This is a genomic window from Paenibacillus sp. DMB5, from assembly GCF_001517085.1.
Taxonomy (GTDB): domain Bacteria; phylum Bacillota; class Bacilli; order Paenibacillales; family Paenibacillaceae; genus Paenibacillus_AQ.
In genome coordinates, this window is sequence record NZ_LRAC01000155.1 from 113,512 (window position 1) to 171,182 (window position 57,671).

Genomic DNA, 57,671 nt, shown 5'->3' on the forward strand with positions numbered 1-57,671 from the left:
GCGGCCTTGAAGCCATGGATGTCGGCTTCACTATAGTGTGAAGGCAAGTAAACCACAATAATGAGGGATGAACATGATTTACACCGTTACACTCAATCCTTCCATTGATTACATCGTGGAAGTGGAGGATATGAAGCTAGGCAGCCTGAACCGGATGTCCCGGGATCTGAAGCTGCCCGGCGGTAAAGGCATCAACGTATCGCGTGTGCTGAACCAGCTTAAGGTAGACAATACGGCGACCGGCTTTCTCGGCGGTTTCACCGGCCGGTTCATTGAGGACTGGCTGCGGGAGGAAGGAACCTCAAGTAGTTTCGTTCCGGTCGGCGGAGACACACGGATTAATATAAAGCTGAAGTCAGAAGAAGAAACTGAAATTAACGGAGCAGGACCGGAAATCACTGCCGCTGAGGCTGAGGCGCTGGTAAGCAAGCTGCGTAATCTGCAGGCCGGAGATATCGTTATTATGTCCGGCAGCATTCCTCCTTCGCTGGGCGGGGATTTCTATAATAGGCTGATCGGGGTGTGCAAGCAGCAGGGGGCACAGTTCGTGATTGATACCACCGGCCAGGCTCTGCAGCAGGCTCTTGAACACGGTCCTCTGCTCGTCAAGCCCAATCACCACGAGCTTGCCGAACTGTTCGGGGTTACCATCAGCACAAGAGAAGAGGTTATCATGTATGGCCGCAAGCTGCTGGAAGCCGGAGCACAGCATGTGCTGGTCTCGATGGCCGGGGAAGGTGCGCTACTGATTACGGAGCAGGGTGTATATGCTGCAAGTGCGCCGGCAGGCCAGGTCAGAAATTCAGTGGGTGCAGGTGATTCGATGATTGCAGGGTTTGTAGGTACCTTATCCCGTGAAGGGGATGTGCTGGAAGCCTTCCGCACAGGCGTAGCCTCAGGGAGTGCAACGGCATTCTCCGATGACCTGGCCGACGGCGGATTTATCAGCCGGCTGCGCCCGCAGATTCAGATTACACAGCTTTAAGCTAAACAATGGTATTTATAGGAACATAGGGAGCTGATCAATATGAGAATTACAGATTTGATGATAAAAGAAGCAATGATCATGAATCTGCAGGCAACTACCAAGGAGGGGGCGATCGACGAGCTGATCGCCAGCCTGGCAGCCAGCGGAAGAATCAACGACAAGGTGCTGTTCAAGGAAAAGATTCTGGCGCGTGAAGCCCAGTCCAGCACCGGTATCGGCGGAGGAATTGCAATGCCTCATGCCAAAACCTCTGCGGTTAACCAGGCGACAGTGGTGTTTGCCAAGAGCAGTGCAGGCGTAGATTATGAGTCGCTGGATGATGAGCCGGCCAAGCTGTTCTTTATGATTGCAGCGCCTGAAGGCGCAGGCAATATGCACATGCGGACACTCGCAGCTCTGTCCAGGCTGCTCATTGAAAGCGAATTCATCGAAGCGTTGATGAATGCCTCCACTCCGGATGAGGTAGCCGCGTTATTCGACGCCAAGCAGGCGGAGCAGGATGCCAAGGCGGAAGCAGAAAAGACCGCTCCTGCAGCTAAAACGGCGCCTGAGAAGATAATCGTCGGAAATCCGGATTCCTCCGGTTTTGTTGTAGCTGTAACAGCTTGCCCTACAGGGATTGCCCACACCTTCATGGCAGAGGATGCACTGAAGAAGAAGGCCCTGGAGATGGGCGTTAATATCCGCGTTGAGACCAATGGCTCTGAAGGTGCACAGAATGTGCTTACCGCAGACGAAATCCGCCGGGCCAGCGGTGTTATTGTGGCGGCTGACAAGAATGTCGAGATGGCCCGCTTCGCCGGCAAGCCGGTACTGCAAAGACCGGTCAGCGACGGAATCCGCAAGCCCGAGGAGCTGATCAGCAAGGCGCTTAAAGGCGATGCTCCGATCTACCAGGGCAGCGGCGGACGCAGCAGCAATGAAGAAGCTCCTGCTAAATCCGGCAGTGTCGGCAGCAAAATCTATAAAGATCTGATGAACGGCATTTCGCACATGCTTCCGTTCGTAGTCGGCGGCGGTATTCTGCTCGCCATTTCCTTCCTGATCGAGCAGGTGGCCAGCGTAGATAATCCGCTGGTGAAGCTGCTGCAGACGATCGGCGGCGGCGACGGTGCCTTCCACTTCCTGATCCCGATCCTCGCCGGTTTTATCGCGATGAGCATCGGCGACCGTCCGGCGCTGATGCCTGGTATGGTCGGCGGGCTCATGGCCCTGAATTCCAACGCCGGCTTCCTCGGAGGTCTGGCCGCCGGTTTCCTGGCCGGTTATGTCATCATCGGCCTGCGCAAAGCCTTTGCCGGCCTGCCGCGCACTCTTGACGGACTGAAGCCGATTCTGCTGTATCCGGTATTCGGCCTGCTGATCACCGGAGCTGCGATGTTCTATGTGTTTGATCCGGTATTTAGCTCAATCAACACAGCGATGATTGATGCCCTTAACAGATTGGGCACCGGAAATATGGTTATCCTTGGTATTGTTCTTGGGGGAATGATGGCCATTGATATGGGCGGTCCTTTCAACAAAGCGGCTTACACCTTTGCAATCGGCGTATTCACTTCAAGCGGTAACACTAACGGCCTGATGATGGCTGCGGTTATGGCAGGCGGTATGGTACCTCCGCTGGCAATCGCACTGGCAACTACATTGTTCAAGAACAAGTTCACAGAAACTGAACGCAAGTCGGGGATTACGAATTATGTACTGGGACTTTCCTTTATTACTGAAGGCGCAATTCCGTTTGCCGCAGCCGATCCGCTGCGCGTGCTGACCACCTGTATCATCGGCTCCGCTGTTGCCGGCGGACTTACACAGCTCTGGCACATTAACGTGCCTGCACCGCACGGCGGGATTTTCGTCGCCGCACTTTCCAGCAACGCGCTGCTGTTCCTGCTGGCCGTACTGATCGGTGCCGCAATCTCCGGTCTGGCGCTCGGACTCTGGAAGAAGCCGCTGCAGGCGAAATAATAAATAACGATCCGCACAGCAAGCTGCGGGGAATCAGATGCCAGTCTGTTCCCCGCAGTTTTTTTCTTTGTTTGATTGCACTGCAATTTTGAGGTGTAATTCTGTATAATTATTAATATACATAAACAGAAGCTAAAGGAGAGAGCGAAATGATTCTGCACAGAGGGGAAGTCTTGTTCCGTCAGGGAGACAGCTGCGATTATCTTTATAAGGTGAAGAGCGGGCTGTTCAAAGTAACAAGGCTGCATGAGAACGGGAATATGGTGCTGTTCAATCTGCTGTATCCCGGTGAGACCGTCCCCCATCATTCCCTCATTTCGCCTAAGGAGGCGCATGGAACGGCTGTTGCCATGATCAAAAGCGAGATCGAGATCATTCCAGCGGCGGAATGGTACCGGGAGCTCCGCGAGAATCCGGACAAAGTGATGGAGATTGCGCTGCTGCTTCAGGAGAAGGTCCGGTTCATGCAGACCCGGCTGGATCACCTAACCGTCGGCTCTCCGGCTGAGCGCATGGAGCTGCTGAACCGCTGGATGAAAGATTATGCTTACGGCGCACAGCTTACGGATCTGTTAACCCAGGAAGAAATTGGACAGCTGATCGGCGTCCGGCGCGAAACGGTCAACCGCCTGCTGCGGAACCAGGGCTAAATGTAAGTTTTACATGAATAAGGCGTAAAATTTACATGAATCGTGATGTTTTTACTGGAAACCTGTTTAGAGACGGCCTGCCGCGTGGTATAATCTATTCAGAAGTTATCAAATTAAAGAAAGGATCAGGATACCATGTGTCCCCGAAGGACGATTCCCCAAAGGACGATTTGGAAACGTTATGATCTGTCTTATACTTAGCTTCCCTGTAGCAGGTGCGAAACGTTGTTAATGACGAAGCCGCCTCTGACGTGGGAAGGGAGTATTGTATGCGAAGGATAAGCTCCTCTGGTGCAACCCGTCGTAGAGGGTCCGGTGACGTCTAAGCCGCCAACTACGATAAGGGGAGACCTGTATGAGGAATCACAACGACGGCATGAAACTGCCGTTACGACTCACCGTTATTTTGTCCGGAACTTTGCTATTAGCGTTTACTTATTATCACATTAATTATCAGAACCATTTGACCGAGGGCGGGTTTGTAGGTTTGGCACTGCTCGGCAAATATGTACTAGGCATTTCACCATCTGTATCGACTCTACTCTTGGACATACCAGTACTTATAATCGCCATGATTTTTAAAGGAAGATCGTTCGTGGTGAACACGTTCATCTCTGTAGCAGCCTTTACGCTGTTCTACGGACTGATGGAGCGCTATTCCGGATGGGTGATTGACTTGCAGGGTAACCTGCCGCTTGCGGCCTTGTTATCCGGCGTACTGACAGGTCTAGGTGCAGGCTTGGTCCTGCGGGGCGGCGGTGCGAGCGGCGGTGACGACATTTTGTCGCTGCTGATCAGTGAGTGGAAGGGCATAAAGGTAGGTACGGTTTTCATCCTCATGGATGTTATTGTTCTGGCATTGTCACTTATCTATATGCCGGTCAAGGAGACGCTGTATACTGTGATGGCTGTAGTAGTAGCCGGTTATGTCATCACCTTGACTACATCACTGGGCAGACCAAAGCTGAACAAAGTACCGAAGCTTCAGCCCAAACTGAGCAAGCCGCATGATGGTTCAGTAGCGTGACCAGCGCAAAGTTAACCCCGCAGCGCGGGGTTCATAATCAAAGGCCAGCTTATGATGCAATGCATCTGAGCCGGCCTTTATTTGTGTCTCCTAGGACTGAAACCCAAGCAGCGGTTAGCGCGTATATATCTCGTTCATAACATCAGGAAATCACAGAGAAGCGGATACTTAAGCATTATTAACCCTTTAGGAGGCTGCAGGTATGAGTGCGCATGAAATTGATTATGTCATTATGGGCGAGGAAATCCAGTGTGTGGAGGTTCAGCTTGATCCCGGGGAGAGTGTGATCGCCGAAGCGGGCAGCTTTATGATGATGGACCCGGAAATTACGATGGAGACGATTTTTGGTGACGGCTCCGGCTCGCGGCAGGGCAGCGGACTGATGGGCAAGCTGATGGGTGCGGGCAAACGGATCCTGACCGGAGAAAGCCTGTTCATGACTGTCTTCACACACAGCGGTCATTATGGGCGGAAGAATGTAACATTTGCTGCGCCGTATCCGGGCAAGATTATCCCGCTTGATCTACAGAAGTATTCCGGCAAAGTCATTTGCCAGAAGGATTCCTTCCTCTGTGCAGCCAAGGGCGTCTCTGTGGGCATCGAATTTCAGCGCAAGCTGGGCGTAGGCTTCTTCGGCGGCGAAGGCTTCATTATGCAAAAGCTGGAGGGGGACGGCCTTGCATTCGTTCACTCCGGGGGACATGTGCTGGAGCGGACGCTGCAGCCGGGCGAGACGATCAAGCTTGATACAGGCTGTCTTGTGGCGATGACCTCATCCGTGGATTACAATATTGAATTCGTCAAAGGCGTCAAAACCGCCCTGTTCGGCGGTGAAGGCCTATTCTTTGCCACCCTGCGCGGACCGGGCAAGGTATGGGTGCAGTCCCTGCCGTTCAGCCGGATGGCCGACCGCATCCTGTCGGCCGCAGGCGGCTCCGGACGTAAGGAGGAAGGCAGCATTCTCGGCGGCCTGGGCAATCTGCTCGACGGCAGATAAGCAGTGCCTGGTACACTATAAAGAACATAACAGCCGTACCGCCGGGTTGACCGGATGGGCGGCTGTTTGTTTGCGCCAGTGTGGTAATAAACATCAAAATGGCAACTAAGCTTTAAACACAGACAGCAGAAGAAACATCGGACGGCGCACTTCCTCATGCCATGCCGGATTCTGCTCCAGCATCTCCGGGGTCGGCTGCAGCTCAGAAATCTTGGTGAGCGTAAATCCGGACTTTAGCAGCACGTTTAAATAGGTGGACAGTGTACGATGGTATTTTACAACGTCCTCTCCAAGAAATCTGGCTGTACGCGCGCCTTCAAGGTGATAATCATCCACCGGCCAGTGCAGCTTCTCGCCGATCTGGCTATAGTGCCAGTCCTGGGCTGCCAATGCCGTGAACACAGGATGCTCGACAGACAGCACAAACTGTCCGCCAGCCTTCAGGCAATGGTTCACACGCCTGCACAGGTCATCGAACCGCTCCACATAATGAATGGCCAGCGAGCTGATTACCGTATCGAACTCACCCGCACCAAACGAGATATCCTCTATCGGCATTTGGATGTACTGGATCTTAGGATCATGGGTCATTTCCCTGGCCCGGTGCAGCATATTAGCGGACAGGTCAATACCGGTGACGGAGGCCGCACCCTGCTCACGCGCATACCGGCAGTGCCAGCCGAAGCCGCAGCCGAGGTCGAGAACCCTTTTGCCGTCCAAAGCGGGCAGCAGGGAGCGGAAGGCCTGCCATTCACCTGCCGCCTCCAGGCCTCCGACGGACCGCGGCATCGCGCTATATTTTTCAAAGAAAACGGCATCATCATATTTATTCTCTTTCATCTGAGGCCTCCTGACCTATAAAATCTCCACTACAGTATATACCATATTTGACTAGCCAGGCGGGACTGTATATATTATGGGCAAACCCCCTGGCACAGGCCAGGGCTGCAACCGGAGGCCTTTTATGTTCAAAATATTCATTATCGAGGATGATCAGGGTCTGGTGACCCTGCTTCAGGATTACTTACATAAGTTCGGCTATGTGACACAGGCTGTACAGGATTTTGAAGCGGTAAGGACCGAATTTGAACAATATGCGCCGCACCTGGTACTGCTGGATGTCAATCTGCCCAAATTCGACGGTTATTACTGGTGCCGGCAGATTCGCGGTATTTCCACCTGTCCGATTCTGTTCATCTCCGCCCGTGAAGGAAAAATGGATCAGGTAATGGCGCTGGAAAACGGAGCGGATGATTATATTACGAAGCCGTTTGACTATGAAATTGCTCTTGCCAAAATCAAAAGCCATCTCCGCCGCGCCTACGGCTCCTATGCTGCCGGAGGCAATGAGCGCAGCCTGAATGTTTCGGGACTGCTGCTTGATGTGGACCGGCTGCTGCTCTCGCGGGGTAGCGCGAGGATTGAGCTTAGCCATACGGAAGCCAAAATCCTCGATGAGCTGATGCAAAAAGCCGGTACGGTCGTCACGCGCGACCGGCTGCTGGAGAAAATCTGGGATGAGCAGGCATTTGTCGATGACAATACACTGAATGTCTATGTGACACGGGTCCGTAAAAAACTGGCCGTCCTGGAAATCCAGGACGGGCTTCAGACTGTGCGCGGCCAGGGCTACCGGTTATCGGGTGACTGGGGGGAAGCACAGTGAAGCTATTTTTACGGGAGCAGACGCCGTTAATTGTAGTGTATCTGTCGCAGCTGCTGATCATTACGCTGGTCTACCGGCTGGACGGCGGAAGCACAGTGGAGGTGAGCCTGTACGCGATGCTGTTGAGCACCTGCCTTCTGCTGGCTTATCTGGCTTTCCGCTACATCACCAACCGTTCCTTCTATGAACGGCTGCAGACACAGCCGGATTCCCTCGATGCATCGGGCGGCCCGGCCCAGAGCTCGCCGCTTGCGGACAGCCTGCGCAAGCTGCTGACCCGGCAGTTCCGGCTCTATCAGAATGATCTGCACAGCTACCGCCACAAGCTGGAGGAGCATATTCATTTCATCAACCAGTGGGTGCACGGGATGAAGACGCCGCTGTCTGTCATTCATTTAATTATTCAGGATAAGGACGGTCCCCCGTTTACGGCGATCGGCGATGAGCTGGACCGGCTGAAGAAAGGGCTGGATACGGTGCTGTATACCGCCCGGCTCGATACGTTCGAGCATGACTTTTATGTAGAGCAGCTGGAGCTGGCTGCTGTAGTGCGCAGTGTCACTTCCGAGCAGAAAAGGCTGTTTATCCGCAAGCGCGTCTTCCCGGCAATTAACGTAGACAGCGGCATCACCATCACCTCCGACGAGAAGTGGCTCGGATTTGTGCTGACCCAGCTGATTACGAATGCGCTGCGGTATACGGTGGAGGAGGGCAGACTTGTACATTTTCACGGCTATACGGAGGAACAGGGGCGGGTCACGCTTGAAGTCCGTGATGAAGGGGTAGGCATTCCGGCAGGTGACCTGCCGCGGGTGTTTGATCCGTATTTCACCGGTGTCAACGGGCGGACCTTTCAGGAATCTACCGGGATGGGCCTGTATCTGGTTAAGCAGATTTGCGGCAAGCTGGGGCATGAGGTGGAGATTTCCTCCGAGGTGGGCAAGGGGACAGCGGTTCGGATTATTTTCTCCGGGAGCGCGGGGGCTGGTAGTGCAGGATCAGAACCACGACGGTAGAGACAACGGCCAGAGACAGCGTGTTCGTAATCAGAAAGGCCAGGCCGCTCCCCTGTACAGCAAGATTCACGGCATAAGCTTCCATCAGCCCGATGCCCAGCAGCATCAGCAGATAAGCTTTCAGATTAAGGTCAGCGACCGATTTCGTTCTTACAATCTGAATAATCTGCGGAATCCACCCCACAGACAGAATAAAGCCGCCAAGCAGCTGCATCAGCGCGAAGAGCATGGGTATACCTCCAGCTTAAGTGTCTAATACGTTGTATGCCGGCACGGCCGGAAGAGTGATTTTCGCCCAACAATATGAAGAACGATGGATGAACCGGCATAAGAATACCCCGCTATCCTGTTTGGGATAGCGGGGTATTTATCGTGCACGCCGTTAAAGGCTGCAGCAGCCTATTGCTGCTGTCCCAGCCGCGCAAGCTGCTCCAGCAGCTGTGCAGCTTCACTGTGCGGAAATGCCTCCGCCAGCACCTCGCTCACTGTTACCCGGGCGCGGTCCACTTTGCCCTGTCCGATCGCTGTCAGCGAGGTATAGATGCTTCTGCGGTCGCTATCGCATGACTTGCGCTCCAGCGCGCCGCAGCCCTTGGCTTCGAACCGGCTGACCAGCCGGGAGACCGCGCTCTGGCTGAGGCCGACCATGGTCTCAAGCTGCTGCAGCCTCAGTTTCTTCTCTGGAGCCTCGGACAGAAAGAGCAGCAGGTAGAATTCCTTGAGGGACAGCTGATACTTCTCCTGGAGCCTTGCTTCCAGTTCATTGGCAACATTCATCTGTATATGAGTCAGAGACAGCCAGCTGGCTATCAGATCATTCTCCGGATTATTCTTCATCTGAAAAGTCCTCTCCCGGTGCATGCCGGCACATGAAATTAGTTAAAATCCATTATACCATTTCCGCCCTGCGGGTTGCGAGCAAAGAAGTCAGCCGGCCGTAATGCTGCATGAGCCATATACCAGAATGCCCCTCCGGTTTACCCCTTAGTTACTGGTCCGGGGAAAACCGAATGCATACTGCTTCGGAACGCCTGCAGCCTTGCCGAGCTGTACGCCGGCTTCCAGCGTCCAGTAAGGGTTGCGCAGCATTCCCCGGCCTACAGCGATCAGATCCGCTTCTTCGTTGCCGATCACGGCGTTAGCAAGCGCCGGTTCATCCAGCCGGCCAACGGCAATGACGGGAACGGCCAGCTCCTGTTTGAATGCCCGGGCCAGCGGCACCTGGTAAGCAGCATGCGTGCCGGGTCTGCCAGCAGCAGCAATAGCACCTTCGCCGCCTGCGCTGATATGGAAGATATCAGCGCCTGCTTCCTTGTAGGCTGCGCCGATATTCAGGCTTTCTTTGAGGCCGTAGCCGCCCTCAACATATTCCTGTGCCGAGATGCGCATAATGAGCGGCATACCCTCAGGCATTTCCTGTCTGGCGGCAGCGATGACTTCCTTGCCGAACAGGGTAAGATCCTGTCCGTACTCATCTGTTCTGCGGTTGGTCAGCGGTGAATGGAACTGGTGGATCAGGTAGCCGTGGGCGCCGTGCAGCTCAATCACATCAAAGCCGGCTTTAACCGCACGTCTCACGCCGGCCTGGAACTTGCCGACCATGTCCTTCACTTCGGCTGTTGTCAGCTCGCGGGGTGTTTTGGATTTATCGTCGAACGGGATCGGGGAGGAGGATACAGGAACGGCTGCGTCTTCGGCCTTGCGTCCGGCATGGGCAATCTGGATGCCCACTTTGCGCCGTAGGCATGGCAGGCGTCGACAATCCGCGCCAGGGCAGGGATGTGCTCGTCTGACCAGATGCCCAGATCATAATCGGTAATGCGGCCGTCCGGCTCCACATCCGTCATTTCTATAATAATCAGCCCGGTGCCGCCAACGGCCCGGCTTACATAATGGTTATAATGCCAGTCAGTAGCAATACCGTCCCTCTCAGTAACGGAATATTGGCACATAGGAGGCAGAACTACACGGTTCTTCAGCTTTAAATCCTTAAGCTCATAAGGGGTAAACAGATCTATCATTCGGTTATCTCTCCTTGGCAGAGTGCCTGAATTTGGCATGCTTTATGTAACAGAGGCATAACTTTATAAATGCATGCTCATGCATATAAATATAGGAGATGCTGCTGCTGCTGTCAACCCCTGCTTGCTTACAATAATGTAAGGTGACTGTAAGTTTCAGAAATAGTGCCTGGTGTTAACACTTTGTATAATAAAAGCAATCTAAGACAGAAGGAGCGGAAGCACTTGCCCCTGTTAGACGTACACAATTTATCCAAAATATACGAGGGCAAGGTGTCGATCCACGCGCTGAACCACATCCGCTTTGCTGTAGAGAAGGGGGAATTCGTCGGTATTATGGGCCCTTCCGGCAGCGGTAAAACGACGCTGCTCAACGTCATTGCCACCATTGATGAGCCTACCTCGGGTGAAGTGATGATCGGAGGCCGCGATCCGAACACGCTGGACCGCAAGGAGAAGGCGCTGTTCCGGCGCAAGGAGCTGGGCTTCGTCTTCCAGCAGTTCAATCTGCTCGATACGCTCACTGTAGAGGAGAACATCGTGCTTCCGCTCACTCTGGCCGGCATACCGGTGGCTGAAATGGAACGCCGGCTGCAGGAAGTGGCGGCGAGGCTGGAAATCGTGCAGCTGCTGGGCAAGCGCACCTACGAGATCTCCGGCGGCCAGATGCAGCGGGTGGCGATTGCCCGGGCGATGATCCACCGCCCGTCACTGATTCTGGCGGATGAGCCTACAGGGAGCCTCGATTCCAAAACGGCCGGCGAAGTCATGGGGCTGCTGGCTGAGGTGAACGAGGCCGAGGGGGCAACCGTGCTGATGGTTACCCATGATGCTGTGGCGGCCAGCTTCTGCCACCGTGTCATCTTTATCAAAGACGGACGTTTCTACAACGAGATGTACAGGGGAAGCAGCAGGGCGGCTTTTTTCCAAAATATCATCGACATGCTGTCGCTGCTGGGAGGAGCTTCCCATGACCTTTCGCCAGTTCGCTTATAGGAATGTTACACGCAACAAACGCAAGTATGCCGCCTATTTCGTCTGCAGCTCCTTTTCGGTGATGATTTTTTTTCTCTGTGCGCTGTTTGTTTTTCATCCGGCCATTAAAGATGACTTGATTCTAAGCACTGCGGCCAATACGATGCTGGCGGCGGAGGGGATCATCTTTGTTTTCTCCTCGCTGTTCGTTCTGGTATCTGTCGGCTCCTTTCTGCAATCACGCAAGCTGGAGTTCGGCATCCTGCTGATGCATGGAATGACCAAAGGTCAGCTCAACAAAATGGTGTTTCTGGAAAATATGATGATCGGCGGCTCGGCCATCCTGAGCGGTACCCTGCTTGGCATGCTGCTGGGCAAGCTGTTTCTGATGATCGGGGCAGGCTTTCTCGGGATCGGTCCGCTGGAGTTTTATTTCTCCTGGCAGGCGCCTGTGCTGACAATCAGCAGCTTCGTCCTGCTGTTCGTCCTGATCTCTCTCGGGACCTTCGTCCTGATCGGGCAGGATTCCCCCCGCGGCCTGTTCCACGGGGGACGGAGGACGGAACAGGCTCCGCGGATATCCCTTCTGTGGGCTGCCGCCTCTGCACTGCTGCTGCTTGGCGGATACGCCCTTGCGGCCTCGGCTTCGGCCTCCTCGGTGGAGCGGGTCATGTTCCCGGTGGTTGCCATTACGGTTATCGGGACCTATCTGTTTTATACACAGCTAAGCCTGTATATTGCAGGTGTGCTGCGCAGCATACGCCGGTTCTACTGGCACAAGACGAATCTGATTATGCTGTCGGGACTGTCTTACCGCTGGAAGGCCAACGGGCGGATGTTTTTTATGGTGACGATTGTGTCGGCGGTATCCTTTACCTCTGTCGGCGTGTTTGCCTCGATTCATACCCTGTCCAGAGAGCTGAAGCTGGATTATCCGGCGGCTGTAGGCTATGTGGCCAAGGGCGATCAGGGCGGAGACAGGGAGAAGCATGATCTGCAGGGGATCCGCAGCGAGCTGGAGCGCCTCGGATTGCCTTATGAAACCTTAACGCTCCCGGTAAAATATGCGGAGGTAGCTTCCCAGACGGGGCCGGACCTGACGCGCCAGTTACCTCTGATCGCTTACAGCGACTACCTGCAGGCTTTGGAGAAGGCGGGATTCGTCTCCGGCGAACAGCCGCTGCAGGGCAGCGAAGGGCTGGTGATGATCGGCTCGCAGCGTGACCGCAGCTTAACCTCCAGCCGGGCCAAGGCGGTATATACCCTGAAGCAGGGAATGGAGATTGTAGAAGCAGGCTATACCGCGCATGTTCCGATTGCCGAATATCTGCTGCCTGAGCTGGATGGCAGGGACGGCGGGGATTTCAGCGGGATCGTGGTCAGTGACAGTCTGTTCCAGGCCGTTATTCCTGCGTATACAGACCGCTATACAGGCTTCTATGTAGAGGATTTTCCGCAAACCTCAGGGATTGCAAGGTCCCTCAGTGACAAGGGGAAAGTGGCCTATGAGAGCGATGCCCCCTATGCGGTAGTTGTCAGCGGCACGCTGTTTGAAATTCAAAAAATCCTTTACAGCACGATGCTGTTCGCCTCCCTGCTGGTAGGAACCGTCTTCTTCATCGCCGCAGGCAGCTTCTTATATTTCAGGCTGTATACAGATCTGGACCATGACCGTCAGCAGTATTCCACCTTGTCCAAAATGGGGCTGACCGAACAGGAGCTGGATCACACTGTTACGCTGCAGCTGGCACTGATGTTTTTTATCCCGGTTGGAATGGCCATACTGCACAGCCTGTTTGCTTTTATCGCCCTGCAGCAGCTGTTTTACCTGTCCATTGCTGTGGAGACCGGAGCGGTGCTGGCCGGTTATCTGGCGGTGCAGGGACTGTATTTCTTCCTGATCCGCGGACGTTATCTGCGTAACCTCAAAAAAAATTGACTTGAATGCGGAGGACTTTACAATGAAAATCTGGATTACTGACTTTATGGAGCAGTTCGGTTATCTCGGCATTATGCTGATGCTGGCATTCGAGAACATTTTTCCGCCGATCCCTTCTGAAATCATCCTGCCGTTCGGCGGATTTATGACGACAACCTCGGATATGACCATTCCCGGTGTGCTGATTGCCGCTACGGTCGGCTCCCTGCTCGGAGCGGTTGTGCTGTACTGGATCGGCCGGCTGCTCGATGTAAGCAGACTGGAGAAGATTGTCGAACGCTGGGGCGGCTGGCTGCGGATCAGCGCCAAGGATATCCGCCGGGCGGATGCCTGGTTTGACAAATACGGCTACTGGACGGTTCTGTTCTGCCGGATGATTCCGCTGGTGCGCAGCCTGATCTCAATTCCGGCCGGGATGTCGGGAATGAAGTTCGGCCAGTTCATGCTGTTCACCACGATTGGTACGCTGGGCTGGAATACGCTGCTCATTCTGCTTGGTGCTGCTCTGGGTGAGTCATGGGAAGACATCGCCCATTATATAGATGCCTACTCGAACGTTGTCTATGTTGTACTTGCAGCCGGGATTCTTGTGCTGGGAGTGCTGTTCTTCCGCAGACGCCAGGCGGCGGGCAAAGCCCGCAGCTAAGCTGCAGCCTGCAATACAGCAGTTCATTAACTCTGCACAGGCAGAGACATTCATAAGGAGGGAAAGACATGGAGCTGCTAACCATTATAAAAGCAATTATTCTCGGTATCGTTGAAGGCCTGACTGAATTTGCTCCGGTTTCCTCCACGGGCCATATGATCATTGTAGATGACATGTGGCTGAAATCCCAGGAGTTCCTGGGAAAATACACAGCTAATACGTTTAAGGTTGTAATCCAGCTGGGATCGATCCTCGCGGTGGTCATTATTTTCTATAAACGGTTTATTGATCTGCTGGGACTTAAGCGGTTCAGCCGTAAAGAAATGACTTCTGTGCCGGACGGTGTGCCGCAGGTGGAGACAGAAGGCCGCCTGAAGCTGGGGCAGGTCCTTGTCGGCCTGATTCCGGCAGGAGTTTTCGGCCTGCTGTTTGAGGATTACATTGATGAACATCTCTTTTCAACCTCAACGGTGCTGATCGGTCTGGTCGTCGGAGCCATCTTTATGATCATTGCAGACCGCTTTGCGCCCAAAAAACCAAAAACAGAAACGGTCGACCAAATTACATACCGTCAGGCGCTGTCGGTTGGCCTGATTCAGTGTGTCTCGCTCTGGCCGGGCTTCTCCCGCTCCGGCTCGACAATTTCCGGAGGCGTGCTGATCGGAATGAGCCACCGGGCTGCCGCGGACTTTACCTTTATTATGGCAGTGCCGATTATGGCCGGTGCCAGTCTGATCTCCCTCATCAAGAACTGGCAGTACTTTACGCTGGACGCACTGCCGTTCTTCATCGCCGGCTTCATCAGCGCCTTTCTGTTCGCGCTGCTGTCGATGCGCTTCTTCCTGAAGCTGATCAACCGGATCAAGCTGCTGCCGTTCGCAATCTACCGGATTGTACTGGCTGCCGTGGTCTATCTGGTCTGGTTCTAGGCGGTCCGATAGATAGCTTCCATAAACCTAATTTATAGCAGGCTGCCGCAAACGGCGGTTCCTCCCGGGAAGGGAAGGGGCCGCCGTTTTTATGCGGTTTTCCGGCAGTTTTCCAGTATCTCTCTGCGGAAAAGGTGAAAAGCGGAAGATGCAAAAAAGAGGATGGAGCTTTTCTGGAAGGCTGTTGCGGTGTCAGCTATAGAGAATGCGTATAGCCGGGAAACGGCAAAGCTATTGCGGACTATCCCTGCGGTTAGTATGATTGCAGCAGATCAGGTGCCCGGCAGCGGCGAAGACCAGGAGAGACGGGCAACGCTTGCGTTATTAATCCCCGGCATCGTATAACAACGCGATAATACAATTCTGTGAACTAGGAGTGAGTCATTATGCCCAGCACTATAACAACAAGTAGCCTCGGTTACCCGAGAATCGGCAAAAACCGGGAATGGAAGAAGCTGCTCGAAGATTTCTGGAGCGGTAAAATCAGCGAGGACCAGCTGAGGGCCGGCATGGCCGGACTGCAGCTTCAGCATCTGAGAACACAGCAGCAGGCAGGAATTGACCTGATTCCGGTTGGCGATTTCACCTTCTATGATCATGTGCTGGACACGGCTGCCATGTTCGGCATCATCCCGCCGCGTTACGGTTATGATGGCGGAGAAATTTCCCTGGAGCTGTATTTCGCAATGGCCCGCGGCAGCGCCGGAGCTACAGCCTGCGAAATGACCAAATGGTTCAATACGAATTACCACTATATTGTGCCGGAGATCGGTGAGCAGACTCCGGTGCTGACAGCCAATAAGCCGCTTGCCGCTTACCGGTTCGCCAAAGAGCAGGCTGGAATCGATGGCAAGCCGGTTGTACTCGGCCTTTACACGTTCCTGAAGCTGTCCAAGGGCTTCCGGGCTGCAGATATTGCAGCAGTAGCTGATCGCTTCCTGCCGGTATACATCCAGCTGCTGCAGGAGCTGCAGCAGGAGGGCGTAGCCTGGGTGCAGATTGACGAGCCAGCGGTTGTCACCGGGCTAGCTGCAGAAGATATCAGGCTTCTGGAGCGTATCTACGAGACCATTTCCTCCGAGGTGCCTGGACTCAAGCTGCTGCTGCAGACTTACTTTGAGGCTGCGGAGCCGCTGGAAGCGCTGCTGAACCTTCCGGTGGCCGGGCTTGGCCTGGATTTTGTCCATGATGACGGAGCGAACCTCGAATCCATCCGGCGGCTGGGCTGGCCGGAAGACAAGTGGCTCGGCGCCGGCATCATTGACGGGCGCAACATCTGGCGCAGCGATGCTGCTGCCAAGCTGGAGCTGATCCGTGAGCTGCGGGCCTTCGTGCCGGACGGGCGGCTCATTCTGCAGCCGTCCTGCAGCCTGCTGCACGTGCCGGTATCAGTGCAGGGCGAGGACCGGCTGAAGAGCACGGTCAGGAACGCCATCGCCTTCGCGGACGAGAAGCTGGCGGAGCTGAGCCTGATCGCTGCAGCGGCAGCGGACGGGCAGGACAGCTATGCCGCCGAGCTGGCTGAGAACCGCGAGGCCTTGTCCCTGTTCCGCGCACTGCCGGAGCGCAGCCGCGGAGATGTGGCTGAGCAGGTTCGCAGCCTGCAGCAGCTTCCGGACAGCCGCAGCCTCCCGTTTGCCGAGCGGCAGAAGGTCCAGCGCGACAAATGGCAGCTGCCGCTGCTGCCGACAACGACGATCGGCAGCTTTCCGCAGACAGCCGAGGTCCGGCAGGCCCGCCTCAAGTGGCGCAAGGGCGTCTGGAGCCAGGAGCGCTATGACGCATTCGTGCGCAAGCAGATCGAGGATGCCATTGCTTTTCAGGAGGAGCTTGGCCTGGATGTGCTGGTACACGGGGAGTTTGAACGGACGGATATGGTGGAATTTTTCGGCGAGAAGCTGGCCGGTTATCTGTTCACCAAAGGCGGCTGGGTGCAGTCCTACGGCTCCCGCTGTGTGAAGCCGCCGGTTATCTATGCTGACGTCGCATTTGTAGAGCCGATGACCGTCAAGGAAAGTGTCTATGCCCAGTCGCTGACCAAGCTGCCGGTCAAAGGAATGCTGACCGGACCGGTGACGATTCTGAACTGGTCATTCGTCCGGGATGATCTGAGCCGTGAAGCGGTGGCGAATCAGATCGCGCTCGCGCTGCGCCAGGAGGTAGAAGCGCTGGAAGCTGCGGGAATTGAGATGATCCAGGTTGACGAGCCGGCTATCCGTGAAGGGCTGCCGCTGAAGGCGGAGGATCATGAGCATTATTTGAACTGGGCAGTGCGGGCTTTCAGGATTGCCACGAATCCGGTCAAGGATACAACGCAAATCCATACACATATGTGCTACAGCGAATTTAACGATATGATTGATTCTATCTCGGCAATGGATGCGGATGTCATCTCTATAGAAACCTCACGCAGCCACGGCGAGCTGATTGTCAGCTTTGAGGAGCAGGAATATGATAAGGGTATCGGGCTTGGCGTATACGATATCCACAGTCCGCGGGTACCGAATACGCGGGAGATGACCGCCAGTATCGAACGTGCCCTTCGCGTCCTTGACGCCGGACAGTTCTGGATCAATCCGGACTGCGGCCTGAAAACCAGAGGCTGGGAAGAGACTGCTGCGGCGCTGCGCAATATGGTTGAGGCAGCAGAGCAGGTGAGGAAGGCAGTCGGAGTTTAGAAGGACGGCGGTCGCGGAAGGCATAAGCGTCCATAATAAACGCCACCACAATAGCTGTGGTGGCGTAATGGCCGTTGTCAGACTGTTATTTTTGCACAATCGCAAAATAGTTGTTCTCATCGTCGGCGAAGTTAAACACCCGGCCTTCCGGCATATCAACCATCTCTCCGACAGTGATGCGCTTTGCCTGGAATTCTGCATACAGCGAGTCAATATCATCGGTGAACAGCAGAATGGATGGCGTACCCAGGTTAAGCTCCGGCTGCATTTGGGCGATGAGCTGCTTGTTGTGAAGCACGAAGGAGGTCTGAGCGCCTTCGGCTGGCGATATTTCAATCCAGCGCAGGCCTTGTCCGTTGTCCGCTTCCGAAACCTTGATAAACCCGAGCTTTTCTGTCCAAAAGCGCAAAGCCTGATCCTGATCATTTACATATAGCATAACCTGGCCAATTTGCTTGATCATCGTTCACCCTCCGGATTGGTTTATTCGTGAAAGCGTAAACCCATTGTACGGTGTTTCAGGAGGGTTTGCAATCAGACCGAATTACCGGAGTCTTTCGCAAAGGTAAAGATTTTTTTCATGAAAAAACACTTGATAATAATTATCATTCTTGATAAAATGAGAAACAGAAAAGAAGGAACCGTGGAGGGTCCCTTCTGAGAGTATTGCTTATTTGCTTTCGAATGTTTTGCAGTCAGTTTCTTCAGAATGCTTAGGTTCCTTGGAGCTGTGATAAGCAACGAAGATGGTTTCAGCGTTACATTTGTTCTCTTCAGCCCAGTAGGTGCAAGAGTTTACGGCACACAGAACGTCTTTTGCCATGAGGGTCACCTCCCCTTATAGTAGATTATCAATATTGTTAGTGCGAATAGCGCCCTGTTCAGCAAGGTGGAGCTTGTCCGAACAGACCTTACCCTTATTCTAATGAATACAGGGTATTTGGTGTATCTTGTCTTTTCAGAGTCGATAGGCATAATAATTGTAGCAAAAAAAGTGAATTTGCGCAAACGGATCGTCCGGCAGTCGGATGGTCCGTTTTTTATATAGAACACAAATCTATATGTCTGAATTGTTAATTATGGAATCCAAGCCAGAAAAGGATGCGATTTTACTATTTTCACTGCAACCTTCCAGCATTTGGAACGTCAAATGGATAGGCGGATCATCTGAAAAAAGACAGAAGATGAACGGCTGGTTGCATTGCACAAAAGAAGCGGGAAATCCACTACACTTTTGGAGGAATGAGTATGCGCAAATGGGGTCTGCATTACTTGACAGGTTTATTGGTTTTGGCAGTGATACTGGCGGGCTGCGGTTCAGGTGATAACAATTCGGCAAGTGACAATGCAGCGGCGAATATGGGAACAGCCAGTGAAGCTTCAACGGAAGCTGCGCCTGTAGCAGAAGAAACGATGAAGTACGACAGCTCAGCAAATTCGGACCTGAATCAGACTGCTGCCAGGGGCGGTGGGGAAGCTGACTCAGGCGGCAATAACCCGGCCGGTAAGGGCGGGAATTCAGGACAGCAGGCATCCGGCAGCTCAGCGGGGACATCCGGGTTCAGCGGTATTGACGTAGCAGCCGGGCTGAACAAGAAGCTGATTTATAAAGCGAATCTAACCATGGAAGTAGAGGATTACGGGATGGCCCAGTCCGAAGTGCGTAACCTGGTTACGCTGGCAGGCGGATATATCATCGGCTTCACTGAGAATATGTCCGACTACGAAAAGGGCGGAAACTTTGTGATGAAGGTGCCGGCTGCGGGCTTCTCCCCGTTTCTTGACAAGCTTGAGGAGATAAAGAACAAGGGGATTCAGCGGAGCATCGAGGGCCAGGATGTGTCGGAGGAATATGTGGATCTCGAATCACGCCTTAAGGCGAAGCAGCTGATGGAGACCCAGTACATCAATTTTATGTCAAAAGCGACCAAATCCTCGGATCTTGTAGCCTTTGCCAATGAGCTTGGGGCGATCCAGGAGTCCATTGAGCAGATCAAAGGCAGAATGCGTTATATCGACCAGAATGTATCCTTTTCTACAGTAGAGCTGCGGCTATATCAGAGCGGCTCGGGCATCGTTGATATTCAGAAAAAAGAGCAGGAGCCGCTGCTGATACGGGCCTCTGATGCGCTGTCGAAAAGTCTGCATGCCTTATCGGTTATGTTCCAGGGGCTGTTTGTCTTCCTGGCGGCAGCATTACCTGTACTGGTCGTATTGGCGGTCATTGTTGCTGCTGTGCTCTTTATCCGGAAGAAGCTCGGCCGGGGGCAGGTGACTAAGCTGGAGCGTATACGTGCCGGCAGGACAACACAGCGCGAATTGCCGGGGCACAGCACCGGAAGCTTGTCTGAGGAAGCCGATCCGCTCAAAGAAGAGGATGAGCATTCGAATAAATAGGACGGGGGAGGCGATATTGGAATTGATGTTTCTTAATAGTCTTCCTGATAAACATGAGTATTATGAGCTTTATCAATCAACCGGCTGGGACCCCGAAGGACGCTGGACCTCAACGCTGCTTCAGGATTCCTTAATAAACAGCTGGTACACATTAAGTGTTATCAGGGACGGAAGGCTTGCAGCATCCGGCAGAATTGTTTCCGACGGTGTAATCCAGTGTGTGATATGCGATGTAATCGTAAGGCCGGATTATCAAGGTCTCGGGATCGGTACAATGGTAATGGAACACTTGATCGGACATTGCAGAGCAAAGGGAATCCGCTGGATTCAACTGTCTGCTGCAAGCGGAAAAGCAGCCTTTTATGAACGGTTTGGTTTTGTGCCGAGAGCGGCCGATGCACCGGGGATGAGCCTGTTTCTGTAAACGTCCAGATTGTTATGCAAAATAAAGCCTCCAACCCGTCAAAAGACGGGCTGGAGGCTTATTGTGTCTGTTCTGCAGTTGTCAGGAACTGAACGGATGCAGTTGCTTATGCATATTCGAAAAGAATCCGGTACTCGCCGTAGCCTTCCTTTTCGAGATCCTCCTTGGGCACGAAGCGCAGGGCAGCCGAGTTGATGCAGTAGCGCAGGCCATTCTCGCCGGGCCGTCGGTGAAGACATGGCCGAGATGTGAATCGGCAATCTTGCTGCGGACCTCGGTGCGGATCATCAGATGGCTGAGGTCTGTTTTTTCCTTAACCGCATAATCGCGGACCGGACGGGTGAAGCTGGGCCAGCCGCAGCCGGAATCGTATTTGTCCCTGGAGCTGAACAGCGGCTCCCCGGAGACGATATCCACATACAGACCGTCGCCGTGATGATCCCAGAACTCATTGCGGAACGGCGATTCGGTCGCATTATTCTGTGTAACCTCATACTGCAGCGGAGTCAGGCGCTCCTTGAGGCTCTGTTTGTCCTCTTTATGCTTCCAGTGGTCCTCTATGAAGGCTTCCCGGCCGGAGCCCTTGCGGTAACGCTTGTAATGGGCGGGATTTTTGCGGTGGTAATCCTGATGGTATTCCTCTGCCGGATAAAAAGGCTTGGCAGGAAGTATGGGTGTTACAATCGGTGCCGAGAAGCGTCCGCTGTCTGCCAGCGCCGCTTTGGAGGCTTCAGCTTCCAGGCGCTGCTCTTCGGAATGATAGAAGATGGCTGTGCCGTAAGAGGTCCCGCGGTCATGGAACTGGCCGCCGGCATCTGTCGGATCAATCTGCTGCCAGAACAGCTCAAGCAGCTTGCTGTATGGGAAAATGTCAGGGTTAAATGTAATTTGCACTGCTTCTACATGCCCGGTCGTTTCCGAGCAGACCTCCTGATAGGTCGGATTAACGGTATGGCCGCCTGTATACCCGGAGATAATTCCGGCTATGCCCGGCAAGTCTTCAAACGGGGATACCATACACCAGAAGCAGCCGCCTGCAAAGGTAGCTTTTTCTGTCTTCGAGCCTATATGTTCAGATTGAATTTCACTCATGAATATCCCTCCATATTATGGAATGCCATTTAATTGATCAAAATTTAATTATATTATAAAACAAATAAGCACAGTCTGCCAACGCCCCGGCCAGCCGGATCAACGTTTTTTGGGCTGATTCAGCGGCCGCATGCGCAGAGACCATCCGGCCACTGCCAGTACTGTCCCATACAGGGCCAATGCTGCAATCACACTCCCTGGGTGACCCGACAGCCCGCCTCCGAGAAACGCATATAAGGCAATGCCCGGAAGCTTGCCGATTCCGGATGCTGCCAGATAGCTCCAGAAGGGCAGCCCTGCGGCTCCGGCATATATGTTCACTGCTGTCTGCGGAACTACCGGAAGCAGTCTGGCCAGCACAATGGAAGCAAACGGGCGGCGCTGAACAGCAGAGGTGAATTTATGGAGTGCGGGCACTGAAGCCAGATAAGTGAAGGCGCGCTGCTGAAACAGATATTTTACGATACCGTACATGGCTGCTGCGGCAATCGTTGTTGCGCTCCAGCAGATTACTGCCGCCCAAAAGCCTCCGTACACATAACCGAACAAGCCGATGACCAGTTTGTAGGGAAGGACAGGAAACAGGGCCAGAAGCACAGCGGCAAACAAAGACAGGACAGGACTATGATCCTCACGCAGCCAGTCCAGCAGATCATATCTGTAGATAAACGCGAGAATTATAACCGAAACATACAGGAGAACCGTCAATCCTTTTCGCATTTCTACTATGCCCCTTCACAAGCTGTTCCTCTCATCATACTGAAAAAAAACCAATTAATGAAGCAAAGATCATTGTCGCAGCGGCATGTCACGGTATAATACATCTATACGACATGTAAAGGAAGATGTACTATGAATACTCCCGTACGTAAAAGAGTCGCGATGATCGGGATCGGCGATATCGCCCGCAAAGTATATCTGCCGCTGCTGACCCGCCACGATCAGGCGGAGGTGGTCGGCGTGCTCAGCCATTCGCCGGCTACTGTTCAGGGAGCGGTCCGTTCCTACCGGTTACCCAAGGGTACAACGGATCTGGATGAGCTGCTCTCCTGGGACCTGGATGCAGTCTTTGTGCACAGTCCCACTACAACCCATTATGAGTATGTTACCAAATGTCTGGAGCACGGATTACCGGTGTATGTGGATAAGCCGTTGTCTTATGACCTGGAGGAATCGCAGCGGATGGCCGAGCTGGCTGAGGAGCGTGGAGTGCTGCTGGCTGTCGGCTTCAACCGCCGGTTTGCACCGATGTATACGGCAGCCAAGGCCTGGCTCGAGAAGGCAGGCGGAATCAGCCAGTGTCATGCGGTCAAGCACCGCACGAGCCTGCAGAACGGCAGCAGCCATGAGACGGTCCATGATGATCTGATCCATATGCTAGATCTGCTGCTGTGGCTGTGCGGCAATGACTATGAGCTGCTGAGAAGCAGCCTTAACTCCGACAGTGAGGGACGGCTGCTGCAGTCTTCCGGCATTCTTGGCTGGAACCGGGGAGTTACCGGAATATACAGCATGGTAAGAGATGCCGGAGCTGATATAGAGAAGCTGGAGCTGCACGGAAGCGGGAGATCAGTAGAGGTAACGGATATGGAGCGGGCGGTATTATATGAAAAGGGATCTATGCCGCGCAACCAAAGCTTCGGCAGCTGGGATACCGTTCTGGAGCGCAGAGGCTTCAGCGGAGCGGTCAAGCATTTTTTAAGTACAATTGATACACCTGAGCAGTGCAGCATCTCTGCTTCCGCCGTATTGCCTGGTCACAGGCTGGCGTCAGAGCTGACTGCCGGATAAACAGAGAGGAGCAGGAACGTGGACGATTACCGCAAATCAATGGAGGAGCAAATCATCGAGAGCTACAAGCGGGATGAAGAAATGATGATTCTTGTGTTTGCCCAGTGGTGTGTAAACAACAAGCTGGACCCGCATGCCCTGTATTTGCAGGCCTATCCGCAGCAGGAAGGAAATGCCGCCCTTAGCCGGGCGCTTGCCCTGACTGTACCGGAAGAGGAAGCCGGGGACATATCCGATGATACGGTTCTCGGGGTGCTGTCACTGTACGGCAATGATGATCTGGCTTATGTAGTAACGGAGGCCATCACCCGTCGCAAGCCGCGTGCAGGCACAGGGGATTGACACTGCGGATATAATAAGGTAGGCTATGAACTTTTTTTAGGAAAACGATGTTCATTATGCTATAAATATGTTAAAATTATATATACTAACTAATAGTTAGCTTCACAACGAGAGGTGAGAACAATGGAAGAGCATCAGCTGACGATGTGCCCAAGATTCGAAACGGCCTTCTCTTTCTTAGGCAAACGCTGGAATGGACTTATTATCCAGACATTGATGAGCGGCCCGAAACGCTTCAAGGATATTTCCGGCCTGATCCCGTCAATGAGCGATAAAATGCTGTCGGAACGAATGAAGGATCTGGAATGCGAAGGCATTCTGGTAAGACATGTGTATCCTGAAACTCCGGTACGCATCGAGTATGAATTAACAACAAAGGGCCGCGCGCTTGAGCCGGTCATGCAGCAGATCCAGTCCTGGGCCGAGAGCTGGGTCGAATAGTCCCGCTACTGCAGTCCTGTTGATAGCCCCTTTTTCCGCTAATGGAAAGAGGGGCTTTTTCATCTGTTAATCAGGTGTATATAAATTTTTAATAAATAAAACTTGCACAACTGACGCGGAAATGTAATATAATAGGAAAAACTGGCGTGGCCAGCCTGTCTAGCCGCTGATTATGATGTCGCAGAGAATCCGAGTGAAAGCGTAACCAAAGTGTAAAGTCCGTTCTGCACAACATTTAGGAGGCGAGGAAGATGAAAACCACCTTGTTTTCCCGGGAAATAACCTATGGAAAAGAGGATGTTGCCGAACTGGAGACTGCTTCGATCAAAGTCCAGCTTATTTATGATAAGGCGTTGTTCATGCTGCACGGCTATCTTCCCGGCTCCTTGTGGGACTCGTGGATCGGCGTGCCCTATGAAATTATTTCCTCTTTGTATAAAGGAGATAATGACAGCGGAAGTGTGTTTCAGAAATGGATTCAGAGTCCGTCCGGCTGGAAATGCATCGGCTGTGAGCGGCACTGCCTGGAGCCTGCTGATGCCGCAAAGCGGGCCGCTTCAGGAAGCCAGCGGCTGTTCACCTTTCATAACGGTATAAGACAGAGCATGGTATTGCAGGCTGTAATTTGGTCGCTGTATGAGAATACGCTGCTGTTCCAGCACTATCTGGGCAGTGAGGCATTTCTGGACGGGGATGATCTGGATACTATAGGGCATTATTTTGTGCCGACTTATGTCAGCCCGTTCCGGCTGAGCGGGGATGGTAAGCCTTTTAAAGAATATAAGGAAGATCATATACAGGTGTACCAGGAATGGATATCCGCCCCTGATCTGGTTCTTCAGTGGAACGGCGGGCTGACCGAAGGCAGATGGATGACCGGCGTGTATGTGGATCACTCCAGGTTTGCCGGGCTGGGCCCCTATCTGAAAGACGCCCAGGGTAAACGTACTTATATGCAGGCTACTGTCCGCTAATCATTGATGCTGACACTATTAAAGCACCTCTAGCCCAGAGGTGTTTTTTTTATGTTAATTAGGCGATTTTTATCGCAGCAAGGCTGTGGTTCATTGGTTAAAATGGATGAAATATGTAATTAAATCCGATGTTCCGGAGGTCATTATGAGAAGATGGATCGTGCTTATACTAAGCATTCTTGTGATCACAGCTGCAGTAGGGCCTGTTACAGTCCATGCTGCAAGCCCGCAGAAAATTGTAAATATAGGGACCTGGAAGCATCCGGTAAAAGAAGCTTTTCAGGCGGCTGGAGTAACCCTGAAACAAGTGGAGTTATACCAGAAGGGCACCTATCCCAAATTTTATGTGGAGCTTCCGTTCAAAATTCAGGAAAGCAGTGAGCGGGAGGTAAAGGAGTTGGTGTCAGCAGTAGCCCGTGCTAACAGTTACTGGAGCTATGAATTGATTGACAGCAGGCAGGCGGCTACAATCAAGGTGCTATCGGATCCTAAAAAGAAAGTCATAGGAACAGTGACTGTAAACGGTAATGCGCATTTTTTTGACCAGAGCTTCGACAAATATCTGTCCGGGATTACCAATCTTGCTGAATTAAATGTGCAGGCATCGGGAGATATAGATAACGACTTAAAGACCGAATATGTAGTGTACACCCAATTAGAGCCGGAGGATGCGGCAGATAAAGTAGAGCTTCATGTTGTCCGTCAGAGCGGTAAGCGGTTTGAAAATCTGGGGAAGCTGGAGGATGCCGTAGTCGTAGTTCACGGGCTGGATCATGTGGAGATTCTAAAGCTGGATCAGAGCGGTAAAAAACATATTGCCATTTATATGGAGGGGATTTTAGGCGGAACGGGCTTCAATCTGTATCAATGGACAAATAATGGGCCTGTTCTTCTTGAAAGTAATTTTCCAAATGCCACCGGACAAGGGAGACGTTATCTGGCGGATATAGATGCAAACGGAATTATGGACAGTGTATCTGAATACAGGTACGAGGATTTGCAGGGCCATCAGCTGTTCATCTATCATCCGTATGATGGATCAGCATCCGATAAATATAAAGTGTTATATCACAACGGGCACGGACAATTTACTTATCCGGATAGCGCTGAGTCGGTAATCAGAAACTACATTGAGGACAGCCTCTGGCCGGAGGCTTATTCTATGGAAATGAGGCGGATGGCAGCTGATCCGGAAATCTTGAAATTTAAAGTGAGTAAGGTTATGGAGATTGGATTGCTGGAATACGGGGAACTGGATCTGACGTACACCACACTCTCTCACAAGAACGGGGTGAAAATAATAAAGGTAACCCAGAACAGCGGGGATTATTCACGGTCTCTGAAATTTACAATGGTAACAAGCAGCGGACAGTGGAAAATTAAGCGTATCGAGTGAGCGTTCAATAAAATTTTATATATTCAGTGCGTTTAATCACTAGGCCGTGCCCTTGCGGGCGTTATTGTGTAGAGGTAAGAAAGAACTTAGACCAATAACGATGAGGGAGGGCCTACTATGACGGCCAATCAAATAAACCAGACAACAGAACAGCTTAGCTTCAGCGGTGAAGATTTCGTAAGAGATATCGTACTGAAATTTCCGAAAGCGGCAGATTACTTCAAAGGACAGCGGATCGATTTCTGCTGCGGCGGTGCAAAGCCGCTGGCTGAAGCAGCCGAAGAGAAAGGTCTGAACGCAGACCAGCTGCTCGGTGATCTTCACAAGCTGGTAGAAGAGCATCCTGTACTGGAGGAAGATACCAGATGGAATCAGGCATCTTCCCGTGAGCTGGTAGAGCATATTGTGAACAAGCATCACCGCTACCTGCGTGAAGAGCTTCCGCAGATCAGCCAGAATGTTACCAAGGTGTTCCGTGTGCACGGTGAGGATTCCCCGCACCTGGCCGAAGTACACCGCCTGTTCAACCTGCTGCGTGAAGATCTGCTGAAGCATACCGCACAGGAAGAGGAAGTTGAGTTCCCTAAAATGCTGGCTTACAGCGAGAATCCGAGCGAAGCCGGATTGGCTGAGCTGCACGAGCTGCTGCATAATCTGGAGCAGGAGCATGAAGGAGCCGGCGAAATTCTGCGTGAGCTGCGTGCAGTTACCAATGACTTCACTCCGCCGCCGCATGCCTGCACAACCTACCGTCTGACTTATGCCCGGCTAGAGGAGCTGGAAGGCATGACCTTCGAGCATGTACATCTGGAGAACAACAACCTGTTCCTGCGTTATCAATAAGCAGAGTAGTGTGATGTCAATGGCCCCTTCGGGGGCTTTTTCTGCTCCAGCAGTAAATGTTCCGCAAAATGACAGCGCTATGATTGAGAAGCCTGTCTATTTGCGTTATCCTTAAGTAGGAGTAATACATATCGACTACATGCCTGAGAAAATGCTGGAAGCTGTGTTCAGGCTACAAAAGGCGGTGCCGGAGAAGTGCAAGTGAAGTTGCTGTATCGTTTGTGTCTGGGACTCATGGTTATTATGATTGCCGGGGGCTGTAATGCTCTTAACGGGAATCTGGAAGTAAATAATGCTGCTGCCAGTGCTGTTCAGCCTGTGTTTTCCGTAAAAGTGGGGGACACGGACCTGACCGGCAGCTCTGGCCGGCAAATCAGTGATGCCTATAAGCCGGAGATCACCGTTAAGGAGCTGCTTGAAGCCAGCGGCCTTGTCACCTTTGCCGGAGACGGCAAATCTCTTTTGACTGTAAACCATGTATCGCTCAGTCCGGATATGGCCTGGGAGATTCAATTAAGCGGCAAGGCGGTGGCTGATCCGGGCACGGTGGTCAAGAGGGAAGATACTATCCTTATAACGGCCGCAGCTGCACAGGAAGCTCCGTTTCAGCCGGTCATTCTGACTGTCAACGGCGGGATCGGCCAGCCCGAGCTGACCCAATCCTATGTAATGCCTTATACAGAGAATCTGACGGTGAGGGGGCTGCTGAAGAGCAGCGGGCTGGTCCATCTGGCCGAGAATAACAGGACTCTGCTCGCTGTCAAGGAATACAAGCCGCTGTCAAATGAAGAATGGAAGCTGAAGCTGAACGATAAGACGCTGCTCGACAGCGGCATTGATATGAAGCTGCGAATCCAGGATGAGCTGGAGATCTCCCTGGTTCTGCGGTAATTATTCTTCATCGGCAGGAAGAATTTGTACAGCCTGATTTTCTAAGCAGCCGGCAGAGGCTGAAGGGAGAATTGGCTGTTTTTTTTGTGCAAACTTCAGGCAGTTAACAAACCAAATGTAAGCTAACATGACATGTAATATTGTGAAAACATTCACATTTATTGTGATTGTAATCACAAATGCCGTTCAAATTTAAAATGTATAATTCAGGTACGAGATAAAATTCTAAGAATTTTAAGAGTTTTGGGGAGGTTCTAACAGTGAGAGTGGAGAGAGAAAAGTTAGTATTAATAGGCAACGGTATGGCAGGCGTAGGCACAATTGAACAGATTTTGAAGCTGGGCGGCGCTTATGATATTACGATCTTCGGAAGCGAGCCTCATCCCAATTACAACCGGATTATGCTTTCCTATGTACTTGAAGGCAGCAAAAGCATCGAAGATATTATTCTAAATGACCGCCAGTGGTACGCAGACAACAACATTACGCTGCATACAGGAACTACGGTTGTAAAGATTGATGAGGAATCCCGCCAGGTCATCGCAGAGAACGGACTGGCTGTTCCTTACGACAAAGTTATTATTGCAACAGGCTCCAACTCCTTCATTCTGCCTGTTCCGGGCAGCACCAAAGAAGGTGTTGTCGGCTTCCGCGACATTGCTGACTGCGATGCGATGCTGGCAGCTGCCAAGCAGTACCGTACAGCAGCAGTAATCGGCGGCGGTCTGCTCGGACTTGAAGCAGCCAAAGGCCTGGTTAATCTCGGCATGGATGTCACAGTAGTGCATCTGCTGGAGGATCTGATGGAACGTCAGCTGGACCATACAGCATCGTCCATGCTGCAGGCAGAGCTTACCCGTCAAGGCGTAAAATTCGCCATGGGCAAGCAGACGGTTGAGCTGACCGGGGATGAACGTGTTAACGGACTGAGATTCAGCGACGGTTCGGAGCTGCAGGCGGATTTTGTGGTCATGGCTGTCGGTATCAAACCAAACACCCAGCTGGCCAAAGACAGCGGCATTACCGTGAACCGCGGGATTGTTGTCAATGATTATCTGCAGACTTCCATGGAGAATGTCTACTCTGTCGGTGAATGTACAGAACACCGCGGAACCTGTTACGGTCTGGTAGCGCCGCTGTTCGAGCAGGGCATGGTGCTTGCGAAGCATCTGTGCGGAGCCGCTACCCAGCCTTATGAAGGGTCGGTTGTATCGACCAAGCTGAAAATTTCCGGCGTGGATGTCTTTTCGGCAGGCGAGTTTACGGATACACCGGAGCATACTGTGATCTCCGCTAAAGATGAATGGAAGAGAACCTATAAGAAGATCCTGCTCAAAAATAACGTAATTGTCGGTGCTGTACTGTTCGGTGATGTTACCGAATCTGCAAACCTGCAGAAGCTTGTGAAACAAGGCACAGAGATGACCGATGAGATATACAGTGAAGTAATGGGAACCGGCTGCTGCGGCGGCGGTGGCAGTGCCAAAAAAGGCATGTCCGTTGAAGCAATGGCAGATGAAGAAATCGTCTGCGGCTGTAACGGGGTTACCAAAAAAGCGATTGTCGATGCGGTAACAGAGAACGGTTTTACTACTGTTGATGAAATCAAAGCCTGCACCGGAGCTACACGTTCCTGCGGCGGCTGTAAGCCGGTTGTTGAACAAATTCTTCAGTTTGTGCTGGGTGACAGCTTCAAAGAAAGCGCCAAGACCGGTATCTGCGGCTGCACATCGCTCAGCCGTGATGAAATTGTTGCCGAGATTACAGCAAAAGGACTCAAGACCACCAAGGAAGTTATGAACGTGCTGGAGTGGAAACAGCCTGAAGGCTGCTCCAAGTGTCGTCCGGCCGTCAACTATTACCTGGGCATGATCTATCCGGATACGCATGAGGACGAGAAGGAATCGCGCTTTGTCAATGAACGGATGAGCGCTAATATTCAGAAGGACGGTACCTTTACAGTTGTTCCGCGTATGTACGGCGGTGTGACTACACCTGAAGATCTGAAGCGGATTGCCGATGTATCCCTGAAATATGATGTGAAGGTAGTCAAGGTAACCGGCGGACAGCGTCTGGACCTGATCGGCGTCAAAAAAGAAGATGTGCCAAAAGTGTGGGAAGAGCTGGATATGCCTTCCGGTTATGCCTACGCCAAATCGCTGCGCACCGTCAAAACCTGTGTCGGCAACCAATTCTGCCGTTTTGGTACACAGGACTCCATGGGTGTAGGGGCTATGCTCGAGCGTAAATACGAACGCCTTGATTTCCCTGCCAAGTTCAAAATGGCGGTTAACGGCTGCCCGCGCAACTGTGCGGAATCGTGCACCAAGGACATCGGTATCGTCGGCAATGACGGCGGCTGGGAAGTATTCATCGGCGGTAACGGCGGTATCAAGCCGCGGATCGCAGATTCCTTCTGCAAAGTGAAGACCGATGAAGAGCTGGTTGAAGTGTGCTCTGCCGTAATGCAGTTCTACCGTGAAACCGGCAATTATCTGGAAAGAACCTCGGAATGGGTAGAACGCATGGGTCTTGAGAAGATCCAGAGCGTAATCCTGAACAATGAGGAGAACCGCAAGGAGCTGGCGGCACGGATTGATTTTGCCCTGGCCCAGGTATCTGATCCATGGAAAAAAATGCTGAAGGAAGAAGACACACGCAGCGCCCTGTTCGAAAAAGTCCAGCACTAAAAATATTAAGCTCAGGAGGAGAGAGAACGATGGAAAACACAAACCATGAGTATACGATAGGGACGGTTCAGCATTTCCTGCCGCAGATCGGCCGTGTAATCGGCTGCGGTCCGGTGGAGCTGGCTGTGTTCAAAACCTCGGATGGCCAGATTTTCGCGGTAGAGAACAAGAATCCTCATCCGAAGGGCGGCCCGCTCGCGGAAGGAATCGTGTCCGGGCATTATCTGTATGATCCGCTGTATGACTGGAAAATTGATCTGCGCAGCGGAGAGGTTCAGGCTCCCGACAACGGAAGAGTCGCCACATTCCCGGTTACTGTAGACGGGGACAGTGTTAAAGTTACCCTGCAGGGTACATTGATTCAAAGCTAAATTAAGATAAGAAATGGCGGGGTGGAGAGATGTTTACGCAGAGCGTCGAGAACATCGTAGAGGCAGCAGTCAGCAAACGGGATAAAATGAATGAAAATTTGCCGCGGTACTTTTTGGCGGCGCTGCTCGCAGGGGCTTATGTCGGAATCGGAATTATTCTAATCTTCTCGCTGGGAGCACCGCTGGCGGCGATTAAATCGCCGTTCCAGCCGCTGGTTATGGGTGCCTCCTTCGGGATCGCCCTGACGCTGGTCATTTTTGCCGGCTCGGAGCTGTTCACCGGGAACAATATGTTTTTTACCGTCAGTACCCTTGCCGAAGAACATCAGTATGGGACACGGTCAAAAACTGGGTGATCGTTTTTATCGGCAACGTCGGCGGCGCTGTTATCCTGGCCCTGCTGATCCAGGGCACCGGATTATTCAAGGCAGCTCCCGCGGAGCATTTGATCTTCGCCGCCGCAGCCAAAAAAATGACGCTGCCGTTCTCGGAGCTGTTCTTCCGCGGCATTCTCTGTAACTGGCTTGTCTGTCTGGCCATCTGGATGTCCTCGCGTGCCAAAAGCGAAGCTGCCAAGCTGGTGCTCATCTGGTGGTGTCTGTTCGCCTTCATCGCCAGCGGCTATGAGCACAGCGTCGCGAACATGACCCTGCTCAGCGTAGCTGTTCTGCTGCCTAACCACCCTGAGACCGTTACGGTAGCCGGCTGGCTGCACAACATGATTCCGGTTACGCTCGGCAATATCATCGGCGGCGGCTTGTTCGTCGGCGCAGCGTACTGGCTGATCTCTCCTGTCCGCAACAAGTTCAGCAAACGTTAAGGAAGTCCTGATAAACTGTCCTAAAGGCATAAGCCTTTGGGGCAGTTTTTTTGTCTGCTGAGGCTGGATCAGAGGCTGTTGATGACAGAAAAAAAGACGCCTGCACGGCGCCTTTGACCACTCTATTTTTTATTAAATAATATTTGGGCCAGATATGTTTCAATGAGGAGAATAGAGGGTATTATTACTAGGGAATTAAATCCGGCAAATTTCGTTCGGACACATTTCGCAGTGGCAGATCTCCTGCAGCATACCAAGATCCTTGATGACGATCATGCCATTCTCATATTCAACTGCATCTTTTTTACGCAGATCGCTCAACATACGGTTGACGCTCTCACGTGTAGCGCCGATCATGTTGGACAGATCCGTATGCGTAATTTTTTTGTTGATCAGAATGTTGTCGCCGTTCTTCTCGCCGTAGGTGTTGCCAAGACGGATCAGGGTGGAGCACAGTGCGCCCGGTTTGCCGTACATCATCAAATCACGGAATTTCGTCTGTGTGAGACGGTGGTGAATGCCCATCCACTTCATAAAGTCAATCGCAAAATCGCAGTGCTGGCAGATCAGAATCTCCAGATCCTTCTGCTCAATTACGCCAACTTCGCTTTCTTCAATGACTTCGGCGGTGAAGCTGTGCTTCGTGCTGAAGAACGGGTCGGCCTGGCCAACCATGTCACCTGCCTGGTACATATAAAGAATGAGTTCCTTGCCTTCGTCTGTAGATTTGGTCAGCTTCACGCGTCCACGTTTGATATAAAACAATTTATCCGAGTAGTCGCCTTCCCAGAACAGATGTGATCCTTCAGGGACCATACGTTCCTTCATTGTAACGAGAAGTCTGTTGAAATTCTGTTCGGAGAAACAGTTTGTATTTCCGTGGGCTTCGATAACATTGTAATGTTCCTTTATCATAATAATCGACATCCCCTTTATTCCCTCAGTTTTTCAGTAAATTTTAAATTAATTATACATGGTAATTCCTCTTTATGGTTAAAAATTTTCGCGAAAAAGTGTCGAATTTTTAACATTGTGATAATTTTCACTTCAAATATGTGAGAATTGATATGTTTTTCACCGTGACAGGGGAAAAATCCATATATATTCGTCTATTATAACAGCCGTTTCCCAATTAGCACAATTGTTGGGAGGCGGTTATTTTGCGTTTTCTGCCAGAAAGGAGACATTTCTTATAGATTATATTGTGAAATCGGGATTTTATTCAACTCCGTAAAAATGCACATAACTCCGTTACAGCCTGACATTGGCCCTGTGAGAGATGAAGGGTACGCTTATGGCGTGCATCAAAAAACGGAGAAGGAGAAATCAGACATGGCTAAAGTAGCGGATAAATATTTAAAGGTGGATCCGTGGGCGGTAATCGAAGAAGGCTTTGATCATGAGCGGAACAGAGTATCGGAGTCGATTTTTTCGCTTGGCAATGAATACATGGGGGTGCGCGGCTATCCGGAGGAGGGGTACTCGGGCGATACGCTGCTGGGCAGCTATTTTAACGGATTATATGAAGAGCACGCCATCGGCAACCACTACAAAGGGATCATTCGCTCGCTGCGTTATATGGTGAATGCAGTGGACTGGCTCTATACCCGGATAACGGTTGACGGTGAACAGCTGGATCTGGCTCACAGTAAGGTGAAGGGTTTCAGCCGCAGGCTGGATTTCCGAACCGGTACTTACTGCCGTGAATTCGTGTGGGTGCTGGAGAGCGGAAAAGAGCTGAAGATCACGTTCACCCGGCTGGTCAGCATGACAATGTCACATCTCGGGCTGCAGCAGGTGGCTTTTGAGCCGCTTAATTTCACGGGTGAGGTGCAGGTGTGTACAGGGCTTGATTTCGGGGCAGTCCATGAGGAGCGGGGCGAAAGTATGTGGAAAAGCCTGCAGAGTGGTTCAGCAGATTGTGTTACGGCGGTTATGGCGGAGACGCTCACTACGGGCAACAAGCTGTTCTCGGGGTTTGTCCTGCAGTCGCCGGCCGAGCTGAATCCGTGTGCGGTAGAGCGTGACAGGTTCACGGGCCTGTCCTTCACGCTGCCTTTAATAGAAGGAGAAAAGATTCATTATACGAAGCTTGCCGTCAATTATGCGGACACCGGAAGTACGCTCAGTCCAGAGCAGCTCTGGGAAGAAGGTATGAAGCTTGCCGCAGAGGCAGCAGAGCTTGAAGCAGAGGACGTGTTTGAGGCCCAGGCCGCCTATTGGAAGGAGATCTGGGAAACCAGTGATATTTGCATTGAAGGGGATCCGGAGAACCAGCAGGGCATCCGTTTCTGTATCTTCCAGCTGTACCAGACATACCATGGCGACCATCCGGGCTATAACATCGGAGCTAAGGGCCTGACAGGAGAAGCTTACCGGGGGCTGGCTTTCTGGGATACGGAGTCTTACTGCCTGCCATTTTATCTGTTTAACAATCCGAAGGCGGCCCGCAGCCTGCTGGAATTCCGCTATAAGACGCTGCCTGAGGCGATGCAGAGGGCCAGGGATATGGATTGTGAGGGAGCCTGCTATCCGATTGCGACCATTGACGGAACGGAAAGCTGTGACCTGTGGCAGCACTCCAATCTGCAGCTGCATGTCGGGACGGCTGTTTCCTATGGCATCTGGCATTATGTGAAAAATACGGGTGATAAGGAGTTTCTCTACAGCAAAGGCGCCGAGATGCTGATTCAGATCAGCCGGTTCTATGCCACCCGCGGACAGTGGGGAGCCCGCAGCGGGGAGTACGGGTATTTCGGTGTGATGGGTCCAGATGAGTTTCAGCTGATGGTGAACAATAACTGCTATATCAATCTAATGGCCAAAAAGCTGTTCGAGTACACAGGAGACACGCTGGCTGAAATGCGGAAGTCTGTGCCGGAGCGGTTTGCTCAGCTGGCTGCCCTGACAGCGCTCCGCGAAGAGGAACTGGCGGACTGGGCAAATAAAGCAGAGCATATGAAGATTCCTTTTGACCCGGCCAGCGGGGTCTATGAGGAGCATGACGGGTTCTTTGATATGCCGCATATTGATATCCACTCTATTCCGGTAACGGAGTTTCCGCTGTATTCGAACTGGTCCTACGACCGGCTGTACCGCTATGACATGATCAAGCAGCCTGATGTGCTGATGTTCATGTTCCTGTATAACAGCGAGTTCTCCCGGGAGGCCAAGCTGGCCAATTATGACTATTACGAGCCGCGCTGTATTCACGAATCCTCGCTTTCACCTTCCATTCACTCGATTCTCGCCAGTGAGCTCGGCAAACGGGATGAGGCATACCGTTTCTTCGAATTCGCCACCCGGCTGGATCTGGATAATTATAACCGCAATACCCGTGAGGGACTGCATACCACCTCGATTGCTGCGGCTTGGATGAATATCGTCTATGGCTTCGGCGGCATGCGTTCAGACGGGGAGCGGCTCAGCTTCAGTCCAACGCTGCCTGAGCGCTGGGCGTCCTACAGTTTCCATGTACAGTATGAAGGAGTGCTGGTCCGTATGGAGGTTGGGCAGAAGGGGGTACAGCTACAGACGGTTTCCGGCGGCAGCACAGAAATGATGGTGTACGGCCAGCGGGTTAGCGTTGGTCCGGACATTGTAACCCTCCCGCTCGCTGAAGGGCTGGTGGCCGGATGAGCTGGATGGTAGAGGACCGGGAATTCAGCCGGGAAAATATCGTTACGAACGGCAATAAATATATGACCGGAAACGGCTATATGGGCTGCCGCGGAACGCTGGAGGAATTCGGGAAGGAGCAGCTCACTGCAATTACGCTTGCCGGAGTATACGATCAGGCCGGAGGAAAATGGCGGGAGCCGGTAAATGCGCCGAATCCGCTGTTTACCAGACTCCGCTGCAACGGTGAACGGCTGGGAGTACTTAACGCAGAGCCGCTGTCGCACAGGCAGGAGCTGGATATTTCTGCGGCGGTACACAAGCGTGAGACGGTATACAGCATCAGCGGAGGCGAGCTGGCTTTTACCGCTGAGCGCTTCGTCAGTATGGATCAGCTGCATGTGCTGGCGGCCAGGTTTAGCCTGGTTGCCACGTCAGATTGCCGGATTGAGCTGGAGACAGGCATTGACAGTGAGGTGTGGGATATTAACGGCCCGCACTTATACGGACTGCAGGAGCACATTTCAGAGGGGGTGCTTCTGTCTACGGCAGTTACAGGCGAGCTTGGTGTGCAGGTAGCAGTATCGGAAATGACTGTGTGCGCTTTTGAAAAGCAGGAAACGGCGGGAGTGGGGGCGCAGCGGGTCATCGCTTTTGACGCCAAGGCAGGAGAGGTCTATACATGGTTAAAATACGTGGCAGTTTATACGGAGCTGGACTGCAGTAATCCGGACGTAATGGCTGTGCGTACTGTCCGGGCTGCAGAAGCGGCCGGGTATAGACAACTGCTTGCAGCCCACCGTGAAGCCTGGGCGGAGCGCTGGGAACGGAGCGACTGCCTTATTGAAGGGGATGATGCCGCGCAGTTTGCGCTCAGATTCAGCATCTATCAGCTGCTGATCATTGCTCCGACCGAATCGGAGAAGGTATCCATTCCGGCCAGAGGGCTGTCCGGTCAGGTGTACAAGGGCGCAGTGTTCTGGGACACGGAGATGTTCATGCTGCCCTTTTTCCTGCATACCGCCCCTGGCACAGCCCGAAATCTGCTGATGTACCGGGTTCGTACACTGGACGGTGCGCGGCGGAAGGCGGCTGAATACGGGTATCTGGGCGCTTTTTACGCCTGGGAGAGCCAGGATACGGGCGACGATGCCTGTACGCTTTTTAATGTGAACGATGTGTTTACGGGCCGGCCGATGCGCACCTATTTCCGTGATAAGCAGGTGCATATCAGCGCGGATGTTGTCCACGGCATCTGGCAGTACATTTCGTTCACCGGGGATGACAGCCTGCTGGCAGACGGCGGGGCTGAGGTGATCTGGGAGTGTGCCCGATTCTTCTATTCCTATGCCTATTATAGTCCGGTTAAGCAGCGCTATGAAATTCTCGACGTCACCGGTCCTGACGAGTATCATGAGCGGGTCAATAACAATGCTTATACCAATGCCCTGGTGCGCCGGACACTGGAGGTGGCGCTGGAATGTGCGGAGCTGCTGCAGATCGTGAATCCGGCGCAGTATCATAGACTGGCCGTACAATTCGCAGAGGGACCTTTTCTGAAGGAATTCCGGGAAATGCTGGAGTCCTTCTACGTTCCGCAGCCAGATCCGGACACCCTGCTCATTGAGCAGTTTGACCGCTACTTTAGGCTGGAGGATGTTCCGCTGGCAGAGCTGAAAACCCGGGTGCTCAACCCTAATGAATACTTGGGCGGCGGCAACGGGCTTGCGGCTACGACTACCATCCTGAAGCAGGCTGATGTGGTGCTGATGCTGAATTTGTTCAAAAGCTCATATTCCAGAGCGATCAAGCAGGCCAACTGGGAGTACTATGAACCGCGGACCGAGCACGGCTCCAGCCTGAGCCCGTGTATCTATGCCCTGGTAGCGGCAGATATCGGTTCACCCGACTGGGGCTACCCTTACTTTATGCGTACGGCGACAGTAGACCTGACCGGAGAATCCAAGCAGTATGTCGGCGACTTGTACATCGGCGGAACGCATCCGGCTGCGAACGGAGGAGCCTGGATGGCGGCCGTGCTTGGCTTTGCCGGCGTGCAGTTTGACGGAAAAACGCTGCGGGTGAAGCCGGCGCTGCCAGAGCAATGGACGGCAGTAGAGCTGCCGCTGAGCCTGCAGGGCGGCAGTTTCCGGCTGAGAGTCAGCCGGGAGGAGATAACCGTTAGCGCTGCGGCAGGTAACAGGGACACTCTTATGGTGTGCGCTCCCGGCAGCACAGACCAGCTATGCCAGCCGGGAGCGGCTCTGACGCTGCGGACGGCGTGGGCTGCTGCGGGTGACAATGACAATGCAGCTGCTGGTGAATAGCACTGTGTATCAACCTAAAGTAACAACAGGGAGATGATGAATGTATGCCGGATTATAGCATGCTGAAGCAAATGAAAGGTGCAATATTTGATCTGGATGGAGTCATTGTGGATACAGCCAAATATCATTATCTGGCCTGGAGGTCATTAGCATCAGAGCTCGGTTTTGATTTTACAGAAGCGGATAATGAACGCCTTAAAGGCGTGAGCCGGATGAGATCGCTGGATATTTTGCTGGAGATAGGCGGTCTGGAATTCACTGAGGCCGAGAAGCTTGCTATGGCGGACAAGAAGAACCGCCTATATGTAGAGTACATCTCGCGGCTGGGTGAATCGGAGCTGCTGCCAGGTGTCAGCTCTTACCTGAACAGGCTGCGTGACAACGGTATTGGCATTGCCCTCGGCTCAGCCAGCAAAAACGCGCTGTTCATTCTCGATAAGCTCAACATTGCCGGCTTGTTCGATGCTGTCGTGGACGGCAATAAGGTGTCCAGAGCCAAGCCGGACCCGGAGGTATTCCTTATAGCCTCTCAGGAATTGGGTCTGCAGCCCGGCGAATGTGTGGTGTTTGAGGATGCTGAAGCAGGCGTCGCCGCCGGCAAAGCCGCAGGGATGCAGGTAATCGGCATCGGCAGGCCGGAGGTGCTGGGTGAGGCAGATATTGTCATTTCCGGATTGCATGAATTATAGGGGCTTGATAGACTAATAGTCGGGGAACAGCAACCCCTTATTATTCTACTATAGAAGGAAAGCCTGAGGGATGCAGATGGAAACGTTGTTATTATGGCCGGAGGGGGCTCCGGGAGCGCTGGGGACAAGCGATGAGGACTGCCCGGCAATTACGCCTTATCTGGTGGAAGGAAGCAATAACGCTGCGGTGCTGGTCTGTCCCGGCGGCGCTTACTGGCTGCGTGCTGATCATGAAGGAGCCCCTGTAGCGGAGTGGCTGAATATTCTGGGTATCTCCGCATTTGTGCTGCGCTACCGCGTGGCTCCTTATCAATATCCGAGTGCCCTGCAGGATGCCCAGAGGGCGCTGCGTACGATCCGCTTCCGTGCCGGGGAGTACGGGATCGATCCGGAAAGAGTCGGCATCCTGGGATTCTCCGCCGGCGGACATCTGGCTTCAACGGCATCCGGACTGTTTGACAGGGGGAACAAGGAAGCAGAGGAGGCGCTGGAACGCCAGTCCTGCCGTCCCGATTTCTCCATCCTGTGCTATCCGGTTATTTCCATGACAGATGGTGTCACACATGAAGGGTCCAGGACCAACCTGCTTGGTGATAACCCTTCAGAAGAGCTGATCCGCCGTCTTAGCGGAGAACTGCAAGTCACGCCTGATACACCACCTGCGTTCCTCTGGCATACTGCAGATGATGGCGCCGTACCGGTGGAGAACAGCCTGCTGCTTGCCTCGGCGCTGCGACGTCAGCAGATACCTTTTGATCTGCACGTGTACGCTCACGGGGTACATGGTCTAGGATTGGCTGAAGATGAGCCCCATACCCGAGGCTGGACCGGCGCCTGCGCTTCCTGGCTGCAGATGAACGGGTACAGCAGATAGGCATTTCTTAAATAGCTGATATTCAGGCCTTTCATGAGTTCATGAACTACATGAAAGGCTATTTGTTATTCTATCTGAATGTATTGTTACATGATAAGATGGTAGTATTGGTTTGATTTTACAGGGAAAAGGAGAATCATGGATGAAGAAGCTGCTTCATGTGCTTTTGGCATTGGGTTTGATTATGAGCATCGGATTAACACAAGAAGGGGAAGAGGTCTCAGCAGAAGGAAGCAAGCAGGTGTTCAGAATTGGTGTAGACGTGATCCCGGGCCAGCTTGACCCCGCCCTCACCGTAAACGATACAGAGTCCTCGGTTATTAAAGGTATGTTCGAGGGTCTGGTCCGCTTGAATGAGTACGGACAAGCCGTGCCGGGCATGGCGAAATCCTGGAAAATAACAGGCGGCGGCAAAACATACACCTTTGCTCTGCGAACCAGCGCCAAGTGGAGCAATCAGCAGCCTGTAAAGGCGGCGGATTTTGAATATGCCTGGAAGCGGGCCTTGTCTCCGCAGTCTTACAACAGTATGGCCTTCAAAATGTATATGATCGCCGGAGCTGAAAATTATCATAACGGCAAGCAGAAGGATGCCTCCAAAGTAGGGATCAAGGCGCTGAATGACCATACCCTTCAGGTGACGCTGACAGCCCCGAATTACACGTTCCTTCAAATACTCGCCGAGAATATTTATCTGCCGCTTAACGCAGCAGCGGTTAAAGCCAATACCGGCTGGGCAACCAGCGCAAAGGCCATAGTGACGAACGGACCGTTCAGACTGACGGCCTGGGATTCCAACAAAGTTGTTTTGACCAAAAATGCCGGTTATTACGCAGCTAAAGAGATTCAGTTCTCCGAGGTTCAATTCCTCAAGCCGGCGGCAGGCCAGCTATCGAATACCGACGCTTATCTCGATGGCGGCCTCGACTGGATCGGCAGCGGCGAAAATACTAGGATTGATTACTATGACCAGATAACCGCTGTTGCCAATACTGAAATCTATTCTTTTCCATACGCCAGCTTATATTACTATCAGTTTAATGTGAATAAAGCACCTTTTAGCAATGTGAAAATACGTAAAGCGCTGGCAATGGCGGTTGACCGCCAGGGCTTGCCTTACGGTACTCCGGCTTATGGAGACGTTGCTCCAACCATTCACGGGGCTAAACAAACCTTCCGTTCAGAAATTAAGGATTCCAGATATTTCAGAGAAGATGATAAGGCGGCCCAACAGCTGCTTCAGGAGGGATTGAAGGAAGAGGGCTTAACCAGCTTGCCGGAATTCAATATAATTGTGAATGCCGAGCAAAATCATGATCTGATTGCCTCAATCATCGTTTCCGGCTGGAAGGAAAAACTGGGCATCAAAGCCAACGTTGAAGTTCAGGCATGGAATGAGCTGCTCGACAACCGTCACAGCCAGAACTATACGGTGGCTAGAGCTGGCTGGAGAGCGGATTACAATGACCCTGCTGCGTTTCTGGAGTACTTTACATCCTGGAGCGCGGACAATGATTCCGGCTGGAGCAATAAACAGTATGACAGTTACATTCTGCAGGCGCGGCAAAAGCAGGACCCTGCAGAGCGGATGCGCCTGTATGCCAAGGCCGAGAAAATGCTGATCGATGAAATGGTCATCCTCCCGCTGTACTATTATGTGGCGGATGTCCTGAAGCAGCCGAATGTTCATAATGTTTATGTGGATTTTGACGGCTCCATTGCTTTTACGAGAGGTTATCTAAAATAATCTCCATACTCAGCCGGCCTGGCATATTCTGCATTATAGGCCGTGTATCACTCAGGTCAGCCGGATGTACCGGCTGGCCTGTTTGCATGATGTAAACTAAGTGGATTTTCGCCATCTAATTAGATCGTTTTTCAGCATTTGAGCTGATTAGATGGAAATTCTCCACTTCTTTCTGTGTATAACCTCCACATCGGCCGAAAGCTATCCTTTCCCCTTGCCCATACCCCGTAAGCAATCTTTGTGCTTTGCAGTTTCCGAAAGAGGCTGGAAGTCATGGAGCAGAAATTTGGAGCTGTAGGAGCGGTAGCGTCCGCCTTTGTCTCCGGATTTTAACCGCAAGCGGTATAAATCATAAAATCTGGAGACAACAGCGGCCGGAGGCCCAAATGTTCTGCGTAATGACAGCTACAGCCTCGGAGGCGTCTGCCGGCCGCAGAAATTGCATACAATCCCACCTAATAAACTTTAAAATAAACATATGTAAGCGCTTCTTCGATTGTTATATTATTGAAACTGGAGGTGGTTACCGGGTGTTGTCTGCACTGATTAAGCCGATTGTCCGGCTGAACGTTAAGCAGCAGCTGATTCTGCTGTTTGTCATTATGCTTACTCCGATTCTGGTTCTCAATAATTACGGGAATTACAAAGCCGAACAGGTTCTGAAACGGCATGTCACCAACGCTTATGTGGAGCTGAACAAGCAGAACTTTGCCATCATCAACCGGGACATCGATACCGTTAACAAAATAACATCGACGGTGATCCAGAACCCTTTCCTGCAGCAGCTGAATATGAGCGGGCTTGATCCCATAATGGAGCGGGTGGAGCGCTATGAAACGATAGAAAAGCTGCTTGGCAGCTACTCGCAGGGAGCAGAACGCGGGGATGCCATTTATTACTCGCTGTATGTGTACGATCCGCACAATTATTATTTTTTCGCCCCCAATTTTCCGCAGGTGAAGAAGGCGGGGGTTTATTTTTTTACCAAGGAAGAGGAGCCGTTCTGGTTCAGGCAGGCAGTGGAGCAGAAGGGCCGGGGCTACCTGATGTTCATGGACCGGCTCAGTCCGCAGGCTGAGGATCTGAAGACGCTCACGTATGTACGGGCGGTCAATAATATTTATCTCGGCGCAGGAACGATCGGCGTGCTTGTGGTCACGAAAATGGAGGCCAAAATCGGGGAGTCGCTCAAGTCGATTTCGCTGCCGGACGGGGAAATTTACCTGACGGATATGAATAACAGGGTACTTGCCTCCAGCACTAATTCCACGGGAGAGATTATTGAGCTGCCGGAAGGGGCGGAGTTTGGCGATCCGGAGGGAACTGTTGACGTGATTACCGACGACTTCATCTATGTGGTGAACAATAATCATATGCTCGGGCAGAAGCTGGTCTACAAGGTTCCGGTAAAAGCGCTGCTCCAGCAGCAGAACGAGATGAAAAGAGTTATTCAGTACATAACCGTGGCCTATGCCTTATTCGGCCTGATTATTATCACGTATTTCTGGCGTTCGCTGATGACACCGCTGCAGAAGCTGGCTTTTTTTGTGCGGAAGTATGAGCCGGGTAACCGGGTGCCGGAAACGCCGAAGCGGGGCAGCAATGACGAGGTCAGTGTGCTGATCTCCTCAACCTATGACATGGCGCGCGGCTGAACAGCCTGATCATGTACAAATACCAGATGGAGCTGAAGCAGAAGGAGTCCCAGCTGCAGCTGCTGTATCAGCAGATCAATCCGCATCTTTTATATAACACCCTGGAGAGTATTTATTGGAAAAGCTCGCTGGAAGGCAACGTGGAATCCGCGGAAATGATCAAGGAGCTGTCCAAGCTGATGAAGATCAGCCTGAGCCGGGGACGGGAGCTGATTACGCTTGAGGAGGAGCTGGAGCATGCCAGTGCCTATATCAAGCTGCAGCAGCACCGCTACGATTACGTGTTCACTGTGACCTGGAATATTGCCCCTGAAACCAAAAGCAATCTGATTCCCAAAATCACCCTCCAGCCCCTGATTGAAAATGCCATTATCCACGGGGTCAAAAATATGGGGGAGGATGGGGAAATCATCATCACTGCCGCTGTCCTCGGGGATGATGTACTAATTACGATAGAAGACAACGGCTACAAGCAGGTGGACTACGAGGCCATCACCCGGGTACTTAATGACCAAAGTCCAAATCCGGCAAGCGGCTACGGCATCCGCAATATAAACCAGCGTGTGCAGCTCCATTTCGGCCCGGACTATAGCATCAGCTACGGTCCGCGTGCAGGAGGCGGGACGGTTGCGGCCGTTCTGCTGCCCAAAACAGAAGTTCAAGAATAGAAGGGGGAATCTGCAAATGTTCAATATTCTGGTGGTCGACGATGAACCGCTTATCTGTAAAGGCCTAAGTAATCTGCTTGCTTCCTCCGGGCTGGATATCGGTAATATCTATACTGCTGGCAGCGGCTTTGAGGCGCTCGACTGCATCCGGATGGAGGAGGTCGATCTGCTTGTCACCGACATCCAGATGGGGGCAATGAGCGGGATTGAGCTGATGCAGCATGCCAAGCTGGCAAAGCCGTGGGTGCAGACGATTGTTATATCGGCGCATGAAACCTTCCAGTACGCACAAATGGCTGTCAGGCTTGGAGCGAAGGATTATCTGATCAAGCCGCTGAACAGTGAGCAGTTTCTCGATTCGGTAAGGAATGTGCTGCTCAAAATGGACCGTCCTTCGCCCGAGCTTGCCGGCTTCATGGCGGGACTCGGCGAAAGCTTCCGGCTCGAGGAGCCGCTTCCGGCCTACAGCGAGTTGCTGAACAGGCTGCTTACCGATCCTGCTGCAGCGCTGGGCAGCGAGGAAGAAATGCGTAAGCTGGATGAGCTTAGGCTGCAAGGCCCTTATTTTGCCGTGCTCAAGATCAAGCTTCCGCTCCCGGGGGCAGACAGCAGCACCAAGTACAGCCCGCGTGACCGCGGGCTGCTGCGATACGGCGCGCTTAACATCGCCAAAGAGCTGCTGGATCAGGAGTGGAGCTCGACTGCCTTTTATTCGCCGGAGGAAGAAATTACGGTAATTATCCAGTGGGATGAGAAAAGCTACGAGGAGGCAGGGGGCGGTCAGGTCAGCAGGCTGGATGTGCTGGGCCGCAGCCTGCATTTTAACATCCACAAATTTCTGCACCTGAATGCGGTCATCGGAATCAGCCAGATTCTTAAAGGGCTGCCGTTCATGGAGGTGCTGAACCGCCAGGCCTCCCGGGCCATTCTCTGGAACAGGGAGCACAGCGATCATTATGTGTTCTATTACGGCGATTTCAACTGGAGCAGCTATGCGACTGAGCCTTCGGCCGAAGAGCTGCACACGCGCAGCAATCTGATTGTCCAGAAAGCCAAGGAATTTATTGATGAGAACTACGCCCAGAAGGGGTTAACCATCCATGAGGTAGCCAAGAAGAACCATGTCAGCCCCAATTATCTGAGCTACCTGTTCAAGAAAAATACAGGCTACAACCTGTGGGAATATGTAATCAAGCTGCGGATGGAGGAGAGCCGGGAGATGATTTTGCATACCGATCTGCGCCGCTACGAAATTGCTGAACGGGTCGGGTATGAGTCACCGGAGCATTTCAGTAAGATTTTCAAAAAATACTACGGTATCAGCCCGAGCGAGCTGAAGAAGTAAGAACACTCATGACTTCGGTAGATATACACATGTGCAGGGCTCCCCTCGTTTCCTACAATTAAGGTAGGAAGCACTTTGTCAAAGTGCTTAAAGACGAAAGGAATGAGGGAGCCAGATGAATCAGACCGCTGCACTTCACGATGAGCTGCCGGCGAAGCTTGAGAGCAGGCCGTATAAGCAGAACCGCTGGAAAAAGAATTTTTGGGGCTACATGTTCCTTGTACCCGCGATTGCCATCTTCATTATGTTTATGTGGGTGCCTATTTTTAAAGGTTTTCTGTACAGCTTTTACACGGTGGATTTTGTTAAAGGAAATACCTTTGTCGGCTTTGATAACTATGCCCGGGCCATTACCGATCCCGATGTGCTTATCGCCATCAAGAACACGCTGTATTATATGCTGCTCTGTCTCGTCGTCGGCTTCTGGGTACCGATTGCCTTCGCAATTGCGATCTCCGAGCTGAGAAAATTCGGCGGCTTTGTGCGGGTGGCGGCCTATCTGCCTTATGTCATGCCTGCAGTTGTCCTGTACGGGCTATGGAGATGGCTCTATGATCCTGTGGGTCCGGTTAATGCTCTGCTCGGGACGATGGGGGCGGATCAGATCCCCTTTCTTACGGACAGCAGGTGGTCCATGCTCTCGCTGGTGTTCATGGAGACGTGGCAGCAGTTCGGCTCGGGGATGCTGATCTACCTGGCGGCCGTGCTCAGTATACCGCGTGACTGGTATGAAGCGGCGGAGATTGACGGAGCGGGGGTGTGGGCGAGGATCCGCCATATTACGCTGCCGTCGCTGCGCAACCTGATTATCCTGATGCTGATTCTGCAGATCATCGCGACCTCGCAGGGGTACCAGTCCCAGCTGGCGCTGCTGGACGGCGGTCCTAACAAGACAACGCTGACGTACGCGCTGCTGATTGTGAAGTATGCTTTTACCAGACTGGATTACGGCACGGCAACGGCGCTTGGCATGCTGATGTTCATCGTCCTTGGCGGTTTGGGCATTTTACAGTTCAGGCTGAATAAGGAGGATAACTAGGATGAAGAGCACTGAGAGAGGGATTCTGTCGGAGCATGATCTCAAAAAAACGGGCAACAAGGTCGTCTACGGCATTATGGTATTTTTTATTGCGTTAATGGTGTTCACGATGATGTATCCGATTCTGATGACGATGTTTAACGGGCTGAAATCGAATGCCGAGGTCAACTCGTTCCCGCCGCATTTTTTCCCGCAGGAGTGGCATTTCGGTAATTTGAAGGATGCAGTGAATTATATTGATCTGCTGAAGTTCCTCAAGAACACGCTTTATATTTTTGCCGGAAATATGGTTATGACGCTGGTTGTACTCGGGATGGCCTCATTCAGTATCTCGAGGATGAATGTGCCGTACCGCAAGGCGTTCTACTTCTTTTTTCTGATGACGCTGTTTATTCCGGCGACGAGCTATATGATTCCGAACTTCGTCAATCTGAAGGAGCTGGGCCTGCTGAACCAGTATGCGGCTTTCTGGCTGCCGGCGGGAGCGAATACGTTTTATTTTCTGCTGCTGAAGAACTTCTTCGACGGGATTCATCCGGAAATCTTTGAAGCGGCGCGGATCGACGGGGCCTCGGAGCCGAGAAGCTTTTTCGCGATTGCAGTTCCGCTGTCGGTGCCGATTTTTGCCACGCTGGCGATTTTTATTTTCTCCACTGCCTGGAATGACTGGTTCTGGCCGTCGCTGGTGATGCATTCTGAGGAAAAATATACGCTGGCGACTGCGATTTACAAATATGTAATCAGTGTCAAGGCGCTCAATACGAACATCAAGTTTGCCATTCTCTTTCTCGTGTCGCTGCCGCCGATTCTTGTGTTCCTGATCTTCCAGAAGTTTATTATGCGGGGTGTGGCTTTGTCTGCAGTAAAAGGCTAGGAGAGGCAGCGTGTTGCGTACAACGTGAGAATGCACACGATCGTAAACCTGCACATGAAAGGAATATAAATACACCTCGTTTGTAAACGGTTTCTCTTTTAAGATGAATTTGTAAGCTAATTATGAATTGAAAAGGGGAGTTTCAATGCGTAAATTTTCCAGCGTATTAGCAGGCCTCCTTGTGGCGAGTTCGTTGTTATCCGCCTGCGGCGGCAATAATAACAGCAACGGAAATGCCCAGGGGAATACAGGAGGGGAAGCGACTCCGGCGCCGGCAGCAACAGCTGCAGATAACAGCACTGCTGCGACTGATGCGCCTGCGGACGATATTACCCAGAGAAAAGTAACGATCAAAATCCACTATCCGACACCGGACCTGACCGAAATGCGCGCACAGGAAGACGACCGGATCAAACGGTTCCAGGCAGAGTATCCGAATGTAGAGATCATCAAGGACGACTGGCAGTACAGTGTCAGCGAAATCGGAATCAAAATGGCGGCCAATGAAGCACCGACCTTCTTTAACACATATGCGACGGAAGCCAAGTTCCTGGTGGAAAAAGGCTGGGCGGCTGATATTACCGATCTGTGGAACACCTACGAGTATAAGGATCAGATCAACCCGGTGCTGCAGAATCAGTTCATTATTGACGGTAAAATTTTCGGTGTAACCCAAAAGGGCTATGTCACCACTACCATGATCAACAAAAAAATGCTGGACGACAAAGGTGTCGCCGTTCCGCCGATGGACTGGACCTGGGACGACATGCTGAATACCGCCAAAGGTGTGGCCGATGCGAAGAAAGGCATTTCCGGGATCGCACCGATGGGTAAAGGTAACGAAGCGGGCTGGAACTGGACCAACTTCCTGTTCGAGGCTGGCGGGGAGATCCAGAATGTGGACGGCGGTAAGGTTGTGGCCACTTTCAATTCAGAGGCAGGCGTGAAGGCGCTGGATTTCTACAAAAAGCTGAGATGGGAAGCGGAAGCTATTCCGCAGGACTGGGCACTCGGCTGGGGTGATGCGGTCGGCGCATTCCAGCAGGGACGCACAGCGATGGTTATGGCCGGCTCCGACGGCGTAATCGAGCAGGCGCTTAACCAGGGTGGACTCAAGCCGGCGGATGTACTGACCTATCCGATGCCGGCCGCTGAAAAGCGCGGTAAGCATACCGGAGTGCTTGGCGGCGATTATCTCGTAATCAATCCGAATGCTTCCAAGGATGAGCAGGAAATGGCATTCCGCTATATTACTTTCGATTATTTCTCTGACAAAGGCCTGGAGGCGCTGGATGCAATTCTGCAGCAGCGCAAGGCGGACGGCAAATACTTCATTCCGCCGCTTCTGGACTACTATGCTGCTGATTCCGAGTTCGGCAAGAAGACCAAAGCTGTGTACGACAAATATTCCGATATCGTGTATCAATACAATCCGGACATTATGGCTCTGCTTGATGGAAAGCCGGAGGCCCAGTACAACACTCAGGATTACTACGCAACGATGTCCAATGTAATCCAAGAGCTGTTCTCCAAGAAAGGAACAGACTCCAAAGCCCAGCTTGATGCGGCAGCCAAAACGGTGCAGGAGCAATTCTTTGATTCTATTACTGTTGAATAGCAGACATATTGAATTGTAAAAACAGACAGAAGACCGGCAAATCCTCCGACCTTGGAGGACAGCCGGTCTTTTTGTGAACAGTGACAAATTCGGACAAAAAACCGCATGCGGTGACAAAATGATCTCCTGAAAGTATAGCAACCTAAGTGCAGAAATTCCTCTAAGTTAAATATAACCAAATAAAACGCATAAATAATGGTTAAATATCCTGATTATGATCGAATGAAAGCGCTTTGAAAGCAAATCAAAAAAACTTTATACTTTGTGAAAGAATTCACTATACAAGACGGGAATGATGTGATAAGATAAATGTGTAGAGAAAAACAACCTAAAAATTGACAGGAGGACGAGGGAGATGGCAGTTAAGAACGAAGTCGCCGCCCAAGTGAAACAAACCACCGCTGAAGAATATATTCAGACTTTGGTGGATAAAGCAAAGAAAGCCCTGGATGCGTTCATGGAACTGGACCAGGAGCAGGTTAACACAATCGTTCATGCAATGGCGTTGGCAGGTCTCGACAAACATATGTACCTGGCGAAATTAGCCGTCGAAGAAACAGGCCGCGGAGTATACGAAGACAAAATTACGAAGAACATCTTCTCAACCGAATATATCTGGCACGGAATTAAGTACGACAAAACAGTAGGAGTTATTGAGGATAACGCCTACGATAATTTCCAAAAGATTGCTGAACCAGTCGGAATTGTAATGGGTATCACACCGGTAACCAACCCAACATCCACCACGATGTTTAAAGCTCTGATTTCCGCTAAGACACGTAACCCTATTATATTCGGTTTCCACCCTTCAGCGCAAGAGTGTAGCGCCGCTGCCGCCAAAATTCTTCATGATGCAGGCGTAAAAGCAGGTGCTCCTGAGAACTTCATCCAATGGATCGAGCTTCCTACCATGGACAAAACAAACGCGCTGATGAACAACCCTGACGTTGCGCTGATCCTGGCAACAGGCGGATCCGCAATGGTAAAAGCAGCTTACAGCTGCGGGAAGCCGGCTCTCGGCGTAGGCCCTGGTAACGTACCTGCCTTCATCGAGAAGAGTGCTGACATCGATCAGGCTGTAACCGACATTATCCTTTCCAAAACATTCGATAACGGCATGATCTGTGCTTCCGAGCAGGCTGTTATTATAGAAGAAGCTATTTTTGACCAAGTGAAGAAGAAAATGATCGCGAACGGCTGCTACTTCGTTAATAAAGATGAAGCTGCCAAGCTGACTAACGGTGCAATGAACGTTGAGAAATGCGCAGTTAACCCGGCAATCGTAGGTCAATCCGCAGTGAAGATCGCTGAAATGTGCGGTATCCAGGTACCAGCCGGCACCAAGATCCTGGTAGCTGAAATTGAAGGCGTAGGCCCTAAATATCCGCTGTCCGCTGAGAAGCTGAGCCCGGTTCTGGCCTGCTACAAAGTGAAGAATGCAGATCAGGGTATCGAACGCGCTGCAGAGATCGTTGAATTCGGCGGCATGGGCCACAGCTCGGCTATCCACTCCAATAATGAAGAAGTTATCATGAAGTTCTCGCACCGCCTGCAGACAGGACGTATTCTGGTGAATTCTCCTTCGACACACGGCGCCATCGGGGACATCTACAATACCAATATCCCTTCGCTCACCCTGGGCTGCGGATCTTACGGCCGCAACTCGGTATCGCAAAACGTTACTGCCATCAATCTGATCAACGTGAAAAGGGTGAACCGTCGTACCGTGAATATGCAATGGTTTAAAGTACCTGACAAGATCTACTTTGAAAAAGGATCCACACAATACCTGGCTAAAATGCCTAACATTACACGCGTAGCAATCATTACTGACCCTATGATGGTTAAACTGGGCTATGTGGAAAGAGTTGAGCATTACCTGCGCCAGCGCCAGACTCCTGTAGCAATCGAAGTGTTCTCGGAAGTTGAACCGGATCCATCGACTACTACTGTTGAAAAAGGTACTGCTATGATGAACAGATTCCAGCCGGACTGCATCATCGCACTCGGCGGCGGTTCCCCGATGGATGCTGCCAAAGGCATGTGGCTGTTCTACGAACACCCGGATGTTGACTTCAACAACCTGAAACAGAAATTCATGGATATCCGCAAACGCGTATACAAATATCCTACTCTGGGTCAAAAGGCGAAATTCGTTGCCATCCCGACAACTTCTGGTACAGGATCGGAAGTAACCTCGTTCGCGGTTATCACTGACAAAACTGCCGGCAGCAATACCAAGTATCCGCTGGCTGACTATGAGCTGACTCCAGACGTTGCAATTATCGATCCGGAATTTGTATACAGCCTGCCAAGAACAGCTGTTGCTGATACAGGTATGGACGTACTGACTCACGCTATCGAGGCCTATGTTTCGGTAATGGCAAGCGATTATTCGGATGGTCTGGCAATCAAAGCGATCCAGCTGGTATTCCAGTACCTTGAAAAATCGGCATTGACCGGCGACAAGCTGGCCCGTGAGAAAATGCACAACGCTTCGACACTTGCCGGTATGGCGTTCGCTAACGCATTCCTGGGTATCAACCACAGCTTGGCGCACAAATGGGGCGGACAGTACCACACCGCACACGGCCGCACCAATGCGATCCTGATGCCGCACGTTATCCGTTACAATGCCAAGAAGCCAACGAAGTTCGCTTCGTTCCCTAAATATTCGCACTTTGTAGCTGACGAGCGTTATGCCGAAATCGCCCGCATCCTGGGATTGCCGGCCCGCACTACTGAAGAAGGCGTAACAAGCCTGATCAATGCGATCCGTGACATGAACAAGAAGCTGGGTATCGAAGAGTCCTTCCAGGCGCTGGGCTTCGATCCTAAGGATTTCGAATCACGTGTAGATTATCTGGCTGACCGTGCATTTGAAGACCAATGTACAACTGCTAACCCTAAGCTGCCGCTGGTAAGTGAGCTGGCTGACGTATACCGCAATGCCTTCTACGGAAGATTCGACGTCTAATTAGGTGTTGAGTGGCGAATAATATGTTTAAAGGATAATATGGGACTAGATGGTAGTGACAAATATCACCGGAAAGGTGATATTTGTCACAGTCCTTTTTCAGAAAATAAACTAAAATGTTTATATAAACAACGAGCCCGAGATATGAAAGTGCGATTGTGAATTTTATAACAACCATATCTTTGGGATCACGAGACACGGGATCAACCTTCAAGCCCGCGATCTCTACAAATATAATAAATATATAAATGGAGGGATTTAGCATGTCGGTGATTGAAAAAGATGTACAAGAAGTAAAGTCCGGTTGGAGAAGTTTTACAAAAGGCAAATGGGCCAAGAAAGTTGACGTTAACAACTTCATTGCAACAAACATCAAGCCTTATGAAGGAAATGAAGATTTCCTCGTAGGTCCTACAAGCAACACTACTGAACTGTGGAAGATCATTTCCCAGCTGAGCAAGGAAGAAAGAGAAAGAGGCGGCGTATGGGATGTTTCCCTGGATACTGTCTCCACTATTACTTCCCACGCACCAGGCTACATCGACAAGGACAAGGAACAAATCGTAGGGGTGCAGACTGATGCTCCTTTCAGACGTTCCATCCAGCCGTTCGGCGGTATCAAGATGATGATCGATGCCACTAAGGCTTATGGCTTCGAACTTCCGAATAACATTGTCGAAATGTTTACGAATATCCGCAAAACGCATAACCAAGGCGTGTTTGATGCATATACACCTGATATGAGAGCAGTGCGTAAATCCGGCGTTATCACAGGTCTTCCAGATGCTTACGGCCGCGGACGCATTATCGGCGACTACCGCCGCGTTGCTCTGTACGGTATTGATTTCCTGATTAAAGACAAGAAACAACAACTGGCTGAGCTTGAAGTTGATTCCATGACTGAGGATGTAATTCGTCTGCGTGAAGAGCTGTCCGAGCAGATCCGCGCTCTGGGCGAACTGAAGGAAATGGCTGCTGCCCACGGGCTTGATATTTCCAAACCGGCTAACTCTTTCAAAGAAGCTACTCAATGGGTGTACTTCGGATACCTGGCAGCAGTTAAAGAGCAGAACGGTGCAGCAATGTCCCTTGGACGCGTATCCTCCTTCCTTGATATCTATGCACAGCGTGATTTTGAAGAAGGTACTCTTACTGAAGAGCAAGCACAGGAAATCGTTGACCATTTCGTAATGAAGCTGCGTATCGTTAAATTCCTGCGTACGCCTGACTACAACGAACTGTTCTCCGGTGACCCTACTTGGGTAACTGAGTCCATCGGCGGCATGGCTGAAGACGGAACAACCCGCGTAACCAAGAACAGCTTCCGCTTCCTGCACACCCTGTATAACCTGGGACCTGCACCAGAACCGAACCTGACTGTACTGTGGTCCGAGAAACTGCCTGAAGGCTTCAAGAAATATTGTGCAAAGGTATCTATTGAAACCAGCGCTATCCAATATGAGAATGATGATGTAATGCGTCCATACTGGGGTGAAGATTACGCGATTGCCTGCTGCGTATCCCCGATGCGCATCGGTAAACAAATGCAGTTCTTCGGAGCCCGTGCGAACCTTGCAAAAGCTCTGCTGTACGCAATCAACGGCGGTGTGGATGAAAAATCCGGCGCACAGGTAGGTCCTGAATACCCTGCAATCACTTCCGAGTATCTGGATTACAACGAAGTCATGAAACGCTTCAAACCAATGATGGAGTGGCTGGCCAAGACTTATGTTAACACCTTGAACATCATCCACTACATGCATGATAAATATTCCTACGAACGCATTGAAATGGCGCTGCATGACCGCGACATTCTGCGTACAATGGCTTGCGGTATCGCTGGTCTGTCCGTTGCTGCTGACTCCCTGAGCGCAATCAAATACGCTAAGGTTAAGCCAATCCGCAACGAACAAGGCATTGCAATCGACTTCGAAACTGAAGGTGAATTCCCTTGCTACGGTAACAACGACGACGCTGTTGACAGCATCGCAGTTGAACTGGTTGAAACCTTCATGTCGATGATCCGCAAACACAAAACTTACCGTGATGCTGTTCCGACTCAATCGGTACTGACTATCACTTCGAACGTAGTTTACGGTAAGAAGACTGGTACTACTCCTGACGGACGTAAAAAAGGCGAACCATTCGCACCAGGTGCTAACCCAATGCACGGACGCGATAAGAAGGGCGCACTGGCATCCCTGAACTCTGTTGCCAAACTGCCTTACTCTGATGCACAAGATGGTATCTCCAATACGTTCTCCATTGTTCCTAAGGCACTGGGTAAAGACGAAGAATCCCGTAAGTCCAACCTGGTATTCATGATGGACGGATACTTCCACAACAACGCTCAGCACTTGAACGTTAACGTATTTAACCGTGAACAGCTGATCGATGCTATGGATCACCCAGAGAACTATCCGCAACTGACAGTTCGTGTATCCGGCTATGCAGTTAACTTCATCAAGCTGACCCGTGAACAACAGCTGGACGTTATCAACCGTACATTCCACTCTTCACTGTAAGATTTGTTCTTGGACATCAGGAACTGATATAAACCACAGAGCTGCCGCCCTTGAAAGAGGGCGGTAAACTCTTGTTTAAAATTCATTAAAATTTTAAGTTTTTTTCATTGAAAGGATGACCTCATATGGTTAAAGGACATATCCACTCCTTAGAGACATTTGGAACGGTGGATGGCCCGGGAATCCGCTTCGTGCTTTTTATGCAGGGCTGTCTGCTTAAATGCCAGTATTGCCACAACCCGGATACCTGGGGGCTGAACGAAGGCAAGGAAATGACACTCGAAGAAGTACTTGCGGAAATCGAGCCGTACTTGAATTATTATAAGACTTCCGGCGGCGGGCTTACCGTTTCTGGTGGTGAGCCCACACTGCAGGCACATTTCGTGAAGCAGCTGTTTACAGAAGTGAAGAAACGCTGGAATCTGCATACTACCCTGGATTCCAACGGTTATAATGACGGCTCCAAGATCAGCGATCTGCTGGATGTTACCGATCTTGTCCTGCTGGACCTGAAGCATATCGACGATGAAGCTCATATTAAGCTGACCGGTAAATCCAATGACCGCACACTGAAGCTGGCCCGCTGGTTGTCTGATCATAACCGTAAAATGTGGATCCGCCACGTATATGTTCCCGGCATTCATAATAAAGAAGAAGATTTGCTTAACCTTGGACGTTTTATCGGAACCCTGAACGGGGTAGAGAAGTTTGAAATCCTGCCTTATCATCAGATGGGGATTTATAAATGGCAAGAGCTGGGCCGTCCTTACGAGCTTGAAGGGGTGCCTTCACCAAGCGATGAGGAAGTACAGCGTGCGTACCGGCTGATTGAAGAGGGGCGCAAAGAAACCGCTCTGGTTAAGTAATGGAAACAGATATATGAAGCCGTTCCTGTTAGCGATAGCTGCGGAGCGGCTTTTTTGCATGGCTTCAGAAGAGGAAACAAAGCTCATGTTGCACTGCGAAAACTCATGATATAGTAACCATTGAGCAAGGGAACGCAGCATATTTGATAACTCACTGACAGGAGAGATAATAATGAAAAATGTTATCCATGAGCCGTAGCATTACCAATGTCCTTTCTGTCTGCTTGTACAAGGGATCGAAAACGAGCATGTTCTTTCCAGACAGTCGGATATCTTTTACCAGGATGAGCTGGTTACCGCATTTATTGCCTCGCACTGGTGGCCGGGTAATCGCGGACATGTGCTCATTATTCCCAATACGCATATTGAGAATATCTACAGTCTGACAGGGGCGCTCTCCGACCGCATACATAGGCTGGAAATTGAAGTGGCTAAGGCGCTAAAGGAAACGTACAGGTGTGACGGTGTTTCTTCGCGGCAGCACAACGAGCCGTCAGGCGGCCAGGATGTGTGGCATTATCATCTGCATGTATTTCCCCGATATGATCAGGATCAGCTGTACACATCAAGAGCCAGAATAACCACTGCTGAAGAACGGATGTTATATTCAAGCAGGCTGAAGGAGCATTTTGAACAAAGAAAGAAGCGTGATGTATAAGTTTTATGACGGGAAAAAGATTATTGAACTTGTAAAATCAGATTATGTGTTATATAAAGTTACTGTGAATGTAACTTAAAAGTGATGTATTCGCTTACATTAGAGGTTTTTATCCCTATTGTAGATGAATGTTAACCTTACGATTACAAATGACGTTTTTTATAATAAGAGGTGTAAGGGAAATCATTAAATAGGGAGGGTCACCCGTAATGAGAAAGAGTATAACGATGCTGTTGTCCCTGATGTTTGTAACTTCTGCGCTGTTGACTGCCTGTGGCGGAAACAACAATAATGCAGGTAACAACGGGGAAGCCGCGGCAACAAATAGCGAAACAGCCGCAACGAACGCCCCTGCAACAGAAGAACCTGCGAATACAGAACCTTTTGAAATGACCATCCGCCACACCCAGGTTGGTGCCGACAAGCAAAAGCGTCTGGCCATCCTGGAGGATGTAGTCGGCAAGGTGCAGGAGGAAGTGCCCGGCCTGACCTTTAAGCTCGATGGGGTGGATTCGGATGTGAACCGCAAAGAGAAGCTGCGCGGTGAAATGGCCGCCGGCAACCCGCCGGAAATTTTCGATCTTTTCGGCAGCCCGGATTCCAAGATTTATGCAAAGGAAGGCAAGCTGCTGGATCTGACCCCGATTCTTGAGGAGCTGGGCATCAAGGACAAATTCTCCAATCTTGATCCGTTTACTTATGAAGGCAAAATCTACGGACTGCCGATTGGCGGCTCTGGTGAGGGCTTCTTCTATAACAAGGAATATTATGCAAGCAAGGGCTGGAAGGCTCCGGCCACCTTTGCCGAGCTGGAGCAGCAGCTGGCTGATATCAAAGCGGATGGCAAAGTGCCGCTGGCTGGCGCCTCCAAAGCAGGCTGGGTACCGCTTATGCTGGCTAACCACTTGTGGTCCCGCTATGCCGGACCGGATGTAACAGCAAAATTCGCTACCGGTGAGGCAAAGTGGAGTGACCCGAATGTTGTCAAAGGCTTTGCCAAATACAAGGAGTGGGTCGATAACGGCTACTTTAAAAAAGGTGAGCTCGGATTCGAATATGCTGAATATACCACTCAATTTACCAGCGGTGAAGCGATCCTGATGTATGACGGAACATGGAAATCCTCTGTATTCAAAGCCGGGCAGTCCGGCGAAGGTCTGATTGGCAAGGTCGGTTTCTTCAACATTCCGGCGGTTGACGGCGGAGTGGGTGATCAGACAGCGCTGATGCGTGATGTGAACAACGGCTACGGCTTCTCTGCTTCCGCAGGTGAAGATGAACGCCAGCTGGCTGCCGTAAAATCCTTCATTAAAAATATGTACAATGAAGAAATGCAGCTCCGCGGTCTGGTCGAGGATGGCGTCCTGCCGGCCATGAAGCTGGACCAGGCAGTGCTGGATGCGAACATTACCGATGACCTGATGAAAGAAATCGTGGCGGTGCTCAATAACTCCGCATCCTCCTTCCCAGCATTTGACTCGCTGGTTCAGGCGGATGTGACCACCGAAATCAGCAACATCCAGATTCAAAAGCTGATCGGCGGCCAGACCACTCCTGAGAAGATGGGCGAAGAGCTGCAGAAGGTTCAGGAAGAAGCGAACGCGGCTGTGGAATAGGCAACCATTGAAATGTACCCTGGTGGCTGCTCCAGGGTACATTTTTTTAAAGATTGGCGCCCAGATCTTAAGCATCGGAGGTAGTTATGAATAAAGCGCTCAGAAATCCGCTCGTCTTCATCCTGTTCGTTCTTCCTGCACTTGCCTTGTTCCTGATCTTCTTTATCTATCCGATATTCAGCTCCGTCTATTACAGCCTGACCAGCTGGAACGGTGTATCCGACACAGTTAAAATGACCGGCCTGTCGAATTATGAAAAAGCGCTCGGCGATGACCGCTTCTGGATATCGGTGAAAAATAACGGCTGGTTTATTCTGTTCTCCGTTTTTATCCAGGTTCCGCTGATTGTCCTGTTCTCCTTGCTGATTGCAAATGTCAAAAAGCTCAAGGGCCTGTATAAAACTGCAGTATTTATGCCCTCCATCATGTCAACGGCAGTCATCGGTATTCTCTGGGGCTTCATCTATGAACCCAATATCGGCCTGTTTAATAAGCTGTTAGGCTTAGTCGGTGTCGAGCCGGTATACTGGCTGTCCGATGAACGGTTTGCCATGCTGTCGATTCTGATCACCAACGCCTGGCAATGGACCGGATTCTACATTGTAA

At 51.6% G+C, this 57,671-nt stretch carries 49 protein-coding genes and 3 pseudogenes (2 of these 52 only partly in view); 43 read left to right on the plus strand and 9 right to left on the minus strand.

What is annotated here, in order from left to right; all coding sequences use genetic code 11:
• The 6 genes from AWJ19_RS28345 to AWJ19_RS28370 all read left to right on the plus strand — a co-directional run.
• A protein-coding gene (locus tag AWJ19_RS28345; RefSeq protein WP_241781925.1) for a DeoR/GlpR family DNA-binding transcription regulator crosses the window boundary here: on the plus strand, nt 1–41 show its final stretch. 724 nt of this gene lie to the left of the window's left edge; the window shows 41 of its 765 coding nt (coding positions 725–765); the start codon falls outside the window, past its left edge; it ends in the stop codon at nt 39–41.
• 32 nt (nt 42–73) lie between these two features.
• Complete coding sequence (gene pfkB, locus AWJ19_RS28350) at nt 74–985, plus strand: 1-phosphofructokinase (protein WP_068728535.1); 912 nt, start codon at nt 74–76, stop codon at nt 983–985.
• Nucleotides 986–1,027: 42 nt separating this feature from the next.
• Entirely contained in the window at nt 1,028–2,953 is a 1,926-nt protein-coding gene (locus AWJ19_RS28355; RefSeq protein WP_068728536.1) for a fructose-specific PTS transporter subunit EIIC, read from the plus strand.
• A 149-nt stretch (nt 2,954–3,102) separates the two neighbouring features.
• The gene (locus tag AWJ19_RS28360) at nt 3,103–3,603 is read left to right on the plus strand and encodes a Crp/Fnr family transcriptional regulator (protein WP_068728537.1); all 501 of its coding nucleotides are present in this window, start codon (nt 3,103–3,105) and stop codon (nt 3,601–3,603) included.
• Between the two features lie 355 nt (nt 3,604–3,958).
• Complete coding sequence (locus AWJ19_RS28365) at nt 3,959–4,630, plus strand: YitT family protein (protein ID WP_068728538.1); 672 nt, start codon at nt 3,959–3,961, stop codon at nt 4,628–4,630.
• Nucleotides 4,631–4,832: 202 nt separating this feature from the next.
• The gene (locus AWJ19_RS28370) at nt 4,833–5,627 is read left to right on the plus strand and encodes a TIGR00266 family protein (RefSeq protein WP_068728539.1); all 795 of its coding nucleotides are present in this window, start codon (nt 4,833–4,835) and stop codon (nt 5,625–5,627) included.
• A 105-nt stretch (nt 5,628–5,732) separates the two neighbouring features.
• Here the strand turns inward: AWJ19_RS28370 and AWJ19_RS28375 are convergent, their stop codons facing one another.
• Nucleotides 5,733–6,467, minus strand: coding sequence for a class I SAM-dependent methyltransferase (locus AWJ19_RS28375; protein ID WP_068728540.1), 735 nt, complete (start codon nt 6,465–6,467; stop codon nt 5,733–5,735).
• Nucleotides 6,468–6,591: 124 nt separating this feature from the next.
• Here AWJ19_RS28375 and AWJ19_RS28380 point away from each other — a divergent pair, with 124 nt between their 5' ends.
• Both AWJ19_RS28380 and AWJ19_RS28385 read left to right on the plus strand, forming a co-directional pair.
• Nucleotides 6,592–7,293: a response regulator transcription factor gene (locus AWJ19_RS28380; protein ID WP_068728541.1), complete on the plus strand. Its 702-nt coding sequence runs from the start codon at nt 6,592–6,594 to the stop codon at nt 7,291–7,293.
• On the plus strand, nt 7,290–8,309 hold the full coding sequence (locus tag AWJ19_RS28385) for a sensor histidine kinase (RefSeq protein ID WP_068728542.1): 1,020 nt from the start codon (nt 7,290–7,292) through the stop codon (nt 8,307–8,309). The genes AWJ19_RS28380 and AWJ19_RS28385 overlap by 4 nt, the downstream gene beginning before the upstream one ends.
• Here AWJ19_RS28385 and AWJ19_RS28390 read toward each other — a convergent pair.
• The 3 genes and pseudogenes from AWJ19_RS28390 to AWJ19_RS28400 form a co-directional block, all read right to left on the minus strand.
• Entirely contained in the window at nt 8,254–8,538 is a 285-nt protein-coding gene (locus AWJ19_RS28390; protein ID WP_068728543.1) for a PQ-loop domain-containing transporter, read from the minus strand. The genes AWJ19_RS28385 and AWJ19_RS28390 overlap by 56 nt on opposite strands.
• Nucleotides 8,539–8,708: 170 nt before the next feature.
• On the minus strand, nt 8,709–9,146 hold the full coding sequence (locus AWJ19_RS28395) for a MarR family transcriptional regulator (protein WP_068728544.1): 438 nt from the start codon (nt 9,144–9,146) through the stop codon (nt 8,709–8,711).
• A gap of 147 nt (nt 9,147–9,293) precedes the next feature.
• Nucleotides 9,294–10,330 (minus strand): annotated as a pseudogene (locus AWJ19_RS28400) (NADH:flavin oxidoreductase/NADH oxidase).
• Between the two features lie 225 nt (nt 10,331–10,555).
• Here AWJ19_RS28400 and AWJ19_RS28405 point away from each other — a divergent pair.
• From AWJ19_RS28405 to metE, 6 genes are all read left to right on the plus strand, one after another.
• Nucleotides 10,556–11,326 carry an ABC transporter ATP-binding protein gene (locus AWJ19_RS28405; RefSeq protein ID WP_068728545.1) on the plus strand — a complete coding sequence of 257 codons (771 nt, stop codon included), beginning with the start codon at nt 10,556–10,558 and terminating at the stop codon, nt 11,324–11,326.
• A complete protein-coding gene (locus AWJ19_RS28410; protein WP_068728546.1) occupies nt 11,301–13,244 on the plus strand; it encodes an ABC transporter permease in 1,944 nt (647 codons plus the stop codon). The genes AWJ19_RS28405 and AWJ19_RS28410 overlap by 26 nt, the downstream gene beginning before the upstream one ends.
• A gap of 22 nt (nt 13,245–13,266) precedes the next feature.
• The gene (locus AWJ19_RS28415) at nt 13,267–13,890 is read left to right on the plus strand and encodes a DedA family protein (RefSeq protein WP_068728547.1); all 624 of its coding nucleotides are present in this window, start codon (nt 13,267–13,269) and stop codon (nt 13,888–13,890) included.
• A gap of 68 nt (nt 13,891–13,958) precedes the next feature.
• Complete coding sequence (locus tag AWJ19_RS28420; protein ID WP_068728548.1) at nt 13,959–14,819, plus strand: undecaprenyl-diphosphate phosphatase; 861 nt, start codon at nt 13,959–13,961, stop codon at nt 14,817–14,819.
• Between the two features lie 162 nt (nt 14,820–14,981).
• Nucleotides 14,982–15,164 (plus strand): hypothetical protein, encoded by a 183-nt coding sequence (locus AWJ19_RS28425; protein ID WP_068728549.1) that lies wholly within the window; start codon nt 14,982–14,984, stop codon nt 15,162–15,164.
• Between the two features lie 41 nt (nt 15,165–15,205).
• Nucleotides 15,206–17,497, plus strand: a complete 2,292-nt coding sequence (gene metE, locus AWJ19_RS28430) for a 5-methyltetrahydropteroyltriglutamate--homocysteine S-methyltransferase (protein WP_068728550.1) — start codon at nt 15,206–15,208, stop codon at nt 17,495–17,497.
• Nucleotides 17,498–17,582: 85 nt separating this feature from the next.
• Here the strand turns inward: metE and AWJ19_RS28435 are convergent, their stop codons facing one another.
• Nucleotides 17,583–17,960, minus strand: coding sequence for a VOC family protein (locus AWJ19_RS28435; RefSeq protein ID WP_068728551.1), 378 nt, complete (start codon nt 17,958–17,960; stop codon nt 17,583–17,585).
• 207 nt (nt 17,961–18,167) lie between these two features.
• Nucleotides 18,168–18,320 (minus strand): DUF1540 domain-containing protein, encoded by a 153-nt coding sequence (locus AWJ19_RS34385; protein ID WP_082708180.1) that lies wholly within the window; start codon nt 18,318–18,320, stop codon nt 18,168–18,170.
• Between the two features lie 425 nt (nt 18,321–18,745).
• On the opposite strand from AWJ19_RS34385, the gene AWJ19_RS28440 reads away from it, so the two are divergent.
• Together AWJ19_RS28440 and AWJ19_RS28445 are read left to right on the plus strand one after the other, a co-directional pair.
• On the plus strand, nt 18,746–19,894 hold the full coding sequence (locus AWJ19_RS28440; protein WP_241781926.1) for a DUF4349 domain-containing protein: 1,149 nt from the start codon (nt 18,746–18,748) through the stop codon (nt 19,892–19,894).
• Between the two features lie 25 nt (nt 19,895–19,919).
• The gene (locus AWJ19_RS28445; RefSeq protein ID WP_068728553.1) at nt 19,920–20,318 is read left to right on the plus strand and encodes a GNAT family N-acetyltransferase; all 399 of its coding nucleotides are present in this window, start codon (nt 19,920–19,922) and stop codon (nt 20,316–20,318) included.
• A 106-nt stretch (nt 20,319–20,424) separates the two neighbouring features.
• Here AWJ19_RS28445 and msrA read toward each other — a convergent pair.
• Together msrA and AWJ19_RS28455 are read right to left on the minus strand one after the other, a co-directional pair.
• Nucleotides 20,425–21,410, minus strand: a pseudogene (gene msrA / locus AWJ19_RS28450) (peptide-methionine (S)-S-oxide reductase MsrA).
• Between the two features lie 99 nt (nt 21,411–21,509).
• The gene (locus AWJ19_RS28455; RefSeq protein WP_068728554.1) at nt 21,510–22,130 is read right to left on the minus strand and encodes a VTT domain-containing protein; all 621 of its coding nucleotides are present in this window, start codon (nt 22,128–22,130) and stop codon (nt 21,510–21,512) included.
• Between the two features lie 132 nt (nt 22,131–22,262).
• Between AWJ19_RS28455 and AWJ19_RS28460 the strand changes: the two genes are divergently transcribed.
• The 10 genes and pseudogenes from AWJ19_RS28460 to AWJ19_RS28505 all read left to right on the plus strand — a co-directional run bounded on the left by AWJ19_RS28460 (nt 22,263) and on the right by AWJ19_RS28505 (nt 31,969).
• Nucleotides 22,263–23,201 (plus strand): Gfo/Idh/MocA family oxidoreductase, encoded by a 939-nt coding sequence (locus AWJ19_RS28460; protein WP_068728555.1) that lies wholly within the window; start codon nt 22,263–22,265, stop codon nt 23,199–23,201.
• A gap of 18 nt (nt 23,202–23,219) precedes the next feature.
• The gene (locus tag AWJ19_RS28465; RefSeq protein WP_068728556.1) at nt 23,220–23,543 is read left to right on the plus strand and encodes a hypothetical protein; all 324 of its coding nucleotides are present in this window, start codon (nt 23,220–23,222) and stop codon (nt 23,541–23,543) included.
• A gap of 123 nt (nt 23,544–23,666) precedes the next feature.
• A complete protein-coding gene (locus AWJ19_RS28470) occupies nt 23,667–23,984 on the plus strand; it encodes a helix-turn-helix domain-containing protein (protein WP_038594991.1) in 318 nt (105 codons plus the stop codon).
• A gap of 251 nt (nt 23,985–24,235) precedes the next feature.
• Nucleotides 24,236–24,958 (plus strand): hypothetical protein, encoded by a 723-nt coding sequence (locus AWJ19_RS28475; protein ID WP_068728557.1) that lies wholly within the window; start codon nt 24,236–24,238, stop codon nt 24,956–24,958.
• A 145-nt stretch (nt 24,959–25,103) separates the two neighbouring features.
• Complete coding sequence (locus tag AWJ19_RS28480; RefSeq protein ID WP_128083719.1) at nt 25,104–26,354, plus strand: hypothetical protein; 1,251 nt, start codon at nt 25,104–25,106, stop codon at nt 26,352–26,354.
• Between the two features lie 117 nt (nt 26,355–26,471).
• Nucleotides 26,472–27,197 carry an iron-sulfur cluster repair di-iron protein gene (gene ric, locus AWJ19_RS28485; protein ID WP_068728559.1) on the plus strand — a complete coding sequence of 242 codons (726 nt, stop codon included), beginning with the start codon at nt 26,472–26,474 and terminating at the stop codon, nt 27,195–27,197.
• Nucleotides 27,198–27,398: 201 nt separating this feature from the next.
• Complete coding sequence (locus AWJ19_RS28490) at nt 27,399–28,088, plus strand: hypothetical protein (RefSeq protein WP_068728560.1); 690 nt, start codon at nt 27,399–27,401, stop codon at nt 28,086–28,088.
• Nucleotides 28,089–28,348: 260 nt separating this feature from the next.
• On the plus strand, nt 28,349–30,778 hold the full coding sequence (nirB, locus tag AWJ19_RS28495) for a nitrite reductase large subunit NirB (protein WP_082708181.1): 2,430 nt from the start codon (nt 28,349–28,351) through the stop codon (nt 30,776–30,778).
• Between the two features lie 29 nt (nt 30,779–30,807).
• Nucleotides 30,808–31,149: a nitrite reductase small subunit NirD gene (gene nirD / locus AWJ19_RS28500; RefSeq protein ID WP_068728561.1), complete on the plus strand. Its 342-nt coding sequence runs from the start codon at nt 30,808–30,810 to the stop codon at nt 31,147–31,149.
• A gap of 29 nt (nt 31,150–31,178) precedes the next feature.
• Nucleotides 31,179–31,969: pseudogene (locus tag AWJ19_RS28505) on the plus strand (formate/nitrite transporter family protein).
• A 195-nt stretch (nt 31,970–32,164) separates the two neighbouring features.
• Here the strand turns inward: AWJ19_RS28505 and AWJ19_RS28510 are convergent.
• Complete coding sequence (locus tag AWJ19_RS28510) at nt 32,165–32,881, minus strand: Crp/Fnr family transcriptional regulator (RefSeq protein WP_039879110.1); 717 nt, start codon at nt 32,879–32,881, stop codon at nt 32,165–32,167.
• Between the two features lie 420 nt (nt 32,882–33,301).
• Here AWJ19_RS28510 and AWJ19_RS28515 point away from each other — a divergent pair, with 420 nt between their 5' ends.
• The 17 genes from AWJ19_RS28515 to AWJ19_RS28590 form a co-directional block, all read left to right on the plus strand.
• Complete coding sequence (locus AWJ19_RS28515) at nt 33,302–35,608, plus strand: glycosyl hydrolase family 65 protein (protein WP_068728562.1); 2,307 nt, start codon at nt 33,302–33,304, stop codon at nt 35,606–35,608.
• Nucleotides 35,605–37,914 (plus strand): glycosyl hydrolase family 65 protein, encoded by a 2,310-nt coding sequence (locus AWJ19_RS28520; RefSeq protein WP_082708182.1) that lies wholly within the window; start codon nt 35,605–35,607, stop codon nt 37,912–37,914. Before AWJ19_RS28515 ends, AWJ19_RS28520 begins: the two co-directional genes overlap by 4 nt.
• 44 nt (nt 37,915–37,958) lie before the next feature.
• Nucleotides 37,959–38,603 (plus strand): beta-phosphoglucomutase, encoded by a 645-nt coding sequence (gene pgmB, locus AWJ19_RS28525; protein WP_241781927.1) that lies wholly within the window; start codon nt 37,959–37,961, stop codon nt 38,601–38,603.
• A 76-nt stretch (nt 38,604–38,679) separates the two neighbouring features.
• Entirely contained in the window at nt 38,680–39,477 is a 798-nt protein-coding gene (locus tag AWJ19_RS28530; protein WP_068728615.1) for an alpha/beta hydrolase, read from the plus strand.
• Between the two features lie 142 nt (nt 39,478–39,619).
• Nucleotides 39,620–41,224 (plus strand): peptide ABC transporter substrate-binding protein, encoded by a 1,605-nt coding sequence (locus tag AWJ19_RS28535; RefSeq protein ID WP_068728563.1) that lies wholly within the window; start codon nt 39,620–39,622, stop codon nt 41,222–41,224.
• A 533-nt stretch (nt 41,225–41,757) separates the two neighbouring features.
• Nucleotides 41,758–42,879: a cache domain-containing protein gene (locus AWJ19_RS37780; RefSeq protein ID WP_347231173.1), complete on the plus strand. Its 1,122-nt coding sequence runs from the start codon at nt 41,758–41,760 to the stop codon at nt 42,877–42,879.
• An 11-nt stretch (nt 42,880–42,890) separates the two neighbouring features.
• Complete coding sequence (locus tag AWJ19_RS37785; RefSeq protein ID WP_347231174.1) at nt 42,891–43,547, plus strand: histidine kinase; 657 nt, start codon at nt 42,891–42,893, stop codon at nt 43,545–43,547.
• A gap of 16 nt (nt 43,548–43,563) precedes the next feature.
• Nucleotides 43,564–44,892, plus strand: a complete 1,329-nt coding sequence (locus tag AWJ19_RS28545) for a response regulator (protein WP_068728564.1) — start codon at nt 43,564–43,566, stop codon at nt 44,890–44,892.
• Nucleotides 44,893–45,007: 115 nt separating this feature from the next.
• A complete protein-coding gene (locus AWJ19_RS28550) occupies nt 45,008–45,931 on the plus strand; it encodes a sugar ABC transporter permease (protein ID WP_068728565.1) in 924 nt (307 codons plus the stop codon).
• A gap of 1 nt (nt 45,932) precedes the next feature.
• A complete protein-coding gene (locus AWJ19_RS28555; protein ID WP_068728566.1) occupies nt 45,933–46,805 on the plus strand; it encodes a carbohydrate ABC transporter permease in 873 nt (290 codons plus the stop codon).
• A 145-nt stretch (nt 46,806–46,950) separates the two neighbouring features.
• Nucleotides 46,951–48,423, plus strand: coding sequence for an extracellular solute-binding protein (locus AWJ19_RS28560; protein WP_068728567.1), 1,473 nt, complete (start codon nt 46,951–46,953; stop codon nt 48,421–48,423).
• A gap of 355 nt (nt 48,424–48,778) precedes the next feature.
• Nucleotides 48,779–51,400, plus strand: coding sequence for a bifunctional acetaldehyde-CoA/alcohol dehydrogenase (gene adhE, locus AWJ19_RS28565; protein ID WP_068728568.1), 2,622 nt, complete (start codon nt 48,779–48,781; stop codon nt 51,398–51,400).
• 263 nt (nt 51,401–51,663) lie between these two features.
• Nucleotides 51,664–53,925 carry a formate C-acetyltransferase gene (gene pflB / locus AWJ19_RS28570; protein ID WP_068728569.1) on the plus strand — a complete coding sequence of 754 codons (2,262 nt, stop codon included), beginning with the start codon at nt 51,664–51,666 and terminating at the stop codon, nt 53,923–53,925.
• Between the two features lie 125 nt (nt 53,926–54,050).
• Complete coding sequence (gene pflA / locus AWJ19_RS28575) at nt 54,051–54,791, plus strand: pyruvate formate-lyase-activating protein (protein WP_068728570.1); 741 nt, start codon at nt 54,051–54,053, stop codon at nt 54,789–54,791.
• Between the two features lie 271 nt (nt 54,792–55,062).
• Nucleotides 55,063–55,449 (plus strand): HIT family protein, encoded by a 387-nt coding sequence (locus tag AWJ19_RS28580; protein ID WP_241781930.1) that lies wholly within the window; start codon nt 55,063–55,065, stop codon nt 55,447–55,449.
• 209 nt (nt 55,450–55,658) lie between these two features.
• A complete protein-coding gene (locus AWJ19_RS28585) occupies nt 55,659–57,065 on the plus strand; it encodes an extracellular solute-binding protein (protein ID WP_068728571.1) in 1,407 nt (468 codons plus the stop codon).
• Between the two features lie 86 nt (nt 57,066–57,151).
• Nucleotides 57,152–57,671, plus strand: partial view of a sugar ABC transporter permease gene (locus tag AWJ19_RS28590; RefSeq protein WP_068728572.1) — the 5' portion only. 365 nt of this gene lie beyond the right edge of the window; 520 of the gene's 885 nt are visible here — the first part of the coding sequence; the start codon lies at nt 57,152–57,154; its stop codon lies off the right edge, out of view.

Bases quoted from the DNA above. Each gene is read 5' to 3' on its own strand.
- pfkB (WP_068728535.1), top strand. From the start codon at position 74: ATGATTTACACCGTTACACTCAATCCTTCCATTGATTACATCGTGGAA.
- AWJ19_RS28355 (WP_068728536.1), top strand. From the start codon at position 1,028: ATGAGAATTACAGATTTGATGATAAAAGAAGCAATGATCATGAATCTG.
- AWJ19_RS28360 (WP_068728537.1), top strand. From the start codon at position 3,103: ATGATTCTGCACAGAGGGGAAGTCTTGTTCCGTCAGGGAGACAGCTGC.
- AWJ19_RS28365 (WP_068728538.1), top strand. From the start codon at position 3,959: ATGAGGAATCACAACGACGGCATGAAACTGCCGTTACGACTCACCGTT.
- AWJ19_RS28370 (WP_068728539.1), top strand. From the start codon at position 4,833: ATGAGTGCGCATGAAATTGATTATGTCATTATGGGCGAGGAAATCCAG.
- AWJ19_RS28375 (WP_068728540.1), bottom strand. From the start codon at position 6,467: ATGAAAGAGAATAAATATGATGATGCCGTTTTCTTTGAAAAATATAGC.
- AWJ19_RS28380 (WP_068728541.1), top strand. From the start codon at position 6,592: ATGTTCAAAATATTCATTATCGAGGATGATCAGGGTCTGGTGACCCTG.
- AWJ19_RS28390 (WP_068728543.1), bottom strand. From the start codon at position 8,538: ATGCTCTTCGCGCTGATGCAGCTGCTTGGCGGCTTTATTCTGTCTGTG.
- AWJ19_RS28395 (WP_068728544.1), bottom strand. From the start codon at position 9,146: ATGAAGAATAATCCGGAGAATGATCTGATAGCCAGCTGGCTGTCTCTG.
- AWJ19_RS28410 (WP_068728546.1), top strand. From the start codon at position 11,301: ATGACCTTTCGCCAGTTCGCTTATAGGAATGTTACACGCAACAAACGC.
- AWJ19_RS28415 (WP_068728547.1), top strand. From the start codon at position 13,267: ATGAAAATCTGGATTACTGACTTTATGGAGCAGTTCGGTTATCTCGGC.
- AWJ19_RS28420 (WP_068728548.1), top strand. From the start codon at position 13,959: ATGGAGCTGCTAACCATTATAAAAGCAATTATTCTCGGTATCGTTGAA.
- AWJ19_RS28425 (WP_068728549.1), top strand. From the start codon at position 14,982: ATGGAGCTTTTCTGGAAGGCTGTTGCGGTGTCAGCTATAGAGAATGCG.
- metE (WP_068728550.1), top strand. From the start codon at position 15,206: ATGCCCAGCACTATAACAACAAGTAGCCTCGGTTACCCGAGAATCGGC.
- AWJ19_RS28435 (WP_068728551.1), bottom strand. From the start codon at position 17,960: ATGATCAAGCAAATTGGCCAGGTTATGCTATATGTAAATGATCAGGAT.
- AWJ19_RS34385 (WP_082708180.1), bottom strand. From the start codon at position 18,320: ATGGCAAAAGACGTTCTGTGTGCCGTAAACTCTTGCACCTACTGGGCT.
- AWJ19_RS28440 (WP_241781926.1), top strand. From the start codon at position 18,746: ATGCGCAAATGGGGTCTGCATTACTTGACAGGTTTATTGGTTTTGGCA.
- AWJ19_RS28445 (WP_068728553.1), top strand. From the start codon at position 19,920: ATGTTTCTTAATAGTCTTCCTGATAAACATGAGTATTATGAGCTTTAT.
- AWJ19_RS28455 (WP_068728554.1), bottom strand. From the start codon at position 22,130: ATGCGAAAAGGATTGACGGTTCTCCTGTATGTTTCGGTTATAATTCTC.
- AWJ19_RS28460 (WP_068728555.1), top strand. From the start codon at position 22,263: ATGAATACTCCCGTACGTAAAAGAGTCGCGATGATCGGGATCGGCGAT.
- AWJ19_RS28470 (WP_038594991.1), top strand. From the start codon at position 23,667: ATGGAAGAGCATCAGCTGACGATGTGCCCAAGATTCGAAACGGCCTTC.
- AWJ19_RS28475 (WP_068728557.1), top strand. From the start codon at position 24,236: ATGAAAACCACCTTGTTTTCCCGGGAAATAACCTATGGAAAAGAGGAT.
- AWJ19_RS28480 (WP_128083719.1), top strand. From the start codon at position 25,104: ATGAGAAGATGGATCGTGCTTATACTAAGCATTCTTGTGATCACAGCT.
- ric (WP_068728559.1), top strand. From the start codon at position 26,472: ATGACGGCCAATCAAATAAACCAGACAACAGAACAGCTTAGCTTCAGC.
- nirD (WP_068728561.1), top strand. From the start codon at position 30,808: ATGGAAAACACAAACCATGAGTATACGATAGGGACGGTTCAGCATTTC.
- AWJ19_RS28515 (WP_068728562.1), top strand. From the start codon at position 33,302: ATGGCTAAAGTAGCGGATAAATATTTAAAGGTGGATCCGTGGGCGGTA.
- AWJ19_RS28520 (WP_082708182.1), top strand. From the start codon at position 35,605: ATGAGCTGGATGGTAGAGGACCGGGAATTCAGCCGGGAAAATATCGTT.
- pgmB (WP_241781927.1), top strand. From the start codon at position 37,959: ATGCCGGATTATAGCATGCTGAAGCAAATGAAAGGTGCAATATTTGAT.
- AWJ19_RS28530 (WP_068728615.1), top strand. From the start codon at position 38,680: ATGGAAACGTTGTTATTATGGCCGGAGGGGGCTCCGGGAGCGCTGGGG.
- AWJ19_RS28535 (WP_068728563.1), top strand. From the start codon at position 39,620: ATGAAGAAGCTGCTTCATGTGCTTTTGGCATTGGGTTTGATTATGAGC.
- AWJ19_RS37785 (WP_347231174.1), top strand. From the start codon at position 42,891: ATGTACAAATACCAGATGGAGCTGAAGCAGAAGGAGTCCCAGCTGCAG.
- AWJ19_RS28545 (WP_068728564.1), top strand. From the start codon at position 43,564: ATGTTCAATATTCTGGTGGTCGACGATGAACCGCTTATCTGTAAAGGC.
- AWJ19_RS28550 (WP_068728565.1), top strand. From the start codon at position 45,008: ATGAATCAGACCGCTGCACTTCACGATGAGCTGCCGGCGAAGCTTGAG.
- AWJ19_RS28555 (WP_068728566.1), top strand. From the start codon at position 45,933: ATGAAGAGCACTGAGAGAGGGATTCTGTCGGAGCATGATCTCAAAAAA.
- AWJ19_RS28560 (WP_068728567.1), top strand. From the start codon at position 46,951: ATGCGTAAATTTTCCAGCGTATTAGCAGGCCTCCTTGTGGCGAGTTCG.
- adhE (WP_068728568.1), top strand. From the start codon at position 48,779: ATGGCAGTTAAGAACGAAGTCGCCGCCCAAGTGAAACAAACCACCGCT.
- pflB (WP_068728569.1), top strand. From the start codon at position 51,664: ATGTCGGTGATTGAAAAAGATGTACAAGAAGTAAAGTCCGGTTGGAGA.
- pflA (WP_068728570.1), top strand. From the start codon at position 54,051: ATGGTTAAAGGACATATCCACTCCTTAGAGACATTTGGAACGGTGGAT.
- AWJ19_RS28585 (WP_068728571.1), top strand. From the start codon at position 55,659: ATGAGAAAGAGTATAACGATGCTGTTGTCCCTGATGTTTGTAACTTCT.